58 protein-coding genes and 2 tRNA genes (1 of these 60 running past the window's edge) are annotated in these 55,784 nt (G+C 70.1%); 32 read left to right on the top strand and 28 right to left on the bottom strand.

Features of this window, described 5'->3' with window-relative positions; translation table 11 throughout:
• The first annotated feature begins 25 nt into the window (after positions 1-25).
• The 8 genes from A5713_RS18640 to egtE all read left to right on the top strand — a co-directional run bounded on the left by A5713_RS18640 (position 26) and on the right by egtE (position 8,247).
• A complete protein-coding gene (locus tag A5713_RS18640) occupies positions 26-493 on the top strand; it encodes a hypothetical protein (protein ID WP_068097993.1) in 468 nt (155 codons plus the stop codon).
• Between the two features lie 78 nt (positions 494-571).
• On the top strand, positions 572-2,020 hold the full coding sequence (locus A5713_RS18645; protein WP_068097946.1) for a catalase: 1,449 nt from the start codon (positions 572-574) through the stop codon (positions 2,018-2,020).
• A gap of 38 nt (positions 2,021-2,058) precedes the next feature.
• The gene (locus tag A5713_RS18650; protein ID WP_102420056.1) at positions 2,059-2,706 is read left to right on the top strand and encodes a sensor domain-containing protein; all 648 of its coding nucleotides are present in this window, start codon (positions 2,059-2,061) and stop codon (positions 2,704-2,706) included.
• 166 nt (positions 2,707-2,872) lie between these two features.
• Positions 2,873-4,141 carry an ergothioneine biosynthesis glutamate--cysteine ligase EgtA gene (gene egtA, locus A5713_RS18655; protein WP_068097948.1) on the top strand — a complete coding sequence of 423 codons (1,269 nt, stop codon included), beginning with the start codon at positions 2,873-2,875 and terminating at the stop codon, positions 4,139-4,141.
• Complete coding sequence (gene egtB / locus A5713_RS18660) at positions 4,138-5,427, top strand: ergothioneine biosynthesis protein EgtB (RefSeq protein ID WP_068097949.1); 1,290 nt, start codon at positions 4,138-4,140, stop codon at positions 5,425-5,427. The genes egtA and egtB overlap by 4 nt, the downstream gene beginning before the upstream one ends.
• The gene (gene egtC / locus A5713_RS18665) at positions 5,427-6,140 is read left to right on the top strand and encodes an ergothioneine biosynthesis protein EgtC (protein ID WP_067922323.1); all 714 of its coding nucleotides are present in this window, start codon (positions 5,427-5,429) and stop codon (positions 6,138-6,140) included. The genes egtB and egtC overlap by 1 nt, the downstream gene beginning before the upstream one ends.
• On the top strand, positions 6,137-7,102 hold the full coding sequence (gene egtD / locus A5713_RS18670; RefSeq protein WP_068097950.1) for an L-histidine N(alpha)-methyltransferase: 966 nt from the start codon (positions 6,137-6,139) through the stop codon (positions 7,100-7,102). The genes egtC and egtD overlap by 4 nt, the downstream gene beginning before the upstream one ends.
• Positions 7,099-8,247, top strand: coding sequence for an ergothioneine biosynthesis PLP-dependent enzyme EgtE (egtE, locus tag A5713_RS18675; protein WP_068097951.1), 1,149 nt, complete (start codon positions 7,099-7,101; stop codon positions 8,245-8,247). Before egtD ends, egtE begins: the two co-directional genes overlap by 4 nt.
• Positions 8,248-8,257: 10 nt before the next feature.
• On the opposite strand, the gene A5713_RS18680 is transcribed toward egtE, so the two are convergent.
• The gene (locus tag A5713_RS18680) at positions 8,258-8,938 is read right to left on the bottom strand and encodes a class I SAM-dependent methyltransferase (protein WP_068097952.1); all 681 of its coding nucleotides are present in this window, start codon (positions 8,936-8,938) and stop codon (positions 8,258-8,260) included.
• A gap of 19 nt (positions 8,939-8,957) precedes the next feature.
• Positions 8,958-10,442, bottom strand: a complete 1,485-nt coding sequence (locus A5713_RS18685) for a glutamate--cysteine ligase (protein ID WP_068097953.1) — start codon at positions 10,440-10,442, stop codon at positions 8,958-8,960.
• Positions 10,443-10,528: 86 nt separating this feature from the next.
• Here A5713_RS18685 and glpK point away from each other — a divergent pair, with 86 nt between their 5' ends.
• A complete protein-coding gene (gene glpK, locus A5713_RS18690; RefSeq protein WP_082973030.1) occupies positions 10,529-12,049 on the top strand; it encodes a glycerol kinase GlpK in 1,521 nt (506 codons plus the stop codon).
• 25 nt (positions 12,050-12,074) lie between these two features.
• On the opposite strand, the gene A5713_RS18695 is transcribed toward glpK, so the two are convergent.
• Complete coding sequence (locus tag A5713_RS18695) at positions 12,075-12,782, bottom strand: PadR family transcriptional regulator (protein ID WP_068097954.1); 708 nt, start codon at positions 12,780-12,782, stop codon at positions 12,075-12,077.
• A 210-nt stretch (positions 12,783-12,992) separates the two neighbouring features.
• Between A5713_RS18695 and A5713_RS18700 the strand changes: the two genes are divergently transcribed.
• A complete protein-coding gene (locus tag A5713_RS18700; protein ID WP_068097955.1) occupies positions 12,993-13,385 on the top strand; it encodes a hypothetical protein in 393 nt (130 codons plus the stop codon).
• Positions 13,386-13,394: 9 nt separating this feature from the next.
• On the opposite strand, the gene A5713_RS18705 is transcribed toward A5713_RS18700, so the two are convergent.
• On the bottom strand, positions 13,395-14,264 hold the full coding sequence (locus A5713_RS18705) for an RDD family protein (RefSeq protein WP_068097956.1): 870 nt from the start codon (positions 14,262-14,264) through the stop codon (positions 13,395-13,397).
• Positions 14,265-14,300: 36 nt separating this feature from the next.
• Here A5713_RS18705 and A5713_RS18710 point away from each other — a divergent pair, with 36 nt between their 5' ends.
• Positions 14,301-15,293, top strand: a complete 993-nt coding sequence (locus A5713_RS18710; RefSeq protein WP_068097957.1) for a stage II sporulation protein M — start codon at positions 14,301-14,303, stop codon at positions 15,291-15,293.
• A 4-nt stretch (positions 15,294-15,297) separates the two neighbouring features.
• Here A5713_RS18710 and A5713_RS18715 read toward each other — a convergent pair whose 3' ends face one another.
• From A5713_RS18715 to A5713_RS18735, 5 genes are all read right to left on the bottom strand, one after another.
• Positions 15,298-16,620, bottom strand: coding sequence for a DUF58 domain-containing protein (locus A5713_RS18715; RefSeq protein WP_067925495.1), 1,323 nt, complete (start codon positions 16,618-16,620; stop codon positions 15,298-15,300).
• 73 nt (positions 16,621-16,693) lie between these two features.
• Positions 16,694-17,674, bottom strand: coding sequence for a MoxR family ATPase (locus A5713_RS18720; protein WP_068097958.1), 981 nt, complete (start codon positions 17,672-17,674; stop codon positions 16,694-16,696).
• The gene (locus A5713_RS18725) at positions 17,671-18,813 is read right to left on the bottom strand and encodes a DUF4350 domain-containing protein (RefSeq protein WP_068097995.1); all 1,143 of its coding nucleotides are present in this window, start codon (positions 18,811-18,813) and stop codon (positions 17,671-17,673) included. The genes A5713_RS18720 and A5713_RS18725 overlap by 4 nt, the downstream gene beginning before the upstream one ends.
• Positions 18,813-19,466, bottom strand: coding sequence for a DUF4129 domain-containing protein (locus A5713_RS18730; protein ID WP_068097959.1), 654 nt, complete (start codon positions 19,464-19,466; stop codon positions 18,813-18,815). The genes A5713_RS18725 and A5713_RS18730 overlap by 1 nt, the downstream gene beginning before the upstream one ends.
• 13 nt (positions 19,467-19,479) lie before the next feature.
• Positions 19,480-20,829 carry a hypothetical protein gene (locus A5713_RS18735; protein ID WP_197516411.1) on the bottom strand — a complete coding sequence of 450 codons (1,350 nt, stop codon included), beginning with the start codon at positions 20,827-20,829 and terminating at the stop codon, positions 19,480-19,482.
• On the opposite strand from A5713_RS18735, the gene A5713_RS18740 reads away from it, so the two are divergent.
• On the top strand, positions 20,828-21,292 hold the full coding sequence (locus tag A5713_RS18740; protein WP_068097961.1) for a GatB/YqeY domain-containing protein: 465 nt from the start codon (positions 20,828-20,830) through the stop codon (positions 21,290-21,292). The two genes, A5713_RS18735 and A5713_RS18740, sit on opposite strands and share 2 nt — an antisense overlap.
• Here A5713_RS18740 and A5713_RS18745 read toward each other — a convergent pair.
• From A5713_RS18745 to A5713_RS18755, 3 genes are all read right to left on the bottom strand, one after another.
• Entirely contained in the window at positions 21,276-22,988 is a 1,713-nt protein-coding gene (locus tag A5713_RS18745) for a selenocysteine-specific translation elongation factor (protein ID WP_068097962.1), read from the bottom strand. The genes A5713_RS18740 and A5713_RS18745 overlap by 17 nt on opposite strands.
• Positions 22,976-24,268 carry an L-seryl-tRNA(Sec) selenium transferase gene (gene selA, locus A5713_RS18750; RefSeq protein WP_068097963.1) on the bottom strand — a complete coding sequence of 431 codons (1,293 nt, stop codon included), beginning with the start codon at positions 24,266-24,268 and terminating at the stop codon, positions 22,976-22,978. The genes A5713_RS18745 and selA overlap by 13 nt, the downstream gene beginning before the upstream one ends.
• 18 nt (positions 24,269-24,286) lie before the next feature.
• Positions 24,287-24,381, bottom strand: a tRNA-Sec gene (locus A5713_RS18755).
• A 19-nt stretch (positions 24,382-24,400) separates the two neighbouring features.
• Between A5713_RS18755 and selD the strand changes: the two genes are divergently transcribed.
• From selD to A5713_RS27770, 10 genes are all read left to right on the top strand, one after another.
• The gene (gene selD, locus A5713_RS18760; RefSeq protein WP_369804499.1) at positions 24,401-25,402 is read left to right on the top strand and encodes a selenide, water dikinase SelD; all 1,002 of its coding nucleotides are present in this window, start codon (positions 24,401-24,403) and stop codon (positions 25,400-25,402) included.
• Positions 25,403-25,460: 58 nt separating this feature from the next.
• Complete coding sequence (gene fdh, locus A5713_RS18770; RefSeq protein ID WP_231980519.1) at positions 25,461-28,778, top strand: formate dehydrogenase; 3,318 nt, start codon at positions 25,461-25,463, stop codon at positions 28,776-28,778.
• Positions 28,741-29,712 (top strand): 4Fe-4S dicluster domain-containing protein, encoded by a 972-nt coding sequence (locus A5713_RS18775; protein ID WP_068097965.1) that lies wholly within the window; start codon positions 28,741-28,743, stop codon positions 29,710-29,712. Before fdh ends, A5713_RS18775 begins: the two co-directional genes overlap by 38 nt.
• 7 nt (positions 29,713-29,719) lie before the next feature.
• Positions 29,720-30,811 carry an NrfD/PsrC family molybdoenzyme membrane anchor subunit gene (gene nrfD / locus A5713_RS18780; RefSeq protein WP_068097966.1) on the top strand — a complete coding sequence of 364 codons (1,092 nt, stop codon included), beginning with the start codon at positions 29,720-29,722 and terminating at the stop codon, positions 30,809-30,811.
• Between the two features lie 147 nt (positions 30,812-30,958).
• Entirely contained in the window at positions 30,959-31,945 is a 987-nt protein-coding gene (locus A5713_RS18785) for an LLM class F420-dependent oxidoreductase (protein WP_067928523.1), read from the top strand.
• 152 nt (positions 31,946-32,097) lie between these two features.
• Positions 32,098-33,027 (top strand): SRPBCC family protein, encoded by a 930-nt coding sequence (locus tag A5713_RS18790; RefSeq protein WP_068097967.1) that lies wholly within the window; start codon positions 32,098-32,100, stop codon positions 33,025-33,027.
• Positions 33,024-34,196, top strand: a complete 1,173-nt coding sequence (locus tag A5713_RS18795) for a zinc-dependent alcohol dehydrogenase (RefSeq protein ID WP_068097968.1) — start codon at positions 33,024-33,026, stop codon at positions 34,194-34,196. Before A5713_RS18790 ends, A5713_RS18795 begins: the two co-directional genes overlap by 4 nt.
• A gap of 25 nt (positions 34,197-34,221) precedes the next feature.
• Positions 34,222-34,776: a type 1 glutamine amidotransferase domain-containing protein gene (locus A5713_RS18800; RefSeq protein WP_068097969.1), complete on the top strand. Its 555-nt coding sequence runs from the start codon at positions 34,222-34,224 to the stop codon at positions 34,774-34,776.
• Between the two features lie 99 nt (positions 34,777-34,875).
• A complete protein-coding gene (locus A5713_RS18805) occupies positions 34,876-35,565 on the top strand; it encodes a HemK2/MTQ2 family protein methyltransferase (RefSeq protein ID WP_067922563.1) in 690 nt (229 codons plus the stop codon).
• Complete coding sequence (locus tag A5713_RS27770; RefSeq protein WP_082973032.1) at positions 35,562-35,810, top strand: CDGSH iron-sulfur domain-containing protein; 249 nt, start codon at positions 35,562-35,564, stop codon at positions 35,808-35,810. The genes A5713_RS18805 and A5713_RS27770 overlap by 4 nt, the downstream gene beginning before the upstream one ends.
• On the opposite strand, the gene A5713_RS18810 is transcribed toward A5713_RS27770, so the two are convergent.
• From A5713_RS18810 to A5713_RS18835, 6 genes are read right to left on the bottom strand one after another with little or no spacing between them, the layout of a single operon-like run.
• A complete protein-coding gene (locus tag A5713_RS18810; protein ID WP_068097996.1) occupies positions 35,758-36,777 on the bottom strand; it encodes an iron-containing redox enzyme family protein in 1,020 nt (339 codons plus the stop codon). The two genes, A5713_RS27770 and A5713_RS18810, sit on opposite strands and share 53 nt — an antisense overlap.
• A gap of 49 nt (positions 36,778-36,826) precedes the next feature.
• On the bottom strand, positions 36,827-39,040 hold the full coding sequence (locus tag A5713_RS18815) for a SpoIIE family protein phosphatase (protein WP_068097970.1): 2,214 nt from the start codon (positions 39,038-39,040) through the stop codon (positions 36,827-36,829).
• Positions 39,037-39,663, bottom strand: coding sequence for a SpoIIE family protein phosphatase (locus A5713_RS18820; RefSeq protein ID WP_067922568.1), 627 nt, complete (start codon positions 39,661-39,663; stop codon positions 39,037-39,039). Before A5713_RS18820 ends, A5713_RS18815 begins: the two co-directional genes overlap by 4 nt.
• Complete coding sequence (locus A5713_RS18825; protein ID WP_067922571.1) at positions 39,656-40,066, bottom strand: anti-sigma regulatory factor; 411 nt, start codon at positions 40,064-40,066, stop codon at positions 39,656-39,658. The genes A5713_RS18820 and A5713_RS18825 overlap by 8 nt, the downstream gene beginning before the upstream one ends.
• On the bottom strand, positions 40,056-40,445 hold the full coding sequence (locus tag A5713_RS18830; protein ID WP_068061358.1) for an STAS domain-containing protein: 390 nt from the start codon (positions 40,443-40,445) through the stop codon (positions 40,056-40,058). The genes A5713_RS18825 and A5713_RS18830 overlap by 11 nt, the downstream gene beginning before the upstream one ends.
• A gap of 21 nt (positions 40,446-40,466) precedes the next feature.
• The gene (locus A5713_RS18835) at positions 40,467-41,369 is read right to left on the bottom strand and encodes an STAS domain-containing protein (protein WP_067922575.1); all 903 of its coding nucleotides are present in this window, start codon (positions 41,367-41,369) and stop codon (positions 40,467-40,469) included.
• Positions 41,370-41,532: 163 nt separating this feature from the next.
• On the opposite strand from A5713_RS18835, the gene A5713_RS18840 reads away from it, so the two are divergent.
• Together A5713_RS18840 and A5713_RS18845 are read left to right on the top strand one after the other, a co-directional pair.
• Positions 41,533-41,901, top strand: a complete 369-nt coding sequence (locus A5713_RS18840) for an STAS domain-containing protein (RefSeq protein ID WP_231980514.1) — start codon at positions 41,533-41,535, stop codon at positions 41,899-41,901.
• 96 nt (positions 41,902-41,997) lie between these two features.
• Complete coding sequence (locus tag A5713_RS18845) at positions 41,998-42,498, top strand: DUF6328 family protein (protein WP_068097971.1); 501 nt, start codon at positions 41,998-42,000, stop codon at positions 42,496-42,498.
• Here A5713_RS18845 and A5713_RS18850 read toward each other — a convergent pair.
• Entirely contained in the window at positions 42,463-43,158 is a 696-nt protein-coding gene (locus A5713_RS18850) for an HAD family hydrolase (protein WP_068097972.1), read from the bottom strand. The genes A5713_RS18845 and A5713_RS18850 overlap by 36 nt on opposite strands.
• A 198-nt stretch (positions 43,159-43,356) precedes the next feature.
• Here A5713_RS18850 and A5713_RS18855 point away from each other — a divergent pair, with 198 nt between their 5' ends.
• From A5713_RS18855 to A5713_RS18865, 3 genes are all read left to right on the top strand, one after another.
• Entirely contained in the window at positions 43,357-43,668 is a 312-nt protein-coding gene (locus A5713_RS18855; protein ID WP_231980516.1) for a hypothetical protein, read from the top strand.
• Between the two features lie 84 nt (positions 43,669-43,752).
• On the top strand, positions 43,753-44,043 hold the full coding sequence (locus tag A5713_RS18860) for a hypothetical protein (RefSeq protein WP_067922594.1): 291 nt from the start codon (positions 43,753-43,755) through the stop codon (positions 44,041-44,043).
• Positions 44,044-44,118: 75 nt separating this feature from the next.
• Complete coding sequence (locus A5713_RS18865; protein ID WP_067922597.1) at positions 44,119-44,421, top strand: DUF4193 domain-containing protein; 303 nt, start codon at positions 44,119-44,121, stop codon at positions 44,419-44,421.
• A 42-nt stretch (positions 44,422-44,463) separates the two neighbouring features.
• On the opposite strand, the gene A5713_RS18870 is transcribed toward A5713_RS18865, so the two are convergent.
• The 5 genes from A5713_RS18870 to ponA2 form a co-directional block, all read right to left on the bottom strand.
• Positions 44,464-45,039, bottom strand: coding sequence for a hypothetical protein (locus A5713_RS18870; RefSeq protein ID WP_068097974.1), 576 nt, complete (start codon positions 45,037-45,039; stop codon positions 44,464-44,466).
• A gap of 82 nt (positions 45,040-45,121) precedes the next feature.
• Positions 45,122-45,195 (bottom strand) — tRNA-Pro (locus tag A5713_RS18875).
• Positions 45,196-45,256: 61 nt separating this feature from the next.
• Positions 45,257-46,384 (bottom strand): PLP-dependent cysteine synthase family protein, encoded by a 1,128-nt coding sequence (locus tag A5713_RS18880; protein ID WP_068097975.1) that lies wholly within the window; start codon positions 46,382-46,384, stop codon positions 45,257-45,259.
• Positions 46,381-47,340 carry a metallophosphoesterase gene (locus tag A5713_RS18885; RefSeq protein ID WP_067921892.1) on the bottom strand — a complete coding sequence of 320 codons (960 nt, stop codon included), beginning with the start codon at positions 47,338-47,340 and terminating at the stop codon, positions 46,381-46,383. Before A5713_RS18885 ends, A5713_RS18880 begins: the two co-directional genes overlap by 4 nt.
• A 77-nt stretch (positions 47,341-47,417) precedes the next feature.
• A complete protein-coding gene (ponA2, locus tag A5713_RS18890) occupies positions 47,418-49,850 on the bottom strand; it encodes a transglycosylase/D,D-transpeptidase PonA2 (RefSeq protein ID WP_067921446.1) in 2,433 nt (810 codons plus the stop codon).
• A gap of 359 nt (positions 49,851-50,209) precedes the next feature.
• Here ponA2 and A5713_RS18895 point away from each other — a divergent pair, with 359 nt between their 5' ends.
• Positions 50,210-50,560 (top strand): WhiB family transcriptional regulator, encoded by a 351-nt coding sequence (locus A5713_RS18895; RefSeq protein ID WP_067921444.1) that lies wholly within the window; start codon positions 50,210-50,212, stop codon positions 50,558-50,560.
• Positions 50,561-50,582: 22 nt separating this feature from the next.
• On the opposite strand, the gene A5713_RS18900 is transcribed toward A5713_RS18895, so the two are convergent.
• Together A5713_RS18900 and A5713_RS18905 are read right to left on the bottom strand one after the other, a co-directional pair.
• A complete protein-coding gene (locus A5713_RS18900) occupies positions 50,583-51,728 on the bottom strand; it encodes an ArsA family ATPase (protein ID WP_068097976.1) in 1,146 nt (381 codons plus the stop codon).
• Positions 51,725-52,744 carry an ArsA family ATPase gene (locus A5713_RS18905; RefSeq protein WP_067918862.1) on the bottom strand — a complete coding sequence of 340 codons (1,020 nt, stop codon included), beginning with the start codon at positions 52,742-52,744 and terminating at the stop codon, positions 51,725-51,727. Before A5713_RS18905 ends, A5713_RS18900 begins: the two co-directional genes overlap by 4 nt.
• 77 nt (positions 52,745-52,821) lie before the next feature.
• Here A5713_RS18905 and A5713_RS28415 point away from each other — a divergent pair, with 77 nt between their 5' ends.
• Genes A5713_RS28415 through A5713_RS18915 form a run of 3 tightly spaced genes read left to right on the top strand, consistent with a single transcriptional unit; the run spans position 52,822 to position 54,236 of the window.
• Positions 52,822-52,983, top strand: a complete 162-nt coding sequence (locus A5713_RS28415) for a DUF4177 domain-containing protein (RefSeq protein WP_007166633.1) — start codon at positions 52,822-52,824, stop codon at positions 52,981-52,983.
• The gene (locus A5713_RS18910; RefSeq protein ID WP_067918861.1) at positions 52,984-53,448 is read left to right on the top strand and encodes a RidA family protein; all 465 of its coding nucleotides are present in this window, start codon (positions 52,984-52,986) and stop codon (positions 53,446-53,448) included.
• The gene (locus A5713_RS18915; RefSeq protein WP_067918860.1) at positions 53,445-54,236 is read left to right on the top strand and encodes an MBL fold metallo-hydrolase; all 792 of its coding nucleotides are present in this window, start codon (positions 53,445-53,447) and stop codon (positions 54,234-54,236) included. Before A5713_RS18910 ends, A5713_RS18915 begins: the two co-directional genes overlap by 4 nt.
• A gap of 114 nt (positions 54,237-54,350) precedes the next feature.
• On the opposite strand, the gene crp is transcribed toward A5713_RS18915, so the two are convergent.
• Together crp and A5713_RS18925 are read right to left on the bottom strand one after the other, a co-directional pair.
• Entirely contained in the window at positions 54,351-55,025 is a 675-nt protein-coding gene (crp, locus tag A5713_RS18920; protein ID WP_067918859.1) for a cAMP-activated global transcriptional regulator CRP, read from the bottom strand.
• A gap of 98 nt (positions 55,026-55,123) precedes the next feature.
• Positions 55,124-55,504 (bottom strand): hypothetical protein, encoded by a 381-nt coding sequence (locus A5713_RS18925; RefSeq protein WP_068097977.1) that lies wholly within the window; start codon positions 55,502-55,504, stop codon positions 55,124-55,126.
• 187 nt (positions 55,505-55,691) lie between these two features.
• Between A5713_RS18925 and nth the strand changes: the two genes are divergently transcribed.
• Positions 55,692-55,784, top strand: the beginning of a protein-coding gene (gene nth, locus A5713_RS18930; RefSeq protein WP_068097978.1) for an endonuclease III. Its footprint extends 588 nt past the window's final position; 93 of the gene's 681 nt are visible here — the first part of the coding sequence; it begins with the start codon at positions 55,692-55,694; its stop codon lies beyond the right edge, outside the window.

Below are 55,784 nucleotides of genomic sequence, written 5' to 3' on the forward strand. Positions count from 1 at the left end.
CGCGCCCCTGGGCATCATTCAAGCCATGAGCGAGACACCCGAACCTCCGCCGACCCCGCCGCCCGCACCAGAGCCGCCCCCGCCGCCGCGCCCCGAGCCGGTGAAGCCCCCGAGGCTCTACCTGGCCGCGGCGTGGGTGGTCATCGTCGCCGGGGTCGTCTTCATCATCTCCACCGTGTTCTTCGCCGGCGCCTTCGTCGTCGGGTATTACCACCACTGCCACCACCACGGCCAGATGTTCGGACCCGGGGGTGGCCCCGGCGGCCCCGGACCGGGCAACGGGCCGTGGGGACCGGGATACGGCCCCGGGCCGTGGGGGGGCGGCGGGCCCGGCCCTGGCGGCCCCTGGAATTCCGGCGGGCCCGGTCTGATCGTGCCCATGCCCCCCGGCGGCCCGGGCGGACCCGGCGGTCCGGCGGGCGGCCCCGGCCTGAGCGGTCCCGGTGGGCCGCCGGCCAGCCCGACGCCAATCGCACCCGCGCCCCGTCCGTAACGGGTGCGCGCGCACAGTTATTGGCGCGCGGGAATTTTCGTCGTCAAAGCCGAGCCCAGCAAATGAGGAGAGAGCGACATGACGGAGCGTTTCACCACCACTGACGCCGGGATCGCTGCGCCCAGCGACGACCAGTCGTTGACCGTCGGCCCGGACGGGCCGATCCTGCTGCAGGACCACTACCTGATCGAGCAGATGGCCCAATTCAACCGGGAGCGCATCCCCGAGCGTCAGCCGCACGCCAAGGGCGGCGGCGCCTTCGGCACCTTTGAGGTCACCAACGACGTCAGCAAGTACACCAGGGCCGCGGTCTTCCAGCCCGGCACCAAGACGGACATGCTCGCCCGGTTCTCCACCGTCGCCGGCGAGCGCGGCAGCCCGGACACCTGGCGTGACCCGCGCGGCTTCGCGCTGAAGTTCTACACCAGCGAGGGCAACTTCGACCTGGTCGGCAACAACACGCCCGTCTTCTTCATGCGCGACCCGTTGAAGTTCCAGCACTTCATCCGGTCGCAAAAACGCATGCAGGCAACGAATTTGCGCGACCACAACATGCAGTGGGACTTCTGGACGCTCTCACCGGAGTCGGCGCACCAGGTGACCTGGCTGATGGGTGACCGCGGAATCCCCAAGACATGGCGGCACATGAACGGCTACAGCAGCCACACCTACAGCTGGATCAACGCCGCGGGCGAGATCTTCTGGGTGAAGTACCACTTCATCACCGACCAGGGCATCGACTTCCTGCCCCAGGAGGACGCCGACCGGCTGGCCGGCGAGGACGGCGACTACCACCAGCGCGACCTCTACGAGGCGATCGAGGGCGGCAACCACCCCAGCTGGACGCTGAAGATGCAGATCATGCCGTACGAGGAGGCCCGCAACTACCGGTTCAACCCGTTCGACCTGACCAAGGTGTGGCCGCACGGCGACTATCCGTTGATCGACGTCGGCAAGATGACGCTGAACCGCAACGTCACCGACTATCACACCGAGATCGAGCAGGCCGCCTTCGAGCCGAACAACACCGTGCCCGGCACCGGGCTGAGCCCCGACAAGATGCTGCAGGCCCGCGGGTTCTCCTACTCCGACGCGCATCGCGCCCGGCTGGGGACCAACTACCGGCAGATCCCGGTCAACGAACCGAAGGTCGAGGTGAACAGCTACTCCAAGGACGGGGCGATGCGGATGAAGAACGTCTCCGACCCCGTTTATGCGCCCAACTCCTACGGCGGCCCGCACGCCGACCCGGCGCGCGCCGCCGAGGTGCGCTGGCACGCTGACGGCGACATGGTCCGCGCCGCGTACACGCTGCACCCCGAGGACGACGACTGGGGCCAGGCCGGCACCATGGTCCGCGAAGTCCTCGACGATGCGGCCCGGGACCGATTGGCGCACAACATCGTTGGGCACGTCTCGAAGGGCGTCAAGGAGCCGGTGCTGTCGCGGGTGTTCGAGTACTGGCGCAACGTCGACCCCGACCTCGGCAAGTTGGTCGAGGAGGGCGTCCGGGCAAACGGGGGCTGACCGCAGGACACGTGCCTGGCATGATCGCTTGAATGACCATGCTGGTTCGCGCGGTGGCGCTCGCCATCGGCCTGGCCATCGAGGGCGCGGTCGCACTTCCCGTTGCGGCCGCGCACCCGTCGGACCCCGGGGTGGTGAACTACGCGGTCCTGGGCAAGGGATCGGTCGGCAACATCGTCGGCGGCCCCATGGGGTGGGAGTCGGTGTTCACCCAACCGGTGCAGGGCGACTGGGTGGACGTCCCGGTGTGCAACAACTGGGCCGACATCGGGTTGCCCGAGGTGTACAACGACCCCGACCTGGCGTCGTTCAACGGCGCCGTCACCCAGACGTCGGCCAGCGACCAGACCCACTTCGTCAAGCAGGCCGTCGGGGTGTTTGCCACCAACGACGCTGCCGATCGTGCCTTCCACCGCGTGGTGGATCGCACGGTGGGCTGCTCGGGCCAGACCACCGCGATGCACCTGGACAACGGCATCACGCAGGTATGGTCGTTCGACGGCGGGCCGCCGGGCCCTGCCGACGCGAACTGGACCAAGCAGGAGGCCGGCACCGATCGGCGGTGTTTCAATCAAACCAGGCTGCGCGAAAATGTGTTGCTGCAGGCCAAGGTCTGCCAGTCTGGCAACGCCGGGCCTGCGGTCAACGTGCTGGCAGGCGCGATGCAGAACGCGCTGGGCCAGTGAGCCGGGTCGTCGGGCCGGGTCGGGCATGCTTGAGATTGGGCGCGAGCGGGAATATGTCGGAGCCATCTGTTAGATGAAGTAGTGGCGGTTACCGTTGCCTCAGCTATGCAGGGAAGTGGACCGCTGGCGCGTGCTCAGGCTGGTCCAGGCCCGAAGGGATAGTGATATGACGTCTGCCGCTATCACTACCGCAGGCTCGGAGATGGCCGATTCCAAAGCCGCCGCGCACTACATCGCCGACGGCTGCCTGGCGGACGGCCCGCTGGGTCGCGTGGGGCTGGAGGTGGAGGCCCACTGCCACGACCCGTCCGATCCGCACCGCAGGCCCGCCTGGAACGAGATCGCCGAAGTGCTGGCGTCGCTGCCGGCGTTACCCGGGGGCAGCCGGGTCACGGTGGAACCCGGCGGTGCGGTGGAGTTGTCCGGTCCGCCCGCCGACGGCGTGGTGGCCGCCATCGACGCGATGCGCCGCGACCAGGCCGTGCTGCGGTCGGCGTTCGCCGACGCCGGGCTCGGGCTGGTGTTCCTCGGGGCGGACCCGCTGCGGCCGCCCAAGCGCATCAATCCCGGCGGGCGCTACCGCGCCATGGAGCAGTTCTTCGCTTCCAGCCGCTCGGGTGAGGCGGGTGCGGCGATGATGACGTCCACCGCCTCCATTCAGGTCAACCTGGACGCCGGGCCGCGGGCCGGCTGGGCGGACCGGGTGCGGTTGGCGCACGCGCTGGGGCCCACCATGATCGCGATGGCCGCGAACTCCCCGATGCTGCGCGGCGAGTTCACCGGCTGGGCCTCCACCCGGCAGTGGGTGTGGGGCCAGATGGACTCGGCGCGGTGCGGTCCCATCCTGGGCGTCAGCGGTGACGACCCGGGCACCGACTGGGCGCGCTATGCGCTCAAGGCCCCGGTGATGCTGGTCAACTCGCCGGACGCCGCGGCGGTCACCCACTGGGTGCCGTTTGCCGACTGGGTGGACGGCCGGGTGCTGCTCGGCGATCGCCGCCCCACCATCGCCGACCTGGAATACCACCTGACCACCCTGTTTCCGCCGGTGCGGCCCAGGCAGTGGTTGGAAATCCGCTATCTCGACAGCGCGCCGGACGTCTTCTGGCCGGCCCTGGTGTTCACCCTGGTGGCGCTCCTCGACGACCCGGTGGCGGCGGGTGTCGCGGCCGAGGCGGTCGAGCCGGTGGCCACCGCCTGGGACACCGCGGCCCAGGCTGGTCTGCGTGACCGGCGGCTGTACGCCGCGGCCAACAAGTGCGTGGCCGTCGCCGCCGAGCTGGCACCGCCCGAACTCGCCGATTCGATGCAGCGGCTGGTCGACACCGTGCAGCGGGGCCGGTGTCCCGGCGACGACTTCGCCGACCAGGTGATCCGGCACGGCATCGCGGCCTCGGTCTCCAGGGCGGCGCGACCCGCACGAGGGGGGCTGTGACTTTCCGCGGAAGTCTTGCCGACGATCTGGCGCGGGCGCGGGCGCGCACGCTGCGGCTGGTCGAGTTCGACGACGCCGAACTGTACCGGCAATACGACCCGCTGATGAGCCCGCTGGTGTGGGACCTGGCGCACATCGGCCAGCAAGAGGAGTTCTGGCTGCTGCGCGGCGGTGACCCCGGCCGGCCCGGCATGCTGCCCCCGAACGTCGAGGGCCTCTACGACGCCTTCGTGCACTCCCGCGCCAGCCGGGTCGATCTGCCGCTGCTGTCCCCGGACCGCGCGCGGTCGTACTGCGCGACCGTGCGTGCCGCCGCGCTGGACGCCCTCGACGCCCTGCCCGACGACGCCGACAGCTTCGTGTACGCGATGGTGATCAGCCACGAGAACCAGCACGACGAGACGATGTTGCAGGCGTTGAACCTGCGCAGCGGCGCGCCGCTGCTGCGCGACACGGCGGCGTTGCCGACCGGGCGGCCCGGCCTGGCCGGCACCTCGGTGCTGGTGCCCGCCGGCCCGTTCGTGCTCGGCGTGGACGCCGTAAGCGAGCCGTACTCGTTGGACAACGAGCGCCCCGCCCACGTCGTCGACCTGCCCGCATTCCGTATCGGCCGGGTACCGGTCACCAACGGCGAATGGCGGCACTTCATGGCGGACGGCGGGTACTCCGACCCGCGCTGGTGGTCCGAGCGCGGTTGGGAGCATCGCCGGCAGGCGGGCCTGACCGCGCCGCAATTCTGGAGTTCCGACGGGCAGACGCGCACCCGGTTCGGCCACGTCGAGGACATTCCCGCCGACGAACCCGTGCAGCATGTCAGCTACTTCGAGGCACAGGCCTACGCCGCCTGGGCCGGCGCGCGGCTGCCCACCGAGGCGGAATGGGAGAAGGCCTGCGCATGGGATCCGGCCACCGACAGCCGGCGCCGCTACCCGTGGGGGGCGCAGGCGCCGACCGACGCCTTCGCCAACCTGGGTGGCGCCGCGCTGCGCCCGGCGCCCGTCGGCGCCTATCCCGCCGGCGCCTCGGCGTACGGGGCGGAGCAGATGCTCGGCGACGTGTGGGAGTGGACCTCCTCGCCGCTGCGGCCGTGGCCGGGTTTCGTCCCGATGATCTACGAGCGCTACTCGCAACCGTTCTTCGACGGCGACTACCGGGTGCTGCGCGGCGGCTCGTGGGCCGTGGAGTCCGCCATCCTGCGGCCGAGCTTCCGCAACTGGGATCATCCGATCCGGCGCCAGATCTTTTCCGGTGTCCGGTTGGCTTGGGACGTCGAGGATTTCGCCTGATGTGCCGTCACCTCGGCTGGCTCGGCGCCGGCGTCACCGTTTCGTCGCTGGTGCTGGATCCGCCGTGCGGGCTGCGGGTGCAGTCGTATGCCCCGCGCCGGCAAAAACACGGCCTGCTCAACGCCGACGGTTGGGGCGTCGGGTTTTTCGACGTCTCTTCGGCGGGCACGGTGCCCCGGCGCTGGCGCAGCCGGGCCCCGCTGTGGGGTGACGTGTCGTTCGACTCCGTCGCCCCGGCGCTGCGCAGCCACTGCGTGGTGGCCGCGGTGCGCTCGGCGACGGTCGGGATGCCGATCGACGTCAGCGCGACGGCCCCGTTCACCGACGGCCGGTGGTTGTTGTCGCACAACGGGGTGGTCGACAGGGCGGTGCTGCCCGTGACAGCCCAGGCCGAATCGGTCTGTGACAGCGCGTTATTGGCGGCCGCCATCTTCGACCGCGGCCTCGACGCGCTCGGCGACACCATCACCGGGATAGCGGCGGCCGACCCGGACGCCAGGCTGAACATTTTGGCCGCCGACGGCGCTCGCCTGCTGGCGACCACCTGGGGAGACACCCTGTCGATCCTGCGCCGCCCGGACGGCGTCGTCCTGGCCAGCGAGCCCTACGACAACGACTCCGGTTGGGAGGACGTGCCGGACCGCCACCTCGTCGAGGTCACCGCGACGGGTGTCGCGCTGACCCCGCTGGATCAATCGGAAGGTTATCGATGACGCTGACCCTGTCCAACCACCTGGCCGCCGACTCCGCCGACCGCGCGTTGCGCAGCGACGTGCTCGACGGCCTGCGGCGGACGCCGAAATCGTTGCCCCCCAAGTGGTTCTACGATTCGCTGGGCAGCCACCTGTTCGACCAGATCACCCGGCTGCCCGAATACTATCCGACCCGCGCCGAGGCCGAGATCCTGCGCGCGCGGTCGGCCGAGATCGCGGGGGCCAGCGCGGCCGACACCCTGGTTGAGCTGGGCAGCGGAACGTCCGAGAAGACCCGGCTGCTGCTCGACGCGCTGCGTGAACGCGGATCGCTGCGCAGGTTCGTTCCCTTCGACGTCGACGCCGGCATCCTGTCGACGGCCGCCGCGGCCATCCAACAGGAATACGCCGGCGTCGAAATCCACGCGGTCTGCGGCGATTTCGAGGAGCACCTGACCGAGATCCCCACCGGCGGGCGGCGCCTGTTCGCCTTCCTGGGGTCGACGATCGGCAACCTCACTGCCGGCCCGCGCGCGGAGTTCCTGTCGAGCCTGTCCGCCCAGATGCGACCGGGGGACAGCCTGCTGCTGGGCACGGACCTGATCAAGGACACCGGCCGGCTGGTGCGCGCCTACGACGACCCGACCGGGGTGACGGCGGCGTTCAACCGCAATGTGCTGGCGGTGATCAACCGGCAACTCGACGCCGACTTCGACGTCGAGGCCTATCAGCACGTCGCGCGCTGGAACGCCGGGGAGGAGCGCATCGAGATGTGGTTGCGGTCCGGCCGGCCCCAACGGGTCCGCGTCGATGCGCTCGACCTGACCGTCGATTTCGCGGCGGGCGAGGAGATGCTCACCGAGGTGTCGTGCAAGTTCCACCCGGACGGGGTGAGCGCCGAGCTGGCCGCAGCGGGACTGCGCCGCACCCGGTGGTGGACGGACGCCGCGGGCGACTTCGGGCTGTCGCTGGCCGTGAAGTGACGGTCGGGGACTCGCTGGCCGCACGTTGGCGGGCGGTGCGCCCGCCGGTGGCCGGGCTGCACCTGGACAGCGCCGCCTGCTCGCGGCAGAGCCTCGCGGTGATCGAGGCCGCCGCCCTGCACGCCCGCAACGAAGCCGAGGTCGGCGGCTACGTCGCGGCGGAGGCGGCCGCGCCCGCGCTGGACGCCGGGCGGGTGGCGTTCGCCGCGCTGGCCGGCATGCCCGACGCCGAGGTGGTGTTCACCACCGGCTCGCTGAACGCACTGGATCTGCTGCTGGGCGCGTGGCCGGCAGACCGGCGCACGGTGGCGTGTCTACCCGGCGAATACGGCCCCAACCTGGCGCTGCTGAACGCCCACGGATTCGACCGCCGGCTGCTGCCGACGCTCGAGGACGGCCGGGTCGCGCTCGACGACGCCGCGCTGGAGCTGGAGGCCGATCCGCCCGGCCTGGTCCACCTGACCGCGGTCGGCAGTCACAGCGGGGTGGTGCAACCGTTGGCGATGATCGCGCAGCTGTGCCGCGAGCTGGGGCTACCGCTGGTCGTCGACGCCGCCCAGGCGCTGGGCCAGGTGGATTGCGCGGTCGGCGCCGACGTGACCTACGCGTCGTCGCGCAAGTGGATCGCCGGGCCGCGCGGTGTCGGGGCGCTGGCCGCCGGCCGCGAGCTGCTGGAGGGGTTGCGCCCGAGGCTGGCCGCCCCCGACTGGCTCGCCGGCTCGTTCACGGTCGCCCAGCAGCTGGAGTTCGGCGAGGCCAATATTGCTGCGCGCGTGGGTTTTTCGCTGGCGTTGGGCGAGTATCTGGCGTATGGGCCGCAGGCCGTGCGGGCGCGGCTGGCCGAGCTGGGCGCCACCAGCCGGCGGCTGTTGGCCGATGTGGCCGGCTGGGCTGTGGTCGAAGAGCTCGACGAGCCCAGCGCCATCACCACGCTGGCCCCGGTCGACGGCGCCGATCCGCAAGCGGTGCGGTCCTGGCTGCTCGCCGAGCGGCGGATCCTGACCACCTTCGTCGGCGTGCAGCGGGCACCCCTGGAGCTGGCCGGGCCACGCCTGCGGATCTCGCCGCACGTCGACACCACGGCCGACGATCTGGAGACCTTCGCCGAGGCGCTGATCGCCGCGACCGCGGCGACGTCTGTTTAGCGCGCTGCCACTAGTTAGCTTTGTGCGCCGTCAGCAGATAGGCCGGCATCTTCATCCGCCCCTTCTCGTCGCGCTCGTGTGGCGGGAATTCGAAAGGCGCATCGGGGATTTCGACAACGTTGGACAGGATGAAGGCCGGCCGGATCTCGTCGACCTCCCAATACTTGCTGACCGCGGCGCGAAGTTCGTCCTCGTCGACCTCGTTGGGCTTCGGTTGCATCTCGGCGGGAAACGCGCCCTTGGCGAACACCAGCACGAACAGGCTGGCCCCCGGTGCCGCCGCGCGATGGATGGAGCTCAGGTAGCCGTCGCGGCCCTCGACCGGCAGCGAGTGGAACAGCGTGGAATCGACCACGGTGGAGAACCGTCCGTCGTAGCCACCCAGCGACGTGATGTCGGCCTGCGCGAAGCTGGCCGTCGTCAGGCCGCGTTCCCGGGCGGCCTCGGTGGCCGCCGCGACGGCGGTCGGCGTGATGTCGACCCCGACCACCGTGTAGCCCTGGGCGGCCAGCGCCAACGACAGTTCGGCGACCCCGCACCCGGCGTCCAGCACGTCGCTGCGGAATTTCCCGGCCGCCACCAGCGCGGCCAACTCGGGCTGCGGCTCACCGATGTTCCACGGTGGCGGGCCCTCGAAGTGCGCCCGCTCGCGGTATGCGCTGTCCCAGTCCATGACCTGATCACCCGTCATGACTTCAACGTACCCGCGCTCAGGACTCCCAGGTGTGCACCGGCTCGTTGGCGTGCATGTGCGCGCAGTACCGGCGCAGCATCTCGGCCAGGGCGGCCGGCCTTGCCATCCCGCCGTCCTGAAGCGCGCGCACGGTGGCCACCTGCCAGCTGGCGCCGTTGCGGCCGGTCCTGGCGCGGGCCTCGATGACCCCGAGGAAGCGGTCCCGCACGTCGGCGTCCACGCCCCAGCGGCGCAGCCCCTCGTCCGCGATCGGCAGCAACGTGTCCAGCACCAGCGCGGTCGCCGTCACCTCTCTCAGTCCGGGGCCGCGGCCCGGCCAGTGTAGCCGGGCGTCGATGCCGTTGCGGGCTGCGGCGAGGAAATTCTCTTGTGCCGCAGCGAAATCCATGCCGGCCCACACGGGATTGTCGTCCTCAGACAGGCGGCGCAGCATGCCGTAGAAGAAGGCCGAATTGGCCAGCATGTCCACGACGGTCGGCCCCGCCGGCAGTACCCGGTTCTCCAGCCGCAGGTGCGGCCGGCCGTCAACCACGTCGTAGACCGGCCGGTTCCACCGGTAGACCGTGCCGTTGTGCAGCCGCAGCTCGGATAGGTGCGGTGCCCGCCCGGCCGCCAGCTCGGCGACCGGATCCTCGTCGGACACCTCAGGCAGCAGCGGGGGGAAGTAGCGGATGTTCTCCCGGTACAGGTCGAGCACCGAGCCGATCCAGCCTTCGCCGAACCACACCCGCGGCCGCACACCCTGGGACTTGGCCTCCTCGGGCCGGGTGTCGGTGGACTGCGTGAACAGCTCGATGCGGGTCTCGGCCCACAACTGGTGGCCGAAGAAGTACGGCGAGTTGGCGCCCAGCGCCAGCTGCGGCCCGGCTACCACCTGCGCGGCGTTCCAGTTCGCGGCGAACGCCTCCGGGGCCACTTGCAGATGCAATTGGATGCTGGTGCAGGCGGATTCGGGTGCGATCGACACGGCCTGCCAGCTCAGCGGCTCCGGGCCGGAGATGTTGATCGGGATGTCCTCGCCGCGCGCAGTGAAGATCGACTCGTTGAGCGCCGCGTAGCGCCGCGAGTCGCTCATCCAGCCGGTCGCCAGGTGTTCGGGCATCAGCGTGGGCAGGATCCCGATCATCACGATGTGCGCCCCACCCGCGCCCGCCTTGCTCTCGGCGTCGTTCAGGCTGGCCCGCACCTCGCCCTCCAGGTCCAGCGCGGTGTGCCCGGGCAGGGCGTGGGGCGGCACGTTGAATTCGATGTTGTAGGCGCCCAATTCCGGCTGGAACGCCGGGTCCCCGATGGCGTCCAGGACGTCGCGGTTCGACATCGCCGGCTGATAGTCGGCGTCGACCAGGTTGCACTCGATCTCCATGCCGGTGAGCGGCTTGGCCGAGTCGAAATGTGACTGGGCCAGCATCGTTTCGAAGACGTCCAGGCACAACTGCAGCTTCCGCCGGTATTCCCGCCGATGTGCGCTGTTGTACGTGGTGCGCTTGACCTCTTCGCCCACACCGCCGATGGAACAGGTTTACCGGCGGTAACGCAAGCTACGCGGTGAGCTTGTCGCCGGGCCGCAGACCATGATGGACTCCTGACGTGCCCGCTGAGTTCGTCGCCGCCATCGACCAGGGAACCACCAGCACCCGGTGCATGATCTTCGATCATGACGGCGCCGAAGTGGCTCGCCACCAACTCGAGCACGAACAGATCCTGCCCCGCGCCGGCTGGGTCGAGCACGACCCGGTCGAGATCTGGGAGCGCACCTCCTCGGTGCTGATGTCGGTGCTGAACCGCGCCAACCTGTCCGCCGAACACATTGCCGCGCTGGGCATCACGAATCAACGGGAAACCACGCTGGTGTGGAATCGGCGCACCGGGCGGCCCTATTACAACGCGATCGTCTGGCAGGACACCCGCACCGATCGGATCGCGTCGGCGCTGGACCGCGACGGCCGCGGCGAGGTGATCCGGCGCAAGGCGGGCCTGCCCCCGGCGACGTATTTCTCCGGCGGCAAACTGCAGTGGATCCTGGAGAACGTCGACGGGGTGCGCGAGGCCGCCGAGCGCGGCGACGCCCTGTTCGGCACCGCCGACACCTGGGTGTTGTGGAACCTGACCGGGGGTGCGCGCGGCGGTGTGCACGTCACCGACGTGACGAATGCCAGCCGGACCATGCTGATGGACCTGGAGACCCTGGACTGGGACGACGAGCTGTTGTCGTTCTTCTCCATCCCGCGCGCGATGCTGCCGGCGATCGCGCCGTCGTCGTCGCCGCAACCCTACGGCGTCTCCGCGCCGAGCGGGCCGGTCGGCGGCGAGGTACCGGTGACGGGAATGCTGGGTGACCAGCACGCGGCGATGGTGGGCCAGGTATGCCTGTCGGAGGGTGAGGCGAAGAACACCTACGGCACCGGAAACTTCTTGCTGCTCAACACCGGTGAGGCGATCGTGCGCTCGAAGAACGGGCTGCTGACCACCGTCTGCTACCAGTTCGGGGGCGCCAAACCCGTTTACGCGCTTGAGGGTTCGATAGCGGTCACCGGCGCGGCGGTGCAGTGGCTGCGTGATCAGCTGGGCATCATCAGTGGTGCGGCACAAAGCGAGTCGCTGGCGCGTCAGGTCGCCGACAACGGCGGGGTCTATTTCGTCCCGGCGTTTTCCGGGCTGTTCGCGCCGTACTGGCGATCCGACGCGCGCGGGGCGATCGTCGGGCTGTCCCGGTTCAACACCAACGCGCACCTGGCCCGCGCCACGCTGGAGGCGATCTGTTACCAGAGCCGCGACGTGGTGGACGCGATGGCGGCGGATTCCGGTGTGCGCCTTGAGGTTTTGAAGGTCGACGGCGGGGTCACCGGCAACGACCTGTGCATGCAGATCCAGGCCGACGTGCTCGGGGTCGACGTGGTCCGTCCGGTGGTGGCCGAGACGACCGCGCTGGGCGCGGCCTACGCGGCCGGTTTGGCGGTGGGGTTCTGGGCCGACCCGGCCGACCTGCGGGCCAACTGGCACGAGGACAGGCGCTGGACGCCGGCCTGGACCGACGAGCAGCGCGCCGCCGGATACGCGGGTTGGCGCAAGGCGGTGCAGCGGACCCTGGACTGGGTGGATGTGACCTGATCCAGGGTCCGCCGCACGTCGGGGCTCAGTCTTCGCCGAGGATGCCGTAGACCTCGCGCCGCGCGTTGTTGAGAATCTCGACGATGCGCTGCTGCTGCTCGGCGGTGGCGGTGTGCGCGGACTGCGCGACCGCGCCGAACAGCTGGCCGATGGCCGCCCGCAGGTTCATGTGACCGGGGTCGGCGCCCTCGGCGATCTCGTCCCACGGCGGGGTCTCGACCTTTTCGGCGGCCGCGCGGCCCTCGTCGGTCAGCTCGAAGAGCTTCTTGCTGCCCTCGGTTTCGCTGGCGGTGATCAGGCCCTCGTCGGTCAACAGCTGCAGGGTCGGGTAGACCGAGCCGGGGCTCGGCTTCCAGAGGCCGTTGCTGCGTTCGGCGATCTGCTGGATCATCTCGTAGCCGTGCATCGGCCGCTCGACCAGCAGCGCCAGGATGGCCGCGCGGACGTCGCCGCGCTTGCCGCGACCGGGGCCGCCGCGGCGCCATCCGCCGCGCCGCCCGCCCGGCCCGAAGCCGAAGCCAGGACCGAAGCCCGGGCCGAACCCGGGCCCGAATCCGGGACCGAACCCGAGGGGTCCGTCATGGTCGGGGCCGTGCTCGCGGAGGTTTTGGAAGAACTCCTGGCGGGCCCGCCGCCGGGCGCCGTGCAGGGCGCGTCGGTGGGTGTCGGGACCGAAGCCGAAGCCGGGGCCGGCGGGGAAGGGGTCACCGGTGGGGGTGAATGGGTGGTTCATGTCTGTTCCTTACGTCTGATGCGGAAGCGCACCCTGCGCTTCGAAGTATCACGATATATCGGAAACTATCGCGATGCAACGTTCGTTCGCCAGATTTGCTCTCCGACCCTTGTGACCTGCGGTGTTGGTGGAAGCCGTGCGTCCGCGGGGTCGAGGGAAGGATCCTGCGGGGCGGTTTGCACCCAGCGGGCGGCGGGTAGGAACTCTGGGATGAACGCGGATGACTCCCACCTGACGGTGGGCAGCGGAACCTCCACCGCGACCGGTCCCGCTCAGGGCGGCGGCGGACGGGAACGCAACGTCTGGCCGTGGGTCAACTGGGGCCTGGCGCTGGCCACGGTGCCCGCCGCCGCCATCGTGATGCTTTTCGCGCTGGGCGCGGTGATGAGCACGGACGGCTGCGCCGACCGCAGCTGCCCCGACCTGGGGCACGGCGGGATCAACTTCGGGGTCGCGTTCTACGGCGCGCCCGCGGTCGCCGTCGTCGTCATCGTCATCTCGCTCTTCACCGCGAAGCGCCGCGGCGGCATCGCCGTTCCGCTGTGCGGATGGGCGCTGTTGATCGCCGACGTCGCCCTCATGGCGGCCAGCGTCTCCGGTTAGCGGGACCGATCAGCCCGGCGGCGAGAAACCGCCCGGGGCGGCGTCGGGTGGACCCTTCGGGGGTGCCCCCGCGCCCGGCCATGGGACAGCGTGCGGTTGCGGCCAGGCCGGCCACGGCGGGGCGCCCGCCGGTGGCATGGCCGGACGAAGACGGGCCAGCTCGCGGCGGTGCCGTTCGGCGAGCACGGCGGCGAGGACCAGTTCCGGCGGTGCGCCCGGCGGGGGCGGCGGGGCGATGCGGGTCACCACGTCACCGGCGATGCGGTAGGCCATCTGCTGGCGCAACTGGCGGTCGAGTTGCGGTGCCCGCGAGAGGAATTGGCGCGCGACCTCCGCCTGGCCGGGGGACAGGCCGGAAAGTTGCAGCGACGCGGCCCACCAGGCCAGGGACGGCGGCATCACCGGCGGGGGGCCCGGGCGGGGTCCGCGCTCGTTGATGACGACGGTGCCGGCGAAGATGTCGCCGATCCGCTTGGCCTTCGGCGACAGGATGCTGCAGATGACGGCGGGACTGCCGAACAGCATCCAGATCTCGACCACCGATGCGAGGGCCCGAAACAGGGCCTGCCGGAAGCGTTCTGGGCCGCCGTCGTCGGACACCACGCGCAGCCCCATCGCGATCTTGCCGACCGAGCGCCCGCGGGTGGCGGTTTCCAGGATCACGGGATAGCCCACGATCACCACCACCGTGAAGATGAGCAGGACGGCGGTGCTCAGCGCGGTGTCGAACTGGGTCAGCGTGGCGGCCCACAACATCAGGCCCAGCAGATAGCAGACGGCGATCACCGCGATATCGATCAGGGCGCTCACGGCCCGCACCGGCAACTGGGCGATCTGCACATCGAGCACGACGGCGTCGCCGGTGACCACCTCCGACATAACACCGAACGGTACAGGGCGATTAGGCTGCGCAGGGTGGACGTCGACGCATTCGTGCTGGCCCATCGCGGTACCTGGGACCGCCTCGACCGGCTGGTCGGACGGCGTCGCTCGCTGTCCGGCGCCGAGGTCGACGAGCTCGTCGAGCTCTACCAGCGGGTGTCCACCCACCTCTCGACGCTGCGCTCGGCGTCGTCGGATTCGGTGCTGATCGGTCGGCTCTCCAGCCTGGTCGCGCGGGCCCGCTCCGTGGTGACCGGCGCCCACGCGCCGTTGAGCAGTACGTTCGCCCGGTTCTGGACGGTGTCATTCCCGGTGGTCGCCTACCGCTCGTGGCGGTGGTGGCTGGGCACGGCGGTGGCGTTCTTCGCCGTGGTGGTGGTCATGGCGCTATGGGTCATCGGCAACCCCGAGGTGCAGTCGGCCGCCGGAACGCCAAGCGACATCGAGCAATTGGTGAACCACGACGTCGCCTCCTACTACAGCGAACATCCGGCGTTGGCCTTCGCGCTGCAGATCTGGATCAACAATTCCTGGGTCGCCGCGCAGTGCATCGCGATGTCGGTCCTACTCGGCCTGCCGATTCCCATCGTGCTGTTTCAGAACGCCGCCAACCTCGGGCTGATCTCCGGGCTGATGTTTCAGGCGGGCAAGGGCGGTGTGCTGCTCGGGCTGCTCGCCCCGCACGGGCTGCTGGAGCTGACGGCGGTCTTCCTGGCCGGGGGGGCCGGGATGCGGCTGGGCTGGTCGGTGATCGCACCCGGCGACCGGCCCCGCGGACAGGTGCTCGCCGAACAGGGCCGGGCCGTCGTGTCGGTCGCGATCGGACTGGTGGCCGTGCTGTTGGTCTCGGGGTTGATCGAGGCGTTGGTGACGCCCTCGCCGCTGCCGACGTTCGTTCGGGTCGGCATCGGGGTCATCGCCGAGGCGGCATTCCTGTCCTACATCGTGCATTTCGGCCGCCGCGCGGCGAAGGCCGGTGAGACCGGCGACATCGAAGACGCGCCCGACGTGGTCCCCACCGGATGAGCGGTCAGAGCCGGCCGGTGGCCTTCATCGCCAGGTAGCGGTCGGCCAGGGCGGGCGCCAATTCGGTGGGCGGGGCGTCGACGACCTCCACCCCGCCGTGGCGCAACCGGGTGGCGATCGCGCGGCGGTCGTTGCGGGATCGTTCGGCAGCGGCCGCGTCGTAGACGGCGGCCGGATCCGAACGCCCGGCGGCCATGTGGTCCACCCGCGGGTCGGCGACGGCGGCCACCATCAGGTGATGTTTGGCCGACAACTGCGGCAGCACGGGCAGCAATCCCTCGTCGAGCGCGGTCGCGTTGAGATCGGTCAGCAACACCACCAGGGACCGTCGGCGGGCACGTCGGGCGATCGCCGAAACCATTGCGGTCCAGTCGGGTTCGAGCAGCGCCGGTTGCAACGGCGCCATCGCCTCGACCAGCTGGGCGAGCAGTTCGGTGCGCGATGCGCCGAACACACCGGCCCGGCTGACCCGGTCGTGGGCCAGGAAGTCGACGTGGTCGCCGGCCCGCGACGCGAGCGCCGCCAGCAGCAGCGCGGCATCCATCGACCAGTCCAGGCGCGGCCAGCCGGCCGGGTCGGAGGCGGTCGGGTCGACGCCGACGCGGCCCGCCGAGGTGCGTCCCGTGTCGAGCACGATCACCACCCGCCGGTCGCGTTCGGGCCGCCAGGTGCGGACCACGACATCCGCGCGCCGCGCGGTGGCCCGCCAGTCGATCGACCGCACGTCGTCACCGACGACATATTCGCGTAGCGAATCGAATTCGGTCCCCTGGCCGCGGATCAGGGTCGGCAGTAGCCCGTCGATCTCGCGGAGTTTGGCCAGCCGGGCCGGCAGGTGTTTGCGGGACAGGAACGGCGGCAGCACCCGGAGCAGGCCCGGCACCGCTTGCGACCCCTGCCGCCCCGCCAACCCCAGCGGGCCGATGGACCGGGCGGTGACCATCGCGGCGCGCTGCTCGCCACGGCGGACCGGCCGCAGCCGGGATTGGACGTGCTGGTGTTGGCCGGCGGGGATGTTCACGGGATGGATGCGCGGCCGGGCGCCGGCGCTGGGCGGCCAGGCGTCGCGGACCTGGCCGCGGAACCTGCGCCGGCCGTCGTTGTGGATGAGCAGCCCGACGTCCACCTGCTGCGCGAGCCGGGCAGAGCGATCCGGGGAGCGGGTGTAACGCAACTTGCGCGGGCTGGCCGCCAGCCCGGCGTCCACGGCCACCACGAGCGCCAACGCGACCAACAGAAGGACGAAAGTCCCTGCGGGCGACGGAGACAGCGCGATGGGCAGGACGCACAACAGCGCGACCAGCCCGGTGCGTCCGGTCAGTGTCATAGGCGCCGCTCTCCCCCGCAAGCGGGTGGTGCCCCCACCTCATCGGCGCTCCGCATCGTCGCTGGCGCAACCACTATCGGGGCACCGGAACCGACGCCAGAATCCCGTCGAGCACACCGTCGGGTGTGGCGCCTTCGAGTTCGGCCTCGGGGCGCAGCATCACCCGGTGCCGCAGCGTGGGCCGGGCCATGGCCTTCACGTCGTCGGGGGTGACGTAGGTGCGCCCGGACAGCCAGGCCCAGGACCGGGCCGTGGCCAGCAGCGCGGTCGCCCCCCGGGGGGAGACGCCCAGCTGCAGCGCGGGCGAGGAGCGGGTGGCCCCGGCGATGTCGACGATGTAGCCCAAGACCTCGTCGGCGACCAACACGTGGCCCACGGCGTCACGCCCGGCCGCCAGTTCGGCAGGTCCGGCCACCGGATTGATCGCCGAGAGGTCGCGGGGATCGAAGCCGTGGGCGTGCCGGCCGAGGATGGCGATCTCCGAATCCCGCGGCGGCAGAGTCACATTCAGTTTGAGCAGGAATCGGTCCAGCTGCGCTTCGGGCAGCTGGTAGGTGCCCTCGTATTCGATGGGGTTCTGGGTGGCGGCGACGATGAACGGGTCGGGCAGGGGCTGGGCCACGCCTTCCACGCTGACCTGACGCTCTTCCATCGCCTCGAGCAGCGCGGCCTGCGTTTTCGGTGGGGTCCGGTTGATCTCGTCGGCCAGCAGCAGGTTGGTGAACACCGGGCCGGGCCGGAACGCGAAGGCGGCCGTGCGCGCGTCGTACACCAGCGAACCCGTGACGTCGCCGGGCATCAGGTCCGGGGTGAACTGCACCCGCTTGAACTCCAGCCGCAGCGCGGCGGCAAGCGCGCGCACCAGCAGCGTCTTCGCCACTCCCGGAACGCCTTCCAACAGCACGTGGCCGCGGCACAGCAGCGCGATCACCAGCCCGCTGATCACCCCCTCCTGCCCGACGACGGCCTTGGCGAGCTCGGTGCGCAACGCCAGCAGCGCGTCTCGTGCCGATTCAGCGGTGGGGGTCTGGGCGGGGGAAGGGGTCTGTGTCACGTGCGGGTGACCTGCCTTTCGATGTCGTCGAGCGCACGGGCAAGTTGTAGCAGGTCGTGGTCGGTCGCCGGGGGTGGGCCGAACAGCTGGTAGGACACGAACGCCGGATCGGCGCCGCTGCGGCCGGCCACCGCGGTCGCCACCGCGGGCGCCGGCGCGCCGGCGCTCAGGCCGAGCCGGGGGAGCAGCCGCTGCAATGTGGCTGTGCGCAGCGCCGCGGCGGCGCGGTCGCGCGCGCGGCGGGAACGGTAGAGCCGGCCGCGACCCTCGACGGTCTCCGACGCGCGCACCACGACGGGCAGCTCCTCGGCGACCAGCGGCCCGGGACGGCGGCCCCGCCACAGCGCGACCAGCAGGACGACCAGGCACAGCTGCACGACGATCCACGTCACGTTCTGCGGGATCAGGTCGGAAACCGAACCGGGGGGCGACGATTCGCCCTCGACGCTGTGGGGTGCGTACCAGACGAGCCGGGGCCGGGCACCCGCGAGGTTCATCGCCAGGGCGGCGTTGCCCGCCTGCAGCAGGGCGCCGTTGGTCAAGAAGTCGGTGCTGCCGACCACCGTGACGGTCCGCCCGCCCTCGCGGAAGCGGATCAGCGCCCCGCCGTAGCAGCGGGTCATCGGCCGCCCGTCGGTGGCGCGGTAGGTGTCGCCGGGCCCGAACCGCACCGGCCCGGCCCGCGTCGCCTCGCGCAGAGTGCAATCCGGATCGGTGTCGAAGGCGTCGGCCGCCGCCGAGACCCGCACGCCCGGCATCAGCGCCTCGCGGGTGCGCGCCGTCGGTTCCACCAGCAGCAGGTCGCCCGGCGCCTTCGAAAGCCGGTCCAGCAGCGGCTCGGTCAGGTATTGGCTCTGCGCCACCAGGATCAGCGCGTCGGGGCGCGCCGCCCGCTCGACCCCGGCGATGCTGTCGGCGACCACGACGTCGACGCCACCCCCGCGCAGCAGCGCCACCAGCGCGTGGGCGCCGTCGGGGCCGGTCGAGGCCGGATCCATGTGCGCGCCCGGCCGTGGCGCCGTCAGGTAGGCATCGACCCCGGCGACCACGGCGAGCACGATCAGGGCGAGGATCACCCAGCGCCAGGATCGCGAGCGCCGTACCGGCGTCGCGGTTTCGGGGCGCCCGGCGGTCGCCATCACCGCACCTGGGCCCACGAGTCGGCCGGGGCGGATTGCCCCGGCCCCGCGGCGACGGCCGCCGAGCGGGACCGCAGGTGGTCGTCGAGGTCGGCGATCATCCGGTATGCGCTCGGTGTCCCCGGTCGCTCGCCGTAGGTGACGTCGTTGAAAGCCGTTGCGGCCTGCGAAAGTTCACCGGCGAGGTGGGGCAAAGCGGCGCCCGCGTCGGAGGCCAGCTCGTTGGCGGTGCGGCCAGGCGCCGGGTTCAGCACGCCGGTCTCCTCCAGCTGGCGGGCCACCGCGCGCAGCCGGTGCCGAATCGCGGCGGCCCAGTCCCCTTGCGCCGCATAGCCTTCGGCCGTCGCGCGGTGCTGGGCGGCGGTGAGCTGCGCGGTTTCGAAGAGCTGGTAGTCGCCGCCGCGGTTGGTGCGCATGGTGCGCCGCGCGATGTGGATGGCGGCCGCCAGTGCGATACCGAGCATGACGAAAAGCACTGTCGCCGTGAGCCATCCGCCGGGCAGCGACGCGGTCTTCTGTAGCAGCCGGTAAATCGTCTCGTTGAGCCATTCGGCGATCTGCTCGGTGGCCGAGCCCTTGGAGTAGATCGGCTTGTTGAGCTCGTCCTGGGCGGCCTGGTGTGCGGCATCGCGGTCGATGTCGATGGAGGGCACGGTCAGCTCGTCCTCAGACCGGTCGCGTCAGCCACAGGTTATCGGTGGACTCGGCCGCATACGGCCCGCCCGCGGCGCCGGTCTGCAGCACCAGATCGAATGCCTCGGCACGCATCCGGCGATCTGTGTAGAGCAGGGCGATCACCCCGGCGTTGAACGGCGCGGTGATGATCTCGCCGATCGCGGCGCCCACCGACGCGACCGCGGTGCTGACCAGGAAGGCCGCGGTGGACGTGCCGACCGGGAAGAACTTGCTGGCGATCTCGAACGGCACCGAGACCGCGCCCGCGACAACGGAGGTCACCAGCAGCGACAGCAGCCGGATGCCCAGCACGCGCCAGAAGCCGTTGCGCACCAAGGCGAACGATCGGGTGATGGCGTCCAGGACGGGCAGCCGCTCCAGCACGATCAGCACGGGCGCAAACAGCACCACCGTGTACAGGTACACCAGCAAGGCGATCACGGCCAGCACCAGCGGCACGCCCAGGATGACCGCCGCCGCGCCGTTGCCGATGGCCGCCAGCACCGCGACGATCACGATCACCAGTCCGGCGACGACCGCCAGGGCGGCCCCTTCCAGCAGGGCGAGACCGAACAACGGCACCAGGCGCCCGCGGATCCTGGCCCACGTCTCGCCGATGGTGATCGGCGAGCCGAACACCGCCCGCCCGACGATGACGGTGAGCATCCCGGACAGCAGCATGCCGCCCAGCCAGGCGACCAGGACACCGGCGCCCATCGACGTCAACCAGGCGCCGATGACCCCGCTGGTCAGCTCCTTGGCGTGGTCGGTGCTCAGCCTGCCGTAGGCCGCCAACGGCCCGTAGACGGCCAGTTTCGTGACGATCTGGATGACCACCACCACGATGGTGGTCAGTCCCAGGGTGGCTTTCGGGTTGGCGCGGACGTAGCCGACCGCGCCGTTGAAGATGTCGCCCAGGGTGAGCGGCCGCAACGGGATGATGCCGGGTTTGACCGCCGCCGGAGCACCCGGCCCGGATTGCCACGGCGGCGGGGGTCCATACCCCGGTGGGGGGCCGTAACCCGGTGGCGGTCCATACCCCGGTGGTGGGCCGTAACCCGGTGGTGGGCCGTAACCCAAGGGTTGCCCGTAGGCCGGTGGTGGCCCGTAACCCGGTGGTGGGCCGTAACCGGGTGGGGGTCCGTATCCCGGGGGTGAGCGATACCCCGGTGGTGGGCCGTAGCCCGGTGGCGGGCCAACCGGATAGCCAGGGGGCGGCGCGCTCAACGTGTTCCGCGGCGTCTGCGAGCGGGCCCGTCGTTCGTCATGGGCTCCATCCTGTCGGTGGTCCGGGCATTTCTCAATCATGGCCAGGCCGCCGGCGCGTAGCGTTCTCGGCATGGCGGAACTCAAATCCCGGCTGCGGGCCGACCTGACCGATGCGATGAAGAGCAAGGACAAGCTGCGCACGGCGACCCTGCGCCTCCTGCTCGCCGCGATCCAAACCGAGGAGGTGTCCGGCAAGCAGGCCAAAGACCTCTCCGACGACGAGGTGATCAAGGTGCTGGCCCGGGAGTCCCGTAAGCGTGCCGAGTCGGCGGAGATCTACACGCAGAACGGCCGCGGGGAGTTGGCCGCCAACGAGCACGCCGAGGCGCGCATCATCGACGAGTATTTGCCGACGCCGCTCACCGAGGCCGAACTGGCCGACGTCGCCGACACCGCCATCGCCCAGGTCGCCGAGGAGATCGGCGAGCGTCCGAGCATGAAGCAGATGGGGATGGTGATGAAGGCGGCCACCGCGATCGCGGCCGGCAAGGCCGACGGGGCCCGGTTGTCGGCGGCGGTCAAGGACCGCCTGTAGGCGAGACCAGCACCCGGGTGCCGTCGGCGGCCCGCCGGGTGACGCGCCGGGCGTCGAGCTGCTCGAGCAACGGCACGGCGACCCGCCGGGTGGTGCCCAGCGCCCGGCGCGCGTCGCTGACCGTGAACGGCTGTGGCAGCGCCGCGAGGACGCCGGCCGCCCGGTCCAGCGCGCCGGATCCCAGGACGACGCCGTCGGCGATCCGGGTCAGCCGCCCGGCGCGCACCGCCGCGGCCAGCTCCCGGGAACCCAGCTTGAGCTCGGCCAGTTCGTCGGCCTCCGGTGCCCGGAACGGCTCGGCGGCCAGCCACTCCTCGATGGTGCGCACCGCCTTGTCGACGCGGGCCGGCAGGCCGGCGCCCGGCGCGCGGACCAGCCCGTCGGCGACCTGAAGGCCGGTGCCCTCGAGCAGCGGCGGCAGCAGTTCGGCGGCGGGCAGCCCGGCCCGCTGCCGCACTGTCTCCAGCGGCATCCCCGCCGCGACGTCGTGGTCGTCGGCCCAGTGCCGCACCGCCGCGGTCGCACGCTCGCGCCGGCCGGCCCACCACCGGGGATCCACCACCCAATCCCCGACCCGCAGCCCGGCGAGCGGCAGTCCCATCGCCGTCAGGTCGGCCGCCCGGGCGCAGTCGGGCGGGCGCACCCGCCCGGTGGCGAGCTCGGCGGCCCGATCCCGGGCGGCGCCGCGGCGGCGCAGCGCCGGCGGCCGGACGTCGAGCACCTCGACACCCGCCGCGATCCGGTGCTCGCCGGGATCGCGCAGCAGTCCCACGTCGCCGACCCGCAGCGGCAGCGACCGCGCCAGCCGCAGCCGGGCCGCCGCCTCGCCCAGCGGGCGCACCTGCACCGGCACGGCCGCGGACCCGACGTGCAGCACCAGCTGGCGGTGCAGCGCGTCCGCCGACCGCAGGGCGACGTCGATCTCCGCCGTCTGCAACCACACGCCCGGCGTCCGAACGGTGTCGCCGCGGCCGATGTGCTGGCGGTCCACGCCGCGCAGGTTGAGCGCGACGCGCGCCACCGGGCCGACCGCCGGCTGGTCGTGGCCCAGCGATTGCAGCCCCCGCACCATGACGCGCCGACCGGCGTGCTCCAGCTCGTCGCCCACCCGGATCGTCCCGGCCGCCAGCGTCCCGGTCACCACGGTGCCCGCGCCCCGGACGGTGAAGCTCCGATCGACCCACAGCCGCACGTCGGCGTCCGGGTCCGGAGCCGGCAGCCGGTCGGTCAGCGCCAGCAGCTCCGCGCGCACCCGCTCCAGGTCGGTCCCGATCGCGACGGGGACCCCGGCCAGCGAGGTGGCGGCGAACCGTTCCCGCGCCTGCTCGATGGCCGGGCCGGGATCGGCGAGGTCGGCCTTGCTGATCACCACCAGCCCGTGCCGGACCCCGAGCGCGTCCAGCGCCGCGAGGTGTTCGTCGGATTGCGGCATCCAGCCCTCGGTCGCGGCGACGACGAACAACACCGCAGGGACGGTCCCCACCCCCGCCAGCATGTTGGCCACGAACCGCTCGTGCCCGGGGACGTCGACGAACGCCAGCTGTCGGCCGCCGAGCTCGGTCCACGCGAAACCGAGGTCGATGGTCAGGCCCCGGCGCCGCTCCTCGGCCAGCCGGTCCGGCCACATGCCGGTGAGCCGGTGCAGCAGGGTGGATTTGCCGTGGTCGACATGCCCGGCGGTGGCTATGACGAACATGCGAGCACCGCCGCCGCCAGCAGCGCGTCGTCCTCGGGCGCCACGGTGCGCAGGTCGAGCAGGCACCGGCCGGCCTCGAGGCGGCCGACGACCGGCGGGCTGGCCGCGCGCAGCGCGGCGGCGTAGGGCTCCGGCAGGCTCACGGCGGCGCTGGGCAGCCGGACGTCCGGCGCCCCCCCGCCGCCGACGGCCGCGACGCAGTCCACCGCCTGCGCGCCCGGCAGCGCGGCCGCCAGCGACTCCGCACGGGCGCGCAGCCCCGCCACGTCGGCGACCAGCGCTTCGGCCACCGGCGTCGGCGGCCCCGTCAGGGTCGCTTCCAGCGCGGCCAGGGTGAGCTTGTCCACCCGCAGGGCGCGCGCGGCCGGGTGGCGGCGCAGCCGTTCGATGAGCTCGGCGTCGCCCAGCAGCAGGCCCGCCTGGGGGCCGCCGAGCAGTTTGTCGCCGCTCGCGGTGACCAGGTCGGCGCCGTCGCGCAGGGCCGTCGTGGCGTCGGGCTCGTCGGGCAGCAGGGGGTGCGGGGCCAGCAGCCCGGACCCGATATCGACGACGAGGGGGACGCCCAGTCGGGACAACTCCGCGACGCTCACCGCCGAGGTGAACCCGGTGACGTGGAAGTTCGACGGGTGGACCTTCAGGACGAAACCGGTCTGCGGCCCGATCGCCTCGGTGTAGTCGCGCAGGCTGGTGCGGTTCGTGGTGCCGACCTCGCGCAGCCGCGATCCGGTGGCGGCCAGCAGCTCGGGGATGCGGAACCCGTCGCCGATCTCGACCAGCTCGCCGCGGCTGAGCACGATCTCCTTGCCCCCCGACCAGCCCCCAGCGAGCGTGAGGGCCGTCAGCAGCAGCGCGGCCGCGTTGTTGTTGACGACGTGCACCCCACCGGCGAGGGGTACCGCGCGGGCCAGCGCCGCCAGCGCGCCCCGGCCGCGGCGGCCGCGGCGGCCCGTCGCCAGGTCCAGCTCGACGTCGGTGGTGCCCGCGGCGGCGACCACGGCGTCGACGGCGGCCCGCGACAGCGGCGCGCGCCCCAGGTTGGTGTGCACGACGACGCCGGTGGCGTTGATCACGGGCCGCAGGCTCGACGCGGTGCTGGGCAGCGCGCCGAGGGCATGCTCGGCGACACGCTCGGGCTCGATCTCCCCGGCGCGCGCCCGCCGCTGCGCGTCGGCGATCACCGACTTCACCAGCGCCCGCCCCAGCACCCGCTGGGCCTCGACCAGGCGCGGATCGGCGAGCAGCGTATCGGTCCCCGGCACCCGCCGGCGCGGGTCGGTCATGTCGGGCTTGAAAGAGTATGGCGGAGGCGGACGGGAATCGAACCCGCCAGCGGCAGCGTCTGCCGTTCGACGGTTTTGAAGACCGCGCCGGTCACCAGACCGGACACGCCTCCTCGGACCATGCCGACAATTATGTATCCCGTGACCTACCGGCTGACTCAGTACGCCCACGGTGGCGGCTGCGCGTGCAAGATCCCGCCCGGCGAGCTCGAGGAGGTGGTCCGCGGGCTGGGGGTGAGCGCGCCGCGCGACCCGGTCGGCGAGCTGCTGGTCGGGCTGGAGCACGGCGACGACGCCGCCGCGGTGCGGATCGCCGACGGCACGGCGCTGATCGCGACGACGGACTTCTTCACCCCGGTGGTCGACGACGCCTACGACTGGGGGCGCATCGCGGCCACCAACGCGCTGTCGGACGTCTACGCGATGGGCGGGCGCCCGGTGGTGGCGGTGAACCTGCTGGGCTGGCCGCGCGACGTGCTGCCGTTCGAACTGGCGGCCGAGACGCTGCGCGGCGGCCTGGACGTCTGCGGCCTGGCCGGCTGCCACCTCGCCGGCGGGCACAGCGTCGACGACCCGGAACCCAAATACGGGCTGGCCGTCACCGGGATCGCGGACCCGAACCGGTTGCTGCGCAACGACTCCGGGAAGCCCGGGCTGCCGCTGTCGCTGACCAAACCGCTCGGCGTCGGCGTGCTCAACAGCAGGCACAAGGCCACCGGGGAGCGCTTCGAGCAGGCCATCCGGGTGATGACCACCCTCAACGCCGAGGCGGCCGCCGCCGCGCTGGCCGCCGGCGCCGAATGCGCAACCGACATCACCGGTTTCGGGCTGCTCGGTCATCTGCACAAGCTGGCGCGGGCCAGCGGCGTCACAGCGATCGTCGACGCGGCGGCGGTGCCCTACCTGGAGGGGGCCCGGGAGGCGCTGGCGGCCGGCTACGTCAGCGGGGGCACGCGCCGCAACCTCGACTGGGTGGCCCCGCACGCCGACCTGTCCGCGGTCGGGGAGTCCGACGCCCTGTTGCTCGCCGACGCGCAGACCTCGGGCGGCCTGCTGGTCGCCGGTGAGATACCGGGCGCCCCGGTGATCGGTGAGCTGGTGCCGCGCGGCGAGCACACGATCGTGGTGCGGTGAACCGAGCGGGGTTTCGGCGCCGCGCACTAGGGTGGTGGTCATGGCCCCGAAAAAAGACATGCGGAAGCTTTTCCTCGAGTGGCCCGTCGTACGTCAGCTGCGTTCGGGCGACAAGCTCGGCCGCGGCTCGGCCGTGACCTCGAAGCGCACCCGCGCCGTCACGCCGCGCACGACGACGGCCGACCGCGTGGTGCAGAGCATCTGCCCCTATTGCGCGGTCGGTTGCGGGCAGCGGGTCTACGTCAAGGACGAACGGGTGGTCCAGATCGAGGGCGACCCGGACTCGCCGATCTCGCGAGGCCGCCTGTGCCCCAAGGGTGCTGCCAGTGAACAGCTGGTGAACTCGCCCGGCCGGCAGTTGCAGGTGCTCTACCGCGCCCCCCGGGCGACCGAATGGCAGCCCCTCGAGCTGGACACCGCGATCGACATGATCGCCGACCGGTTCGTCGAGTCCCGCCGCCACACCTGGCAGGACATCGACAAGAAGGGCAACCTGTTGCGCCGCACCATGGGCATCGCCGCGCTGGGCGGGGCGACGCTGGACAACGAAGAGAACTACCTCATCAAGAAGCTCTTCACCGCCGCGGGCGCCATTCAGATCGAGAACCAAGCTCGCATTTGACACTCCGCCACGGTTCCCGGTCTGGGAGCCTCCTTCGGGCGCGGCGGCGCCACCCAAACACTGCAGGACATGGCGAACGCCGATTGCATCGTCATCCAGGGCTCGAACATGGCCGAGTGCCACCCGGTGGGTTTCCAGTGGGTCGAGGAGGCCCGGGCCCGCGGCGCGCGGGTGATCCACGTGGACCCGCGCTTCACCCGCACCTCGGCGGTGTCGGACAAACACATCCCGATCCGGGCCGGTTCGGACGTGGTGCTGCTCGGCGCGTTGATCAACCACATCCTCGGTAATGATCTGTGGTTCAAGGAGTACGTGGTCGCCTACACCAACGCCGCCACGTTGATCAACGAAAAGTTCAGGGACACCGAGGATCTGAACGGCCTGTTCTCCGGCTTCGACCCCGAGACCGGGCAGTACGACACCTCGACGTGGGCGTACGAGCAGGAGAGCAACGGCCAGATCGAGTCCGCCGGCGGCGACCACACGCACGGTGCCACCGCGTCACCGAGCGCGGCGGGCGACGAGCACGGCAGCGGCGGCCCGCCGCTCGCGCACGCCCGGGTGAAGCGGGACGAAACCCTGCAGCACCCGCGCACGGTCTTCCAGATCCTCAAGCGCCACTACGCCCGCTACACCCCGGAGATGGTCACCGACGTCTGTGGCATCAGCCGCGCGGATTTCGACTACCTCGCGCACTCCATCGTCGAGAACTCCGGGCGCGAGCGCACCACCTGCTTCGCCTACGCCGTCGGGTGGACGCAGCACACCCTCGGCGCCCAATTCATCCGCACCGCAACCATTCTGCAGCTCCTGCTGGGCAACGTGGGCCGGCCGGGCAGCGGCATCATGGCGCTGCGCGGCCACGCCACCATCCAGGGCTCCACGGACATCCCGACGCTGTTCAACCTGCTGCCCGGCTACCTGCCCATGCCCAAGGCCGGCATGCACGACACCCTGGCCGACTATCTCGACGCGGTGGGATCGAAGAAGCAGAAGGGGTTCTGGGCCAACTCCGACACCTATGCGATCAGCCTGCTCAAGGCGTGGTGGGGGGAGGCGGCCACCAAGGACAACGACTGGGCCTACGACTACCTGCCGCGGCTGTCCGGGCCGCACGGCACCTACCAGACCGTGATGGGCATGCTGGCCGACGAGGTGGAGGGCTACTTCCTGCTCGGCCAGAACCCCGCGGTCGGGTCGGCGCACGGCCGGATGCAGCGGATGGGCATGTCCCACCTCAAGTGGCTGGTGGTGCGCGACCTCAACCTCATCGAGTCGGCCACCTGGTGGAAGGACGGGCCCGAAATCGCTTCGGGCGAACTGAAAACGGAGGACATCGAGACCGAGGTGTTCTTCCTGCCCGCCGCCACGCACGTGGAGAAGGCCGGATCGTTCACCCAGACCCAGCGCCTGGTGCAGTGGCGCCACAAGGCCGTCGAGCCGCCGGGCCAGTGTCAGAGCGAGTTGCAATTCTTCTTCGAACTCGGCAGGCGGATCAGGCAGCGGTTGGCCGGGTCGACCGACGAGCGCGACCGGCCCCTGCTGGACCTGACGTGGGACTACCCGACCGACGAGCACGGCGAGCCCGACGGCGAAGCCGTGCTGGCCGAGATCAACGGGTATCACACCGCCGACCGCGCGCCGCTGTCGTCGTACACCGAGTTGCGCGCCGACGGGTCGACCGCCGCCGGTTGCTGGATCTACACGGGCGTCTACGCGAACGCCACCAACCAGGCCGCCCGCCGCGTCCCGCGCGGCGGTGACTCGCCGAGCCAGCACGAGTGGGGCTGGGCGTGGCCCGCCGACCGGAGAATCCTCTACAACCGCGCGTCGGCCGACCCGGACGGCAAGCCGTGGAGCGAACGCAAGAAATACGTGTGGTGGGACGCGGACCAGCGGCGCTGGGTCGGGTATGACGTGCCCGACTTCGTGGCCGACCGGGCGCCGGGCAGCCGGCCCGATCCCGACGTCGGCGGTCCCGACGCGCTCGCCGGGGACGACCCGTTCATCATGCAGGCCGACGGCAAGGCGTGGCTGTTCGCGCCGAAGGGCTTGGTCGACGGCCCGCTGCCCACGCACTACGAACCACAGGAGTCCCCGGTCGCCAACGCGTTGTACCCCCAGCAGCGCAACCCGGGACGAATCACCTTCCCGCGCAAGGACAATCTGAGCGCGCCCAGCGCAGGCGAGCCGGGTGCCGACGTGTATCCGTACGTGTTCACCACCTACCGGCTCACCGAGCATCACACCGCCGGCGGGATGAGCCGGTGGCTGCCCTACCTCTCGGAGCTGCAGCCGGAGATGTTCTGCGAGGTGTCCCCGGAGCTGGCCGCCGAACGTGGCCTCGAGCCGTATGGGTGGGCCACCATCGTCTCGCCGCGCGCGGCGATCGAGGCGCGGGTGCTGGTCACCAAACGCGTTGCGCCGCTGGTGATCAACGGTCACACCGTGCATCAGATCGGCCTGCCGTATCACTGGGGCGTCGGCGGTGACGCCGTCGTGAGCGGGGACGCGGCCAACGATCTGCTGGGCATCACGCTGGACCCCAACGTGCAGATCCAGGAGTCCAAGGCCGGCTCGTGTGACATCCGGCCGGGGCGCCGGCCGCAGGGCGAGGATCTGCTGCGGCTGATCGCCGAGTATCAGTCCCGCTCGGGGGCCACCACCGAGACCGGCAACGTGCGGATCGACGACGGCGTCTGGGAAGGGGGAGCCGATGGGTCAGCTGAGCGGACCGACCGACCCGACGAGTGACGCGGGCTGGGCAGAACCCAAGCCGCGCAAGGGCTTCTTCACCGACACCTCGATCTGCATCGGCTGCAAGGCCTGCGAGGTCGCGTGCAAGGAGTGGAACCGCAACCCCCGCGACGGCGACCTGGAGCTCCTGGGTTCGTCCTATGACAACACCGGCGCGCTGGGCGCCAGCACCTGGCGGCACGTCGCCTTCATCGAGCAGGACCGCGACCGCATCGAGGAGGCGCGCGAATCCGGGCGCGCCCTCACCGATTTGGGCATGCCGGCGCTGCCGGGTGCCGCGTCGGAGCCGGACCTCACCCCGCCCGACACCCCGGAGTTCCGCTGGCTGATGTCGTCGGACGTGTGCAAGCACTGCACGCACGCCGGCTGCCTGGACGTCTGCCCGACTGGTGCGTTGTTCCGCACCGAGTTCGGCACGGTCGTCGTGCAGGACGACGTCTGCAACGGGTGCGGCACCTGCGTGGCCGGGTGCCCGTTCGGCGTGGTCGAACGCCGCAGCGACGGCACCTACGCGACGCCCGCGCAGCGGCCGGGCCGCCCGACCGAGAAGTTCGCCACCGGGGTCGCCCAGAAGTGCACGCTGTGCTACGACCGCCTGGTCGAGGACCAGATCCCGGCGTGCGCCCAGACCTGCCCGACGACGTCGATCAAGTTCGGCGACCACGACGACCTGGTCATCACGGCGCGGGAACGGGTGGCCGCGCTGCGCGCCCAGGGGCTCACGGAGGCCCGCCTCTACGGGGCGAACGAACACGACGGCGTGGGTGGCACCGGGTCGATCTTCCTGCTGCTCGACGAGCCCGAGGTCTACGGCCTGCCGCCGGACCCGCGGGTGTGCACGGCCGACCTGCCCCAGATGTTCAAACGAGCCGGCGTGGCCGCGGCGGGCATGTTCGCCGCCGCGGCGCTGGCCTTCTGGAAAGGCCGGTGAAAAGCCCATGAGCACTTCGGAATACGACAGCCTGCGCCCGCCCGAGCCCGTCGGCGGTCGGCGCAAGCGGCAGCGCAGGGGCCGCCGGGGCGGCGGCAGGAGTTTTGATGGTTCCCGCGAGACGCCGATGGTGCCCGAAGCGGAATTCAGCTCCTACTACGGGCGTCCGGTGGTCAAGCCGCCGCCCTGGGAGTCCGAGGTGGCCGCGTACCTGTTCCTGGGCGGCGTCGCGGGCGGCTCCGGCCTGCTGGCGGCCGGCGCGCAGCTCACCGGCCGCACCAGGCTGCGCCGCAACACCCGCCTCACCGGCTTGGCGGCCGTCCTGTTGAGCCTCGTCGCGCTGGTGAAGGACCTGGGCCGGCCCGAGCGGTTCCTGCACATGCTGCGCACGTTCAAGCTCACCTCGCCGATGAACCTCGGCTCGTGGATCCTGACCTCCTTCAGCGCCGGGATCGGGGTGGCCGCCGCGTCCGAGGTCGATCGGATGACGGGGGAGCGGCTACCGCTGGGGCCGCTGCGGCCGGTGCTGCGCGCCGTCGAGGGGCCGGCCGGCCTGGAGGCGGCGCTCCTCGCCCCGCCGCTGGCCGTCTACACCGCGGTGCTGCTTTCCGACACGGCGACGCCGACCTGGAACGCCGCCCACGAGGACCTGCCGTTCGTGTTCGTCAGTTCGGCGAGCCTGGCCGCGTCGGGGTTGGCGATGCTCACCACCCCGGTCGACGAGGCCGGCCCGGCCCGCACACTGGCCATGCTCGGTGTGATCGGTGACCTGGTGGCGACGAGGCTGATGGAGCGCCGGATGGACCCGGTCGCCGCCGAACCGCTGCACCACGGCGCCCCGGGCCGGATGCTGCGGTGGAGCGAACGGCTGGTGATCGCCGGCGGGTTGGGCACGCTGCTCGGGGGCCGCAACCGCGCCGTCGCGGCGGTGTCCGGCCTGGCGCTGGCGACGGCGTCAGCGCTGACCCGTTTCGGCGTGTTCGAGGCGGGGCTGGAATCGGCGCGCCACCCCCGCTACACGATCGAGCCGCAGAAACGCCGGCTGGCGGCGCGCCGCGCGGCGGGTGTCACGGGGGACTCGATCACCACCGCGGGCTGAGCGGTGCGCTAAGGCGCAGGGGCCCCAGGTCGCGAGCGTAACGTCACCGCGATTCTGGGCCCCATTTTTCGCAGTGCCGTTACGCTCGCGACGGGGGTGGCCCGGCGCGGCGGTTTGCGCCCGGCGGGCCGGGGTAACCATAGCAGCATGACGCATTTTGGCTACACTCTGATGACCGAACAGAGTGGACCCAAAGACCTTGTCCGCCAAGCTGTTTCCGCCGAAGAGCGCGGCTTCGACTTCGAGGTGTGCAGCGACCACTTCTCCCCCTGGCTGACATCGCAGGGGCATGCGCCCAACGCCTGGACCGTGCTGGGCGCGGTGGCGCACGCCACCGAACGGGTGGACCTCTACACGTATGTGACGTGCCCGACGATGCGGTATCACCCGGCCGTCGTCGCCCAGCAGGCCGCCACCGTGCAGATCCTGTCCGATGGCCGGTTCACGCTCGGCCTCGGCACCGGCGAGAACCTCAACGAGCACATCGTCGGCCGGGGCTGGCCCACCGTCGAGCGCCGGCAGGACATGCTGCGCGAAGCGATCAAGATCATCCGCGAGCTGTTCGGCGGCCAGCTGGTGAACTTCAGCGGCGACTACTTCCAGGTGGACTCCGCACGCTTGTGGGACGTGCCCGAGGTCCCGGTCGGCATCGCGGTGGCGATGGGCGGCGCCAAGGCCATCGACAAATTCGGCCGGCTGGCCGACCACTTCGTTGCGGTCGAGCCGGACGGGGAGCTCGTCGACGCCTGGCACGCCGCGCGGCAGGCCGGCAACCTCGCCGGCGGCGGCCGCGTCGTCGGCCAGATCCCCGTGTGCTGGGACCCCGACCGCGACACCGCGATCCAACGCGCCCATGACCAGTTTCGCTGGTTCGCCGGGGGCTGGAAGGTCAACGCCGACCTGCCGACGCCGGCCGGCTTCGCCGGCGCGACCCAATTCGTCCGCCCCGAAGACGTCGCCGAGTCCATCCCCTGCGGGCCCGACCTCGATGCGATCGTCGAGGCCGTCCGGCCCTACTGGGAGGCCGGATTCACCGACGTGGCGCTGGTCCAGGTCGGCGGGGAATCCCAGGACCTCTTCCTCAAAGAAGCCGCCGAACCTTTGCTTGCCGCACTGCGCAGCGCAGCAAACTGATCCCACGTTTGGGCGGTATCGGCCCGGGTATCCGGCCTCAATCGCGCGTCCACCGAGTACGGGCCGGTGTGGCGCGCGAACGATCTGCAAAGCGGCTGTCCGCCAGCAACTTTGACCGATTTGTGTTCGCCGCAAGGCAAGGAGAGCTGACGATGGGCAATGGATCCGCCAACACCACCTCGGCCCTGGTGAAGGCGCTCAGCGGCGCCAGCTTCGGACTGGGCCTGAGCGAGTTGGTGGCCCCCGGAAAAGTTGCCGCAGTGGCGGGTGTCGACGACACCGCCCGGTCGCGGCGGGTCATCCGCGCGCTGGGCACGCGGGAATGCGGCCACGGTGCGGCGCTGCTGGCCGGTCCCGACAAGCTGGTGTGGACCCGGGTGGTCGGCGACGTCCTGGACATGGGCCTGCTGGTGGCCGGGGCGGCCGCGCGCGGCCCGGGGCGGCGACGGCAGGGCGCCATCTCGGCGGTGTTGCTCACCGGCATAGCGGGGCTCGACGTGTACACGGCCCTGCGCACGGTCAACGGCGGCGGCCGGCACGTCAACAAGGCTCGGCACCGCACCCTGCGCGCGGCGGTCACCGTGCGGCGCCCGCCCGAGGAGGTGTACCGCTTTTGGCGCGACCTGGAAAACCTGCCCAGCTTCACGCACCACCTGCAGGAGGTCACCCCCGGCGCCGACGGACAGTCGCACTGGGTCGCCAACGCCCCGGCCGGACAGTCGGTGCAGTGGGACGCGCAGATCACCGAGGACGACACCAATAGGCGGATCGCGTGGCAGTCGCTGCCCGGCTCGGTGATCGAGAACGGCGGCAGCGTCGAGTTCACGCCGACCGCCACCGGCGACGGCACGGAAGTCCGCGTCAGGATCGGCTATCACATCCCCGGAGGCCTGTTCGGAAAGGCCGCGGCAAGCCTGTTCGGCGAGTCCCCCGAACAACAAGTGAACGACGACCTCCGGCGTTTCAAGCAGATTCTCGAAACCGGCCAGGTGCTGCGTTCGGACGGGTCCCCCGAAGGGGCCGCGGCGGCCGGGCAGCTGCACCAGCGGCCCGCTCAACCCAACAAAGGAGCAAGCCTATGAGGGCCACCGTCTACGCGGGCCGCAACAGCGTCCGGGTGGAGTCCGTTCCGGACCCCAAGATTCTCAACGATCGCGACGCCATCGTGCGCATCACCTCCACGGCGATCTGCGGTTCCGATCTTCACCTGTACGACGGCTACATCCCCACCGTCAAGCACGGCGACGTGCTCGGGCACGAATTCATGGGCGAGGTGGTCGAAGTCGGCAAGGCGGTCAACAACCTGGCCGTCGGTGATCGGGTGGTGGTGCCGTTCCCGATCGCGTGTGGGGCATGCTCTGCCTGCCGGCGCGACCTGTACTCACTATGCGAGAACTCCAATCCGAACGCCGGAATCGCCGAGAAATTCATGGGTCACTCCCCGGCCGGCCTGTTCGGGTACTCGCACATGCTCGGCGGCTTCGCCGGCGGTCAGGCCGAATACGCTCGGGTGCCGTTCGCCGATGTGGGCCCGCTGAGGATCGAAGACGACCTGACCGACGAGCAGGTCCTGTTCCTGTCCGACATCCTCCCGACCGGATACATGGGCGCGGAGATGTGCAACATCACCCCTGGCGACGTGGTCGCGGTGTGGGGTGCGGGCCCGGTCGGCCTGTTCGCGATCATGAGCGCGTATCTGCTCGGGGCATCGAAAGTCATTGCCGTCGACCGCGTTCCGTATCGACTCGAATTGGCGAAGCAGATCGGCGCCACACCGGTCAACTTCGCCGAGACGCCGGTCCTCGAGGAGCTTCGGGACATCACCGCCGGCCGGGGACCCGACCATTGCATCGACGCCGCCGGCATGGAAGCGCGCAGCGGGTCTGCCCCGGTGGACGCCTATGACCGCGTCAAGCAGGCGGCGCGCCTGGAAACCGAACGCCCGCATGCCATCCGGGAAGCGGCGATGAGCTGCCGCAACGGCGGCACGATTTCGATCATCGGGGTGTACGGCGGACTGATGGACAAGTTCCCGATCGGGGCGGTCATGAACCGGTCGCTCACCATCAAGACCGGCCAGTGTCACGTGCACCGCTACATGCGGCCGCTGCTGGACCGGATCCGCAACGGCGACATCGACCCGACCATCATCGTCAGCCACCACCTGACCCTTGATCAGGCGCCGCACGGATACGAGATCTTCAAGAACAAAGAGGACGGCTGCACCAAAGTCATCCTCAATCCGAGTTGACCGGAAGTAAGGAAGGGGAATCGCCGTGGCAAATGAATTGCAGGGCAAGAAAGTCGCGATTCTCGCCGCCGATGGCGTCGAGAAGGTAGAACTCGAACAACCCCGTTCGGCGCTCGAGGGAGCGGGCGCCCAGGTCGAGTTGCTTTCGCTGAAAACCGGCGAAATCCAGGCCCGCAACCACGATCTGGAGCCGGCCGGAACCTTCGAAGTCGACCGGGCAGTCTCGGACGCATCGGTCTCCGAATTCGACGGCCTGGTGCTGCCCGGCGGCACCGTCAACCCGGACAAGCTGCGGATGGACAGCTCCGCCGTGTCCTTCGTGCGCGACTTCGCCGCCTCCGGAAAGCCGGTCGCCGCGATTTGTCACGGTCCCTGGACGCTGCTGGAAGCCGGCGTGGCAAAGGGCCGCACGCTCACGTCGTATCCGTCCATCCGCACCGACCTTCGCAACGCCGGGGCGAACGTGGTGGACGAGGAGGTCGTCGTCGACGGCAATCTGATCACCAGTCGATCACCCAAGGACCTCCCCGCGTTTTGCGCGACCACCGTGCAGCAATTAGCACACGCGCCTGCGGGTTAGCCGAAAAGGGCCTTCCCGCACTCCGTTTGAAGCCACCGGTTTGCGGGCATTACACAGGCCAAGCAGTGATCGCCGCGGCGATCCGTCGAAAGGCCAAAGTTGACCACAACATATCCCGGACCCGTTGTTTCTGCTGCCTCGAACGTTTATCAGCCGCAAGATGATTCCCGATTGCTGGTGGGCGTAATGGCAGAAAGCGGACTCATACCGGGCCGGCGTGTTCTCGACTTGTGCACGGGCAGCGGATTTGTCGCGATCGCCGCCGCCGAAATGGGCGCCGCCGGTGTCACGGCCTTCGACATTTGTCCGCAGGCGGTGGGCTGTTCGCGCGGCAACGCCGTCGCCGCCGGCGTGCACGTCGACGTCCGCAACGGCACGTGGAGCGACGCACTGGACTGCGCGCCGTTCGACGTCGTCGTGTCCAACCCGCCGTACGTGCCCGCACCGCCGCACGACGACACGGCGGCGATCCCGGTGAGCGCGGGGCCGTCGTGGGCGTGGAACGCCGGCCCGGACGGGCGGATGGTGCTGGATCCGCTGTGCGAAGCGGCGCCGAAGTTGTTGTGCGACGGCGGAACCCTGCTGTTGGTGCACTCGGCCCTGGCCGGTGTCCAGCAATCGCTGGACGCGCTGAAATGGGCCGGCATGGACGCGAAAGTCGTTGCGTCGAAATGGATACCGTTCGGCCCCGTGATGACGGCGCGGGCGGCCTGGCTGCAGAGCGGCGGGTTGATACCGCCCGGCCGCCGGGAGGAGGAGCTGATCGTGATCCGGGCGGACAAGCGATGAGCGGCACCCGGGTACAGGTGGTTGTGGGCGGACCGGTGCTCGTGGCCGGCCCGGTGAGCATCGAGATGCCCGACGGGGAGGTCGTCGAATCCGACCGGTTCATGGTCGCCATCTGCACCTGCCGGCGCAGCGACAACTATCCGTTGTGCGACACCAGCCACCGGCGATGCCGGAATCTGTCCCGGCGGACGCTTAGTCCAGCGCCCTCCGCAACGACGTCCGATCCTGCTGCCACGACGCCATAACGGCGTCGGCCAACCGGTTTTCGACCGCGGCATGCGCGCGGATCCCGAACACAACGTCGCGATCGAGCTGTGGCTCCCGGGCGACGAGGTCCCCGACGACATCGATGCGCACCACGTGTTCGTGCACCGCGTCGGCCTCGACGTGCTCGGCGTAGAACTCCACGCACGCGGACGGCGCCCCCATCCGCTGCAGGGCTTGCACCATGCGCCGGGACCCCGGCGGTGACGTGATCTCGGTTGACGCGAAGTGCCCGATGGCGGCGCCGCGCAACTCGCGGTGCAGCCCGAAGAGCGACATCAGGTTCACCGCCGCCAGCGCCTCGGCGGTGACAACGTCCGCATAGGCCAGGTACGTCGTGTCGAGGCCCGCGGCCGCCATCAGGTCGGCGAAGAGCTGCTGATGCAACCGGGGGCCCCGCCCGGCGCCGTATTCGTCGAATTCGATTGCCACGAAAGCCGCTTTGGCGACACCCATCAGTCGCGGGATCGCCCACGCGTGGGGATCGCCCTCTTTGAGGTGATACACCGAGCGGTGCACGAAGTATTCGCGCATCTGCTGCCACGTTCCGGTGTCGCGCAAGTAATACGACGGGCCGGTGCCGTCGGCCGGTTCGACCGAGATGGCCTCCATTTCGGCGGCCGCGGTCTGGTCGTCCGCGATGGGCCCGACGTCGCGGCGCACACCGGCCAGGAAGACGCGTTCCAGTTCGGCGCGCAGGGCCAGCAGCGCCGGATTCCACTCCCAGGCCGGATCCACCCCCGCGAATCCGCGGTAGTGCAACTCGTAGCACATGCACAGCGCCAGCTGCAGGTCCAGGCCGTAGGGATCCGAATCGCGCACCGACGCGCCGATGCGCGTCAGGTGGTCATGCGACGGCGGCCCCGTCAGGGCGCGACGAACCGCTGTCGACAACGGCCCGTGTGCCGCAGGCAGGACGGGTTCGGTCGAGATCGATGCGCGGGTCACGCTCACGACTACCCGCAATCCAGGGGCCACAAACGGTGCGGTGCCACCCCTAGCCGGCCTCGGCCGGCAGGCGAAAGGTGAGGTCGACGGCGGTTCCGTCGGGGCCGTGATCGAGCTCCAGCGTGCTGCTGAGCGCCCTCATCAGCAGCAGGCCCCGCCCGCCGTTGCCGGGGTTGACGGCCGGTTCCTTCCAGGAGCCGTGGTCGGTGACCCGGGCGCGGATTTCCCCGTCCGCGAGTTCGACGTCGAGCGACATCGTGCCCGGCGCCTGCCCGGAGTATGCGTGCTCGACGCAGTTCGTGCAGGCCTCGTTGGCGACCAGCACGATGTCGGCGGCCAGTTCGTCCGGCAGGCCCGCGGCGCGCAGCCAGTCGGCCAACCTGTGCCGAATGCTGGCCAATTGGTCTGGCCCGGCCTCAATTTCGATGCGAAGCGGGGATTGCCGGTACCGATAGATCACCATGGCCACGTCGTCGTCATACCCCGAAGCGGGAGCCAACTCACGCAACACCGCATCGGCGACGGAATCCAACGGCAACGTCGTCGTCTTCGCCAGAACCGCCGCCGCCCGATTGATCCCGTCGTCGATGGACTCGTGCTTGCGCTCGACCAGCCCGTCGGTGAACAGCATCAGGGTCGAGCCGGGCGGCAGCACCCGGCTGGCCTGCGGGCGGGGCTCCGTGCGACGAACCGCCAGCGGCACCGACGAGGCGTCGGTCAGCATCATCACCGTGCCGGGCTCCGAGCCGACGAGCACGGCGGGCATGTGACCGGCGTTGCTGTACTGCAGGACCCCGGATTCGGTGTCCAGGATCGCCAGGAACACGGTGGTGCAGTACGCATTCGGGATGAGCGACGCGGCCGAGTCGAGCTGCTCGAGCAAGAGCGCGGGCTCGGCCCCATTGATCAACAGCGCCCGCGCCGAACTGCGGAGCTGCCCCATGACCGCCGCCGCCGGCAGGCCGCGGCCCACGCAGTCACCCACGACGATGCCGATGCGGTGATCGCCGATCGGGAGCACGTCATACCAATCGCCGCCGATTTCCAGGGGCGGGACGGCGGGCTCGTAGCGCACGGCGAAGCCCGGCGGCGGTTCCATGGTCGGCAGCAGGGCGCGCTGCAACGTCAGCGACGTCTCGCGGGCGCTCTCGAACTGGCGGACGTGTTGCATGGCCAGGCTGAGGTGACCGATGAGGACCGTGATCAGCAGCCGGTCTTCGGCGCTGACCCAGCGCGGTGAGCGCAGCTCCAGCCACAGGGCCACGTCGCCCGCGCCGGAGAGCACCGCCACCAATCCCTGGGCCTTGCCGGGGCTGTCGGGTCGCTCGACCGTCTTGGCGGTCAGCGGCAGCTGGTGGCGCGCGTCTTCGAAGGTGTGACGCAGCCAGGGATCCAGCGTGCGCCAGGAGGTCTCGGACGGTTCGCCGGCGACCTGGACGGTCGGTTCTCCCCCGGTGGCCGGCCAGGAGATCGCGATCACCCGTTGCACGTCGATCGCCGCGGTGCACTCGGCGAGGGTGATGGACAGCAGCTCGTCCACGCTCTTGGCCACCGCCACCGCCGTGGCCAGACGCAGGACCGCGCTTTCCCGCGCGGCGAAGGCCCGCTCGGCGGTGATGTCCCGGATCGTTCCCACGAAGACGTCTTGGTCGCTGCCGCTGCCCTGGACCGCGTTGATGCTCACCGTCACCCAGACCAGATGCCCGTCGCGATGGCGGATCGGCGTCTCGTACGCGGTGCTGCCGATGCTGCGCACGAGCGCCTGCTGTTGGGTGGCGCCCTGTTGGTCGACCAACCACGGATGCGGCCACCGGTACGGCAGGTTCTCGGCGGGATAGCCGAGGATCTCGATGAGGGCGTTGTTCATCTCGACGACGGAGCCCTCGTGGTCGGCGACGAAAAAGCCCTCCTGCAACGAATTCACCAGCGCGGTGCGGAATTTGTCGCGGTCGGCCAGCCCCTCGGCGCGGGCGCGCTCGCGCGCGTAGCGCCTGGTGCCGTCCAGGAAGCCGCGGGTGGCGATGTCGAGGGGCACCAGCATCTGCAGCAGGAACTCCAGCGCGATCGGTGCGTCGATCTGGATGTCCTTGGCCAGTTCGAGGATCAGCTCGACGTGGCGCTCGATGATGCCCAGCAGGCTGACGTCTTCTTGCAACGCCCGGCGCCCGAGCTCATACGCGACAGCCAGGCTGTCCTCGTCGCGCGCCTCCATATAGGCACGCAACGCCGCGGCGTACCGGGCGTGGAAGTCGTCGTCGCTCATGTCGAGGCTCCCCGGTGCCGGGCGGTCAGCACCATGGCGTCGTCGGTTTCCTTCGCGTCCTTGCCGAGAAGCTCCTCAGCGATGGCGACGGCGGGCGCGGCGAAGTCGATGTGGTCCAGGTAGTCTTCGGCGATTCCGTCGGTGCTCATCACGAGCAGGTCACCCGGACGCATCGAAATCACTTGCGCGGGCCTGATTTCCGGTATGCGATAGCCGACGATGCCCGCGGTCAGCCGCGCACTGGACCTCACCTGGATGCCGGTGGGGGCCTTGGCCACCAGGTCGGCGGTGACGTTGCCGACGCCCGTCCACGTCAGCGTGTTGGCCGCGAAGTCGACCCGCGCCAGGGTCATCGCGACGCCTCGGGTCCCGGCGAGCAGCCGGTGACAGAGCTGGATCAACACCTCGATCCGCTCACCGCTGGAGCGTTTGACCGCTTCGACGGCCCGCAGCGCCGCGGTCGCGGCCTCCGGACCGTGGCCGAGGCCGTCCACCACGCCGAACAGGGCGGCCTCGCCGCCGACGTCGACCGCGATGCCCCGATCCCCGGAGGTGAACTCACTGGGCAGGGGACGACCCGCCCGCGCCCACTCGATCGGCCCGAAACGGCCGTTCTCACGCATGGGGCGGAACCCATTTCCACATCTCGACGACCGTCCCCCGGCCGAGCGCGGATTCCACGAACAACCTGTCCATCAGTCGTCGCGAGCCGGGCAGGCCCATGCCGAGCCCGCGCCCGGTCGAATACCCGTCCTCCATCGCCCGCTCGATGTCGGCGATGCCCGGTCCCTGATCCTCCGCGCGCACCACCAGGGCCTTGCGGCCCTCCCGGTCGGCGACGAAGACCCTGACCACGCCGCGACCGGCGTAGCTGGTGATGTTTCGCGCGATCTCGGAGATCGCCGTGGCGATCATCGTGACGTCGGTGAGCGAGAATCCCAGGTCGAGTGCGAGTTGATGTCCGGCTTTGCGGGCTTCGACGATGTCGTCAGAATTGTCGATGTCGACGACGATGTCAGTCTCCACCGTCGCGCCCGATCGCCGGTTTCCGCTGCGCCAGTTGGCGATTCAGCAGGGCCAGGCCCTCCTCGAGGTCCAGCGCCGTATTCATGTCGTCGAACGCCAGGCCCAGCTGAACCATCGCGAAGGCCACCTCGGGCTGCAGGCCGACGATCACCGTGTCCGCGCCGCGCAGCCGCGTCATGTGGGCGATCGTCCGCAGCGACCGGGCCGCGAAGGAGTCCATCACGTCGATGGCGGTGACGTCGACGATGATGCCCTGCGCGCGGAACCGGCTGACCCGCTCCATGAGGTCATAGCGAAGCCGCTCGGCGTCGGAGTCGCTGAGCGCGGCCTGCACCGAGGCGATGAGGATCGCACCCTGTTTCAGGATCGGTACCGGCATGGGGCGCTCGTGTTCCTCTTTTTATCCGGTCTGCTCGCCGGTGCGGGTGACCTCGTAGCCCAGCAGCCGCTCGGCTTCCTCGATGCCGCCCTGCAGGTCGCCGACGGCGTTCATCTTCGACAGGTCCAGGCCGATGGTCACCAGCGTCAGGGCGATTTCGGAGGACAGGCCGGTGATGATGACGCTGGCGCCCATCAACCCCGACGCGTCGACCGTCTGCACCAGGTGGTTGGCCACCGTGGAGTCGATGGTGGGCACACCGGTGATGTCGATGACCACCACCTTCGCGCGGTTGGCGCGGATGGCTCTCAGCAGCTGTTCGGTGACCTGGCGGGCGCGCTGGGAATCGAGCACACCGATGATCGGCAGAATCAGCAGCTGTTCACGCACCTGCAGCACCGGCGTGGACAGCTCGCGAATCGCCTCCTGCTGCTGGCGGATGATGCGTTCGCGCTCCTGGACGAAGCTGACCGCCACGGTGTTGGCGATGCGGTTGGCTGCCGGTTCGTACGCGTCCAGAACCCGGTTGAGCATGTCGAATTCCGTCTGGTACTTCTCGAACAACGAACGCGCGAGCACGTCGCGCAGCAGCAGCACGATGCCGACGACCTCGTCCGTTTCCACGCCCCGCGGAATGATGCGCTCCGACAGGTCGCGCGCGTAGGCCTGCAGCGCCTCGACGCTACCGGTCTCGAGCACCTCCACGTAGTTGTCGTAGACGGCCGTCGCCTCGGAGAACAGCTCCTCCGGCGTCATCGCGGTGAGCAGTTCGGCCTCGGTGATCCGGCGCGCCCACTCCTCGCGCAGGACGGTGCGGTTCTGCCGCAGGTGCTGGACGAGCTGGGGTAACAGGCCCTCGCTGGAAATACCGACTGCCTGCACGGTGGCGCCCGCGCCGCTGAACTCCGCCGGCGAATCTGACATGTGGCCTCCCAGGTGCCGGTCCGCGCCCCGCCGTGTGCAGGCTCGATTTTGCGAGACTAGCCTGGGTTGCCGCGGGGCAGGTGTTGAGGGCATATTCTTCTCGCAGTCCGCAACGCAGGCTAGGCTTGCACCACACCCTGAAGCCCAGGACAAAGGATTGCCATTGTCAGCTCCTGATTCGATTACCACGTTGGTTGAGGACCACGATGGGGTGTCGGTGGTCAGTGTCAGCGGCGAAATCGATTTGGTCACGGCTCCGGCCCTGGAACAGGCCATCGGCGCGGTGGTTGCGGATAATCCGGCGGCGTTGGTGATCGATCTTTCCGCGGTGGAGTTTCTCGGTTCGGTTGGGCTGAAGATCCTGGCGGCGACCTACGAGAAGCTGGGCACGGCGACGGGGTTCGGCGTGGTCGCACGCGGTCCGGCGACCAGGAGGCCCATTCATTTGACCGGCCTGGACAAGACCTTCCCGCTGTACCCGACGCTGGACGACGCGCTGACCGCGGTGCGCGACGACAACATCAACCGCTAGGCGCGTCGCGCGGCCGGGATGGCCTGCGCGCGAAGGCATTTGGGTAAAATCGCCGAATCGGCGCTGCCGCACGCGCCAGGTGCGATGATCAGCGCTATGGACGTCGACAATCCGCAAGGCGACCAGCGGTGGGACAGTCGCGAGCGTGGCGAGACCGAAATCCAACGGCTGGACCGCAATTGGAACAGCCTGCTGCAGGAGCTGCGCGTGGTGCAGACCGGTGTGCAGCTGCTCACCGGTTTCCTGTTGACGCTGCCGTTCCAGCAGCGGTTCGACGTCCTGGCCCCGGCGATGCGCAACCTCTATCTCGCGACGGTGGGCTGCTCGGTGGGGGCAACCGTGCTGTTGATCGCCCCGGTCGGCATGCATCGGCTGTTGTTCCGGCGCCATCGTCTGCAGGTGCTGGTGTCCGCCGCGCACCGCTGTGCGTACGCCGGGCTGGGCCTCCTGGGCCTGGCGCTGACCGGGGTGACTGTCGTCGTCTTCACCGCGGTGGCCGGCACCAGCCCGGGCGTCGTCGCCGGCGCGTGCGCGCTGACGCTGTTCACCTTGTTCTGGTGGCTACTGCCGCTGCTGCTCCGCACCCGCGGCATGTAGCGCGAGTTCGGCGATGCGAGTCGAGTCCAGGTGCTCGAGCAGGTCCTGCGGGTCGGCGAAGATCGGTGACGCGCCCGCCGCCTGCAGCTCCTCGCGGGCGATGCCGCCGCTGAGCAGGCCGATGCACGGCAATCCGGCGCCCGCCGCGGCGTGCGCGTCCCAGACCGCGTCCCCGATGAACACGGCATGGCCGGCGTCGGCCCCCGCCCGGTCCAGCGCGACCTGCACGATGCCGGGTTCGGGTTTGGCGGTGTCGACGTCGCGCGACGACGTCGTTGCGGAGATCACGTCCTCGCAGTCGAGGACCTTGCGCAAGATCTCCAGTTCGTCGTCGGGTGCCGAGGTGGCCAGCACGACCTGCACGCCGAGCTCGGCGACGCGGCGCAGCAGCGCCCGGGCACCGGGCAGCGGCGCGAGCAGCGGGGTGCATTCCCGGTAGTAGCGGCTGTGCCCGTCGCTGAGCCGCTCCTGGACCTCGTCCGGGGCGTCCCGGGACAGCGTGCGCACCAGGGTGGAACCGTCCATGCCGATGCAGCGGTGGATCTGCCAGGCGGCCACGGGCAGACCCTCGGCGTCGAAGGCGCGCTGCCACGCGTAGACGTGCAGATAGTTGGAGTCGACCAGGCTTCCGTCGACGTCGAAGAGAACGGCGGGTTTCATCTGCGCGGCATACCCAGGCCGGAGCCGGCTGACACCGGCGCGCGGAGTCGTTTGGGTCCGGGGGCGGCGGGTAACCGGCGTGGGTGAGCGGTTGCGGCTCCTTTGCCGCGGGATGGCCGGCTCGGCCGGCGGTCGAGCGCCGAACCGCAGTGCCACGCGAATCACATTGGAGCACAATCTTTCTCACGAGGAGTGCAGGTGAATTACCACAACGGCGACCCGGTCGATCACCATCGGACCGCCCGCCGGCACGCCGGCGAAACCCTCACCTACGGCGCGAACGCCCCCGGTTTGGCCGGCTCGGCCGTAGCGGTGGTTGCCCTCATCGTCGGCTTGTTCGCCTTGGCGACCGGTCATTTGGCCGCGGGCGTGACGGCCGTGATCCTGGCCGTCGTGCTCGGCGCGGCGAGCGCCGTGTGGTTGCTGCGCGCACATCGCAGGGTGCGCGACGCCGAACTTGCCTGGCACGCCGCGCATTCCGACAAGCCCGCCCCGCCGCCGAGCGGTTGACCGGTGTGAGCTAACGAACACCGGCTGGCGCGCTGCCACCGGATCCGGCGTTTATTTGTTGCCATGACCGGGTAGAAGCGGATCATGGTCGCGCCCGTTTCATTGCGAGCAGCAAACTACCCGGTCGAGTACGGGCGGGATTTCGCGCTGCTCGGACTCGCCGCCGTGGGGGTCTGGGCGGTGAGCTTGGCGATCGGCCTGTTCGAGCTGTTGATCGGCCACGAGGGAATCGGCATCGCGGCGCTGATCGTGTCCGTGGTCGCGCCGTGGCTGGGCTTGGCGCTGGCGCATTACCCCGCGGTGGCCCGGCGCATGCGGCGACTCAAGGTCCGCCGGCGCAACTTTTTGCAGCCGATCGGTGTAACGCGCGCCTGAATGGGGTACGCCCTGCGCCACGGGTGAGTACAGGAAAGTGCGTCAGCCCGGGTTCATCAGCAGGAAGGAACCGCCATGCCGGCCGCAAGCGACTATGACGCACGCCGCGCCTCCGACTCCGACACCCAGGACAAGTCCGCCATCGGCGAATTGGCGCCGACCCTGCACGGACCCGCCACCGCGGTGGTCGACGAGGACCCCAACGATGTGCACTTCTTCGAGCTGCCCGGCGCCGATTTGTCCGGCGAAGAGCTGTCGGTGACCGTGATCCCCCAACGGTCCGACGAATTCACGTGCTCGAGCTGTTTCCTGGTGCAACACCGTAGCCGGTTGCGCAGCTCGAACGCGGGCCTGTCGATCTGCGCCGACTGCGCCTGACATCGGCACTGCCGCTGGGGAAGTGGTTGCCGCACAATCGATTCAGGTCTGCGCCCATTCGCGGTCGCACACGGCGCACCGCCGGGTGACCATCGCCCAGGCTGGTTCGTCCGGGGCCGGCTCGCGGATTAGATGGGCCGACGTGTCGCCGCAGCCGGGGCACGCGCAGATGGCGCGGTAGGGCTCCACGGGCTGGCCCGCCATCAGCTGTAGGTTCTCCGCGCGCGAGAACGGCACGATCATCAACGGCTCGGGCGGCGGAGGCGAGTGCGGTTTGTCGAACCACAGCAGGCCACAGGTCACCGTCGCCACCGCGGTGAAGATGGCCAAGATCATCGTCGGGATGTCCCACGGCCAGTTCGGCGGGAGGGGCGTCACCACCAGAATGACCAGCACCGCAGAGATCAGGGCGCCGATGATGGTGCCCGGTTTGGCGAACCGGTAGCCGCCGACGTTGAGCGCTTCCCACGTCCGGATCTCCTGCTGCCGCTGCGCGACCTCGGCCAGGGTGGGGTGTAAGCGGCCGCCGCTGCCCGCCGCGGGATCAGCAAATGTCCTGACCCGTTGGCCGGGCCCGCGCGGGTGGCCCTGCCCGGGCGACGGGCTTACCAGCGCCATGCGGGCAGAGCTTAATGGCAAACCCGCGGCGCCGCAGTGTCAGCCGCCGGTGCCGGCCGGCGTACCAGCTAACACCATTGAGTCGGGGTGGCGGGATTTGAACCCACGGCCTCTTCGTCCCGAACGAAGCGCGCTACCAAGCTGCGCCACACCCCGCTTGAAGCTCCGACAGCCTATCGCACCGGCCCAGCGGCTGGCCAAATCGCGGCGTGGCGGGTCACGGCCACCGGCAGGAGCGCTCGAACTCCGTCAACGCCTCGGCGGGGCCACTCGGATCGAGTCCCTGCGCGCTGACCCACTCGTCGTTGAAGTAGGTGTCCTGGTAGCGGTCGCCGCTGTCGGCGAGCAGCGTGACCACCGAACCGCTGCGGCCCTCGGCGACCATCTCGGCGAGCAGCCCGAACGCGCCCCACACGTTGGTGCCCGTCGAGGGCCCCACCCGGCGCCCCAGGACGGCGCTGACGTGGCGGGCGGCGGCGACGGACGCCGCGTCGGGGACCAAGACCATGCGGTCGACCACGTCGGCCAGAAACGACGGCTCGACCCGTGGCCGGCCGATGCCCTCGATGCGAGAGGACCCGGACACCACGACGTCGCAGCGGCCCTCGGCGTAGGCGGGAAAGAACGCGGAGTTCTCCGGGTCGACGACGCACAGCCGGGTGGCGTGCCGCCGGTAGCGGATGTAGCGGCCGATCGTCGCGCTGGTGCCGCCGGTGCCCGCACCGACCACGATCCATTCCGGGACCGGATGCGCTTCCTCGGCCATCTGGTCGAAGATCGACTCGGCGATGTTGTTGTTGCCCCGCCAGTCGGTGGCGCGTTCGGCATTGGTGAACTGGTCCAGGTAATGCCCGCCGGTGTCGCGGGCGACCCGCTCGGCCTCGGCGTACACCTCGGAGGAGTCGCGCACGAAATGGCAACGGCCGCCTTGGGCTTCGATCAGCGCCACCTTGGACGAGCTGGTGGACGCCGGCATCACGGCCACGAACGGCAGGCCCAGCAGGGCGGCGAAGTAGGCCTCCGACACCGCGGTGGAGCCCGACGAGGCCTCGACCACGGTGGTGCCCTCGTTGATCCACCCGTTGCACAGCGCATACAGGAACAACGACCGCGCCAGCCGGTGCTTGAGGCTGCCGGTGATGTGCGTGGTCTCGTCCTTGAGGTAGAGCGCCACATCGACATCGCCGCCGACACCGCTGCGATCCTGGCCCCACGCCGACGGCAGCGGGTAGCGCAGCAGGTGGGTGTCGGCGCTGCGGCGGGCGTCGGCGTGGATCAGCCGGACCGCGTCGTCCGTCCAGCACCGCGAGCGGCTGCGGACCGCGATCCGGGTCCGCTGGCTCAACGCACCGAAACTGTTGGCTGCGAACGGCTCAGGTCGCTGGCCGAGTCGCGTCCGCCCATGGGGGTGGCGATCAACGTCAGCAGCGTGGCCTCGGGCCGGCAGCAGAAGCGCACCGGCGCGAACGGCGAGGTGCCGATCCCGGCGGAGACATGCAGCTGCATGTGCGCGCCCCAGCGGGACGGGCCCTTCGCGCGCGACCGGTCCAGGCCGCAGTTGGTGACCAGGGCGCCGTAGAGCGGCAGGCAGACCTGGCCGCCGTGGGTGTGTCCGGCCATCACCAGCTGGTAGCCGTCGGCGGCGAAGCGGTCCAGCACCCGCGGCTCCGGGGAATGGGTCAGCCCGAGCCGCAGGTTCGCGGCCGGGCTGGCCGGTCCGGCGATCGTGTCGTAGCGGTCCCGGTCGATGTGCGGGTCGTCGACGCCGGCGGCGGCGACGTGCAGGCCGGCCACCTCGAACTCGCGCCGCGTGTGGGTCAGGTCGAGCCAGCCGCGCTCGGTGAAGGCCGCCCGCAGGTCCTGCCAGGGCAGCGGCTCACCGTGGACCCGGTGCGACGGGTTGGTCAGATAGTTCAGCGGGTTCTTCAGGCGCGGCCCGAAGTAGTCGTTGCTGCCGAACACGAAGACACCCGGCCGCGACAGCAGGTCCCCGAGCGCCTGCACCACCGCGGGCACCGCCTTGGGGTGCGCCAGGTTGTCGCCGGTGTTGACCACCAGGTCGGGTTCCCAGTTGCTCAGCTCGCGCAGCCAGGCCTGTTTGCGGCGCTGGTCGGGCAGCATGTGCAGATCGCTGATGTGCAGCACCCGCAGCGGCGTGGAGCCCGGCGTCAGGACGGGCATGGTTATCTCGCGCAGGACGAAGGCGTTGCGCTCGACGACGGCGGCATAACCGATGCCGACGACGGCAGAACCGAGCGCGGCGGCACCGGCGCGTATCAGCGTGGGCAGAACATCAGCCATGCTGGCAGCCTACTGCCGGTTGCGCTTTGGCAACGCAAAGCTTGCGCGGCGAGCATGAAATGGCGGGCTGTGCCGGTCTACGGCGGTGGCTGCCCCGGGGCCGGCGGAGGCGGCGGCGCCAGCAGCGGAATGGTGATCGGGGGCAGTCCCGGGATCTCCACCACCTGCGAGCCGACCGGCGGTGGCGCGCCCTCCGGCGGCGGCGGGGGAGCCGGCGGGATGCCGTTGCTGACCTGAATGGTGATGATGGACCCGGGGATCGTCGCACCGCTCGGCGTCGTTCCGACCACCTCGCCCTGCTTGGCGGTGCTGTTGACGAAGTTGTTCTGGTCGGCGACCTGGAAGCCCGCCTCCTTGAGGCGCGAGCGTGCCGCGTCGATGTCCAGGCCGGCGACGCTGGGCACCCGTGAGCCGGGCGACCCGTCGACGTAGCGCGGATCGGTGGGCGGCAACTGCACCGGCCCGAAGTTGGTGGCGATCGGCTTCATCGCCGTGAACCAGGTGCGGGCCGGCTCGTTACCGCCGTAGAGGTCGCCCTCGCCGCAATGGCGCAGCGGCGACGAGCACAGGTCCGTCGGCGTCGTGGAGTCGTCATAGATGTAGTTGGCCGCCGCGTAGTGGTTGGTGAACCCGACGAAGCCGGAGGAGCGGTGCGCCTCGGTGGTGCCCGTCTTGCCGGACACCGGCAGGTTCCAGCCCGCGGCGGAGGCCGAACCGGCCGCCGTGCCGCCGCCGAGTGCGTCCTTGCTCATGGCGTTGGCCAGGGTGTTCGCCAGCCCTTCGGGCACCACCTGATCGCAGGTCTCGGTGGTCACCGCGACCTCGTTGCCGTGCCGGTCGATCAGTTTGTCGATCGGATTCGGCGGGCACCAGGTGCCGCCGGAGGCCAGCGTGGCCGCGACGTTGGACAGCTCCAGCGCGTTGACCTCGATCGGGCCCAGGGTGAACGACCCGATGTTCTGCCGTTTGACGAAGTCGGCCAGGCTTTCGTTGCTGTCGGGGTTGTAGTCGCGCGCGGTGCCGGGGTCGGCGTAGGACCGCAGTCCGAGCTTGATCGCCATGTCCACCGTGCGGGTCACCCCGACCTGCTGGATCAGCTTGGCGAACGCGGTGTTGGGCGAGGTGGCCAGCGCCTCGGTCACGTTCATCGACCCGCGGTAGTTGCCCGCGTTGACCACGCACCAGGTGTCCTTGGGGCAGCCCTTGGCGCCGCCGCTGCCCATGCCCTTGGCCTGGAAGCGCGCCGGCACCTCGAGCGTGGCGTTGGTGCCCATGCCCATGTCCAGGGCGGCGGCCGTGGTGAAGATCTTGAAGACCGACCCCGCGCCGTCGCCGACCAACGAGAAGGGCTGCGGCCGCATGGTTTCGCCGGCGTCGAGGTTCAGGCCGTAGGTGCGGTTACTGGCCATCGCCATCACCTTGTGCGACGTCTTTCCGGGCTGGATCACGCTCATCACGCTGGAGATGCCCGGCAGCGTCGGGCTGGCGAACTGGTCGATGGCCGACTTGACCGGGATCTGCACGTCGGGGTCCAGCGTGGTCTTGATCAGGTAGCCGCCCCGGGCCACCTGGTCTTTGCTGATCCCGGCGCGGGACAGGTACTCCTGGACGTAGTCGCAGAAGAACGCGCGGTCGCCGGCCGCGATGCAGCCGCGCGGCAGTTCGTTGGGCTGCGGCAGCACGCCCAGCGGGGTGGCCTTGGCGGCGCGCAGCGCGTCGGCCTCCTGCGGGATGTTCTCGATCATGGTGTCCAGCACCAGGTTTCGCCGGGCCAGCGCGCCCTCGGGGTTGGTGTAGGGGTTGAGCGCGCTGGTCGACTGCACCATGCCCGCCAGCAGCGCCGCCTGCTGCCAGTTGAGATCGGATGCGTTGATGCCGAAGTAGGTTTGGGCCGCGTCCTGCACGCCGAACGAACCGTTGCCGAAGGACACCAGGTTCAGGTAGCGGGTCAGGATCTCGGGTTTGGTGAAGGTCTTGTCCAGGGTGAGCGCCATCCGGATCTCGCGCAGCTTGCGCGCCGGGGTGGTCTCCACGGCGGCGCGCTTCTCGGCGTCGGTTTTGGCCGTCACCAGCAACTGGTAGTTCTTGATGTACTGCTGCTCGATGGTCGAACCGCCCCGGGTGTCGACGTCGCCGCGCGCGTAGCCCGCCAACCCGGTCAGCGTGCCCTTCCAGTCCACCCCGTTGTGGTCGGCGAACCGCTTGTCCTCGATGGACACGATCGCCAGCTTCATCGTGTTGGCGATCTTGTCGCTGGGCACCTCGAACCGGCGCTGGGAGTACAGCCAGGCGATGGTGTTGCCCTTGGCGTCGACCATCGTCGACACCGCGGGTATCTCGCCCTCGAGGAGTTGGGCCGAGCCGTTGGCGACGACTTCGGAGGCGCGGTTGGACATCAGCCCCAGGCCGCCCGCGAACGGAAACATCAGGGCCGTGGCGACAACACCGGCCAGCAAGCAGTACCCCGCAAGCTTGAGGATGGTGAGGATGGCCGGGGGGCGGTCTGACATGGCTACTACAGTAGCGGCCCCCAGTCACGCCGCCACGCTGCGAGTTCGTCCACTTTGCGCCCCGTCATCGACGGGTGCTTTACGCGCGGGGCCGCGATAAAATTGTCGCCTGCGTCAGCGGAGGCTCCCGCCGACGTGTGCAAGATCACTTCTTCGCCTATGGTTCTGAGGCGAGACGGCACGCCCGTCCCAAAAAAAGCGTTATCGGACTGTTGCGCAATTGGCAGCTGACCACCTAACTTAGACACACGGTGAGATTCAGGTAACACCGATGTACACAGTGTGGCGTAGATCGCAGGTCAGGATCTGCACCTGAGGAGGGCGGTCGCGAAGGCGGCCGGTAGGGAAGGGACCAGCTCGTGTCAGGAACACGGCCTGCGGCGCGTAGGACAAACATTGCGGCCGCTCAAGGGGTACTCCGCAGCGTTGATGCCGAAGAACGGATCGCCTGGGTTTCCAAAGCACTGTGCCGGACCACGGACCCGGACGAGCTCTTCGTCCGGGGAGCCGCCCAACGTAAAGCCGCCGTCATCTGCCGGCACTGCCCGGTCATGCAGGAGTGCGGCGCGGACGCGCTGGACAACAAAGTCGAGTTCGGCGTCTGGGGCGGCATGACCGAACGTCAGCGTCGCGCCCTGCTCAAGCAGCACCCCGAGGTGGTGTCCTGGGCGGACTTCTTCGACAAGAGGAGAACCCGCAGCGCCGGCTGAGCCACGGGTTCGACCGGGTGTCTCAGCGGACCGCCGCGTCTCCGGTGGAAGTGATCTGATCGGCCAGCGCGCGCAGCGCTTCCAGGTCCGACACGTCGAACGGCAGCGAGGGCACCCCGACCACCGGCACGTGGGGATTGGCCCCGGTGAAGCGTGACAGCAACCTGATCTCCCGCTTGGCGGTCTGCGCGCGATCGGCATGAATGCTCAGCACGGCCGCGGCCAACGAGGCCGCCTCGGAATCCGGTTCGGCCTCCAGGGTCTCGGCTCCGTCGATGGCCCGCTCGGCGGGTAACGAACACAACGTCGGGTGGGTGCGATTCAAGACCAGCCCGGCGAGCGGCATGCCCTCCTGGGACAACCGGTCGACGAAGAAGGAGGCCTCGCGCAGCGCGTCGGGCTCGGCCGCCGACACCACGACGAACTGGGTGCCGCGCCGCTTCAGCAGCGCGTAGGTGCGGTCGGCCTTCTCCCGGAAGCCGCCGAAGGTCGCGTCCAGCGACTGCACGAACGCCGCCGCATCGCTCAACATCTGCGAGCCCAGTACGGTGGATATCGCCTTCATCGCCAAACCCATTGCGCCCGTGACTAATCGGCCGATGCCCCGACCGGGCGCGAGCAGCAGCCGCCACAACCGGCTGTCCATGAAGCTGCCCAGTCGTTTCGGCGCGTCCAGGAAGTCCAGCGCGTTGCGCGAGGGCGGCGTGTCCACCACCACCAGGTCCCAGCGGTCCTCGGCCAGCAGTTGACCGAGCTTCTCCATCGCCATGTACTCCTGCGTGCCGGCGAGCGAGCTGGCGACGGTCTGATAGAACTGGTTGTCCAGAATCGATTGCGCCCGGCCGTTTCCGGAGTACTGGAGCACCATCTCGTCGAACGTGCGGCGCATGTCGAGCATCATCGCGTGCAGCTCGCCGGGCACCTCGGGCGCCAGCGGCACCTGCTGGGGGGTGTTGCCCAGGTCGTTGACTCCCAGCGCTTGCGCCAGCCGCTTGGCCGGGTCGATCGTCAATACGCAGACGTTGCGGCCGTATTCGGCCGCGCGTAAGGCCATGGCGGCCGCGGTGGTGGTCTTGCCCACCCCGCCGGCGCCGCAGCACACCACCACCCGGTTGGTCGTGTCGGCCAGGATGGCCGCCATGTCAAGCCTATTCGGTGCGGTAATCATCGAACCCCCTGCTGGGCAAGCGATTCCGAAAGCTCGTAGAGGCTTCCCAGGTCGACGCCGTCGGAGATGGCGGGCAGTTCCAGCCGCGGCACCTTCAGCGCATCCAGCTGCTGTGCGATCTCGGCGCGCGCGGCGATCACGGTCGCATGCTCGATGGTTTCGGTCAGCAGACCGGCAAAGTCGGTGTCGTTCAGCTTGATCCCGGCCATCTCCAATCCCGCCCGCAGTGAGTCGGCGTCGACGTGTCCCTCGGCGGCCTTGGCCAGATCGGCGGGCTGCAGGTGGCACGGGATGTTGCGATTGACGATCACGCTGCCGATCGGCAGCTCCATCTCGGCGAGTTCCTCGATGGCTTCCAGCGTCTCCTGCACCGGCAGCGCTTCCAGCAGGGTGACCAGATGGATGGCGGTCTGCTCGGAGTGCAACAACTTGACCACTCCCTCGGCCTGCCCGTGCACCGGGCCGCCCTTGGCCAGATCCGACACGGCCTTGGTGACGTCCAGGAAGCGGGCGATCCGCCCCGTCGGTGGGGCGTCGACGACCACCGCGTCGTAGACCGGGAGCCGGTTTTTATCGACGCGCACCACCGATTCCTTGATCTTTCCGGTGAGCAGCACGTCGCGCAGGCCGGGCGCGATCGTCGTCGCGAACTCGATCGCGCCGATGCGGCGCATCGCCCGCCCGGCGATGCCGAGGTTGTAGAACATGTCCAGGTATTCCAGGAACGCCGCCTCGATGTCGATCGCCAGGGCGTTGACCTGGCCGCCGCGCTCGGCGGTGGCGATCTTGACTTCCTGGTAGGGCAGCGGCGGAACGTCGAAGAGCTGCGCAATGCCTTGGCGCCCTTCGACTTCCACGAGGAGCACCTTGCGGCCTCCGGCTGCCAGGGTCAGCGCCAGTGCGGCCGCGATCGTCGACTTGCCCGTCCCGCCTTTGCCGGTGACGAAATGCAGGCGGGCTTTTGACAGCCGCGCCGGCCAGCCGACGGCGCTACCGCCGCTCGATGTGTTTGCCACCTTCGCATGCTAGCCCGGCCGGCGTCCGGGCCACGGGCAGGCCAGAGCCGTTCACATCCGACCGATAAGCTCGCGCCATGAGCCAACCGACCGCATGGGAATACGTCACCGTCCCGCTCCTGACGCACGCCACCAAACAGATTCTCGACCAGTGGGGTGCCGACGGCTGGGAACTGGTGTCCGTCCTGCCCGGTCCCACCGGTGAGCAACACGTCGCGTATCTGAAGCGCCCCAAGTAGATGACCGCGTCGGACCGGCTCGCGCGACTCGGCGTCGCGCTTCCCGAGGTGGTGGCGCCGCTGGCCGCCTACGTGCCCGCGGTGCGCACGGGTGACCTGGTCTACACCGCGGGCCAGCTGCCGATGCAGGCCGGGCAGCTGGCCGGCACCGGCAAGGTCGGGGCGCAGGTCAGCCCCGAAGAGGGCAAGGCGATGGCGCGGATCTGCGCGCTCAACGCCCTGGCGGCCGTCGATTCGCTGGTGGGCATCGACGCGGTGACCCGGGTGGTCAAGGTCGTCGGGTTCGTCGCCTCCGCCCCGGGTTTCAACGGTCAGCCCACCGTCATCAACGGGGCTTCCGAGCTGCTGGCCGAGGTGTTCGGCGATGACGGCGCACACGCGCGGTCGGCGGTCGGCGTGTCCGAGCTGCCGCTGGATGCGCCGGTGGAGGTCGAGCTGATCGTGGAGGTCGGCTCACGACCGTGACCGCCGCACCCGAGTCGCTGAGCCATCCCGCCTACGGCAGGCTGCGGGCGGTCACCGACACCGCCTCGGTCCTGTTGGCCGACAACCCCGGGTTGCTGACCCTCGAGGGCACCAACACCTGGGTGCTGCGCGGCAAGGGCAGCGACGAGATGGTGGTCGTCGATCCCGGGCCAGACGACGACGAACACATCGCCCGGGTCGCCGAACTGGGCCGCATCGCGCTGGTGCTGATCAGTCACCGGCACGGCGATCACACCGACGGCATCGACAAGCTGGTCGAGCGGACCGGGGCGACGGTGCGCTCGGCGGGCAGCGGCTTCCTGCGCGGCCTGGGCGGCCACCTCGCCGACGGGGAGGTGATCGACGCGGCGGGCCTGAAGATCAAGGTGATGGCCACCCCCGGCCATACCGCCGACTCGTTCTCGTTCCTGCTCGACGACGCCGTGCTCACCGCCGACAGCGTGCTGGGCCGCGGCACCACGGTCATAGATTCCGAAGACGGCAGCCTGGCCGACTATCTCGAGTCGCTGCGCCGGCTGCGCGGCCTGGGCCACCGGACGGTGCTGCCCGGTCACGGGCCGGAGCTGGCCGACCTGGAGGCCGTCGCCTCGGGCTACCTGACCCACCGCCACGAGCGCCTGGAGCAGGTGCGCGCGGCGCTGCGGGACATCGGCGAGGACGCCACCGCGCGCCAGGTCGTCGAACACGTCTACGTAGACGTCGACGAGAAACTCTGGGACGCCGCCGAATGGTCCGTTCAGGCGCAGCTGGACTATTTGCAGCGCTGAACTCTCGTCGAAATCGACGCTATCGCGGAAAAGTTCGAGAGGACGCGTCGATAACGTCGATCTCGGCGCAATTCGTGCGCTTACCTGGCTCGGTTGCGCCCGCGCATCGTCGAGCTACCTTGCTCGGCGGGCCAGCCTTTCGGAGTCCGAAATCAGCACACTCTTGCCCTCCAGGCGGATCCAGCCGCGGTGGGCGAAGTCGGCCAGCGCCTTGTTCACCGTCTCCCGGGACGCGCCCACCAGCTGGGCGATCTCCTCCTGGGTCAGGTCGTGGGTGACCCGCATCGCGCCACCCTCCTGGGTGCCGAACCGCTGGGCGAGCTGCAGCAGCTGCTTGGCGACCCGGCCGGGCACGTCGGTGAAGATGAGGTCGGCCAGGTTGTTGTTGGTGCGGCGCAGCCGTCGGGCCAGCACCCGCAACAGCTGCTCGGCGATCTCGGGTCGATCGGAGATCCACGCCCGCAACGCGTCGCGGTCCATCGACACCGCACGCACCTCGGTGATGGTGGTCGCGCTGGAAGTCCGCGGGCCCGGGTCGAAAATCGACAATTCACCGAACATGTCCGACGGGCCCATGATCGTCAGCAGGTTCTCCCTGCCGTCGGGTGACCGACGGCCGATCTTCACCTTCCCCGAGACGATGATGTACAGCCGGTCGCCCGGCTCACCCTCGGCGAAGACCGTGTGCCCACGGGGGAAGTCGACGGGTTGCAGTTGCTTGGTCAGCGCGGCGACGGCGCTGGGCTCAACCCCTTGGAAGATTCCTGCCCTTGCCAGGATCTCGTCCACATTGCCTCTTCAGATTTCCAATGATTGCGCTACGGGCAGGTTAATCCCGTGCTCGCGTGCTGAGTCTAGCGGTAGGACATTTTGTCCAACGTGCAACGCTACACACGATTGACGCGCCGAGTGGCCTTAAACTGCGGATTGATCGGCGAATGCGCGTGTATTCGCGTCGGCAATGTCAGCTCCGCATGGTCGACGAAGCTGGCGGCAAACGACGGTGCCGCGTGCCGCGGCCGGGCCGTGATCCCGGCGAGCGCGGCCTCGGACAGTTCCCAGGCCTCGCGCCGGTGCAGGTATTCCACCGCCTCCGGCATGCCCTCCCGGGCCAGGGTGCGCATGTCGACGAGCTCGACGCGCTCGAAAAGCTCGGTGACCGCCAGCACCGCGGCGTCATCGCGGGAAAGGCCCCGTTCGAGCCGTCCCAAGCCGAGCGCCGCCAGCATCAGCAGCCCCGGAACGACGGCCACCAGCAACCATGACACAAGGAGAGTAAACAGGGCCTTCAATCAACACGAGGTCTCGGCGAGATCACGAAATCAGTACTCTGTCGTAGGTGACAGCGGCTAAGTCGTCCGGGCGCACGAAGTCCACGTCGGCAGCTCCGGGCGGCGATGCGGGCGGCGCTGGTCCGAGGAGACCCAAACCGGCTTGGTGCGACGGGCCCGGCGGATGAATCGGGCGCTGGCGCAGGCCTTTCCGGACGCGCACTGCGAACTCGACTTCACCACGCCGCTCGAGCTGACGGTCGCCACCATCCTGTCC

It is taken from the genome of Mycobacterium sp. E2497, assembly GCF_001668695.1.
In the GTDB taxonomy this organism is placed as follows: Bacteria; Actinomycetota; Actinomycetes; order Mycobacteriales; family Mycobacteriaceae; genus Mycobacterium.

Excerpts from the sequence above, each read along its gene's own strand:
- A5713_RS18640 (WP_068097993.1), top strand. The coding sequence starts at position 26 with ATGAGCGAGACACCCGAACCTCCGCCGACCCCGCCGCCCGCACCAGAG.
- A5713_RS18645 (WP_068097946.1), top strand. The coding sequence starts at position 572 with ATGACGGAGCGTTTCACCACCACTGACGCCGGGATCGCTGCGCCCAGC.
- A5713_RS18650 (WP_102420056.1), top strand. The coding sequence starts at position 2,059 with ATGCTGGTTCGCGCGGTGGCGCTCGCCATCGGCCTGGCCATCGAGGGC.
- egtA (WP_068097948.1), top strand. The coding sequence starts at position 2,873 with ATGACGTCTGCCGCTATCACTACCGCAGGCTCGGAGATGGCCGATTCC.
- egtC (WP_067922323.1), top strand. The coding sequence starts at position 5,427 with ATGTGCCGTCACCTCGGCTGGCTCGGCGCCGGCGTCACCGTTTCGTCG.
- egtD (WP_068097950.1), top strand. The coding sequence starts at position 6,137 with ATGACGCTGACCCTGTCCAACCACCTGGCCGCCGACTCCGCCGACCGC.
- A5713_RS18680 (WP_068097952.1), bottom strand. The coding sequence starts at position 8,938 with ATGACGGGTGATCAGGTCATGGACTGGGACAGCGCATACCGCGAGCGG.
- A5713_RS18695 (WP_068097954.1), bottom strand. The coding sequence starts at position 12,782 with ATGAACCACCCATTCACCCCCACCGGTGACCCCTTCCCCGCCGGCCCC.
- A5713_RS18700 (WP_068097955.1), top strand. The coding sequence starts at position 12,993 with ATGAACGCGGATGACTCCCACCTGACGGTGGGCAGCGGAACCTCCACC.
- A5713_RS18705 (WP_068097956.1), bottom strand. The coding sequence starts at position 14,264 with ATGTCGGAGGTGGTCACCGGCGACGCCGTCGTGCTCGATGTGCAGATC.
- A5713_RS18715 (WP_067925495.1), bottom strand. The coding sequence starts at position 16,620 with ATGACACTGACCGGACGCACCGGGCTGGTCGCGCTGTTGTGCGTCCTG.
- A5713_RS18725 (WP_068097995.1), bottom strand. The coding sequence starts at position 18,813 with ATGGCGACCGCCGGGCGCCCCGAAACCGCGACGCCGGTACGGCGCTCG.
- A5713_RS18740 (WP_068097961.1), top strand. The coding sequence starts at position 20,828 with ATGGCGGAACTCAAATCCCGGCTGCGGGCCGACCTGACCGATGCGATG.
- A5713_RS18735 (WP_197516411.1), bottom strand. The coding sequence starts at position 20,829 with ATGCCGAGAACGCTACGCGCCGGCGGCCTGGCCATGATTGAGAAATGC.
- A5713_RS18745 (WP_068097962.1), bottom strand. The coding sequence starts at position 22,988 with ATGTTCGTCATAGCCACCGCCGGGCATGTCGACCACGGCAAATCCACC.
- selA (WP_068097963.1), bottom strand. The coding sequence starts at position 24,268 with ATGACCGACCCGCGCCGGCGGGTGCCGGGGACCGATACGCTGCTCGCC.
- selD (WP_369804499.1), top strand. The coding sequence starts at position 24,401 with ATGTATCCCGTGACCTACCGGCTGACTCAGTACGCCCACGGTGGCGGC.
- A5713_RS18775 (WP_068097965.1), top strand. The coding sequence starts at position 28,741 with ATGGGTCAGCTGAGCGGACCGACCGACCCGACGAGTGACGCGGGCTGG.
- nrfD (WP_068097966.1), top strand. The coding sequence starts at position 29,720 with ATGAGCACTTCGGAATACGACAGCCTGCGCCCGCCCGAGCCCGTCGGC.
- A5713_RS18785 (WP_067928523.1), top strand. The coding sequence starts at position 30,959 with ATGACGCATTTTGGCTACACTCTGATGACCGAACAGAGTGGACCCAAA.
- A5713_RS18790 (WP_068097967.1), top strand. The coding sequence starts at position 32,098 with ATGGGCAATGGATCCGCCAACACCACCTCGGCCCTGGTGAAGGCGCTC.
- A5713_RS18795 (WP_068097968.1), top strand. The coding sequence starts at position 33,024 with ATGAGGGCCACCGTCTACGCGGGCCGCAACAGCGTCCGGGTGGAGTCC.
- A5713_RS27770 (WP_082973032.1), top strand. The coding sequence starts at position 35,562 with ATGAGCGGCACCCGGGTACAGGTGGTTGTGGGCGGACCGGTGCTCGTG.
- A5713_RS18815 (WP_068097970.1), bottom strand. The coding sequence starts at position 39,040 with ATGAGCGACGACGACTTCCACGCCCGGTACGCCGCGGCGTTGCGTGCC.
- A5713_RS18820 (WP_067922568.1), bottom strand. The coding sequence starts at position 39,663 with ATGCGTGAGAACGGCCGTTTCGGGCCGATCGAGTGGGCGCGGGCGGGT.
- A5713_RS18830 (WP_068061358.1), bottom strand. The coding sequence starts at position 40,445 with ATGCCGGTACCGATCCTGAAACAGGGTGCGATCCTCATCGCCTCGGTG.
- A5713_RS18835 (WP_067922575.1), bottom strand. The coding sequence starts at position 41,369 with ATGTCAGATTCGCCGGCGGAGTTCAGCGGCGCGGGCGCCACCGTGCAG.
- A5713_RS18845 (WP_068097971.1), top strand. The coding sequence starts at position 41,998 with ATGGACGTCGACAATCCGCAAGGCGACCAGCGGTGGGACAGTCGCGAG.
- A5713_RS18850 (WP_068097972.1), bottom strand. The coding sequence starts at position 43,158 with ATGAAACCCGCCGTTCTCTTCGACGTCGACGGAAGCCTGGTCGACTCC.
- A5713_RS18860 (WP_067922594.1), top strand. The coding sequence starts at position 43,753 with ATGGTCGCGCCCGTTTCATTGCGAGCAGCAAACTACCCGGTCGAGTAC.
- A5713_RS18865 (WP_067922597.1), top strand. The coding sequence starts at position 44,119 with ATGCCGGCCGCAAGCGACTATGACGCACGCCGCGCCTCCGACTCCGAC.
- A5713_RS18870 (WP_068097974.1), bottom strand. The coding sequence starts at position 45,039 with ATGGCGCTGGTAAGCCCGTCGCCCGGGCAGGGCCACCCGCGCGGGCCC.
- A5713_RS18885 (WP_067921892.1), bottom strand. The coding sequence starts at position 47,340 with ATGGCTGATGTTCTGCCCACGCTGATACGCGCCGGTGCCGCCGCGCTC.
- ponA2 (WP_067921446.1), bottom strand. The coding sequence starts at position 49,850 with ATGTCAGACCGCCCCCCGGCCATCCTCACCATCCTCAAGCTTGCGGGG.
- A5713_RS18900 (WP_068097976.1), bottom strand. The coding sequence starts at position 51,728 with ATGATTACCGCACCGAATAGGCTTGACATGGCGGCCATCCTGGCCGAC.
- A5713_RS28415 (WP_007166633.1), top strand. The coding sequence starts at position 52,822 with ATGAGCCAACCGACCGCATGGGAATACGTCACCGTCCCGCTCCTGACG.
- A5713_RS18910 (WP_067918861.1), top strand. The coding sequence starts at position 52,984 with ATGACCGCGTCGGACCGGCTCGCGCGACTCGGCGTCGCGCTTCCCGAG.